57 protein-coding genes (1 of these 57 only partly in view) are annotated in these 57,461 nt (G+C 54.6%); 27 read left to right on the forward strand and 30 right to left on the reverse strand.

All coding sequences use genetic code 11. From position 1 onward, the window contains the following. The 9 genes from PMI17_RS23140 to PMI17_RS23180 form a co-directional block, all read left to right on the forward strand. On the forward strand, window positions 1-199 hold the 3' end of the coding sequence (locus PMI17_RS23140; RefSeq protein ID WP_007893480.1) for a DNA-3-methyladenine glycosylase I. It extends 362 nt beyond the left edge of the window; the window shows 199 of its 561 coding nt (coding positions 363-561); its start codon lies beyond the left edge, outside the window; its stop codon occupies window positions 197-199. A gap of 109 nt (window positions 200-308) precedes the next feature. Next, window positions 309-971, forward strand: coding sequence for an OmpA family lipoprotein (locus PMI17_RS23145; protein WP_007893482.1), 663 nt, complete (start codon window positions 309-311; stop codon window positions 969-971). Between the two features lie 159 nt (window positions 972-1,130). Continuing rightward, window positions 1,131-2,135 carry a LacI family DNA-binding transcriptional regulator gene (locus tag PMI17_RS23150; RefSeq protein ID WP_007893483.1) on the forward strand — a complete coding sequence of 335 codons (1,005 nt, stop codon included), beginning with the start codon at window positions 1,131-1,133 and terminating at the stop codon, window positions 2,133-2,135. A gap of 58 nt (window positions 2,136-2,193) precedes the next feature. After that, window positions 2,194-3,219 carry a LacI family DNA-binding transcriptional regulator gene (locus PMI17_RS23155; RefSeq protein ID WP_007893484.1) on the forward strand — a complete coding sequence of 342 codons (1,026 nt, stop codon included), beginning with the start codon at window positions 2,194-2,196 and terminating at the stop codon, window positions 3,217-3,219. Window positions 3,220-3,343: 124 nt separating this feature from the next. Beyond that, the gene (locus tag PMI17_RS23160) at window positions 3,344-4,090 is read left to right on the forward strand and encodes a sugar phosphate isomerase/epimerase (protein ID WP_007893485.1); all 747 of its coding nucleotides are present in this window, start codon (window positions 3,344-3,346) and stop codon (window positions 4,088-4,090) included. 10 nt (window positions 4,091-4,100) lie between these two features. Further along, window positions 4,101-5,045, forward strand: coding sequence for a sugar kinase (locus PMI17_RS23165; protein ID WP_007893486.1), 945 nt, complete (start codon window positions 4,101-4,103; stop codon window positions 5,043-5,045). Between the two features lie 180 nt (window positions 5,046-5,225). Continuing rightward, entirely contained in the window at window positions 5,226-6,509 is a 1,284-nt protein-coding gene (locus PMI17_RS23170; protein ID WP_007893487.1) for an MFS transporter, read from the forward strand. Between the two features lie 66 nt (window positions 6,510-6,575). Further along, window positions 6,576-7,550, forward strand: coding sequence for a glyoxylate/hydroxypyruvate reductase GhrB (gene ghrB, locus PMI17_RS23175; protein WP_007893488.1), 975 nt, complete (start codon window positions 6,576-6,578; stop codon window positions 7,548-7,550). An 82-nt stretch (window positions 7,551-7,632) separates the two neighbouring features. Further along, window positions 7,633-8,883, forward strand: coding sequence for a valine--pyruvate transaminase (locus PMI17_RS23180; protein WP_007893489.1), 1,251 nt, complete (start codon window positions 7,633-7,635; stop codon window positions 8,881-8,883). Window positions 8,884-8,946: 63 nt separating this feature from the next. On the opposite strand, the gene PMI17_RS23185 is transcribed toward PMI17_RS23180, so the two are convergent. The 6 genes from PMI17_RS23185 to PMI17_RS23200 all read right to left on the reverse strand — a co-directional run bounded on the left by PMI17_RS23185 (window position 8,947) and on the right by PMI17_RS23200 (window position 15,443). After that, complete coding sequence (locus PMI17_RS23185; RefSeq protein WP_007893490.1) at window positions 8,947-11,055, reverse strand: peptidase domain-containing ABC transporter; 2,109 nt, start codon at window positions 11,053-11,055, stop codon at window positions 8,947-8,949. Beyond that, window positions 11,048-12,322: an HlyD family secretion protein gene (locus PMI17_RS23190; protein ID WP_007893492.1), complete on the reverse strand. Its 1,275-nt coding sequence runs from the start codon at window positions 12,320-12,322 to the stop codon at window positions 11,048-11,050. The genes PMI17_RS23185 and PMI17_RS23190 overlap by 8 nt, the downstream gene beginning before the upstream one ends. Before the next feature lie 22 nt (window positions 12,323-12,344). After that, window positions 12,345-12,995, reverse strand: coding sequence for a CPBP family intramembrane glutamic endopeptidase (locus PMI17_RS23195; protein WP_007893494.1), 651 nt, complete (start codon window positions 12,993-12,995; stop codon window positions 12,345-12,347). Window positions 12,996-13,025: 30 nt separating this feature from the next. Then, on the reverse strand, window positions 13,026-13,238 hold the full coding sequence (locus PMI17_RS25465) for a hypothetical protein (RefSeq protein ID WP_157178900.1): 213 nt from the start codon (window positions 13,236-13,238) through the stop codon (window positions 13,026-13,028). 49 nt (window positions 13,239-13,287) lie between these two features. After that, window positions 13,288-13,629 (reverse strand): hypothetical protein, encoded by a 342-nt coding sequence (locus tag PMI17_RS25470; RefSeq protein WP_007893496.1) that lies wholly within the window; start codon window positions 13,627-13,629, stop codon window positions 13,288-13,290. Between the two features lie 377 nt (window positions 13,630-14,006). Continuing rightward, complete coding sequence (locus PMI17_RS23200; RefSeq protein WP_007893498.1) at window positions 14,007-15,443, reverse strand: PLP-dependent aminotransferase family protein; 1,437 nt, start codon at window positions 15,441-15,443, stop codon at window positions 14,007-14,009. 213 nt (window positions 15,444-15,656) lie between these two features. On the opposite strand from PMI17_RS23200, the gene PMI17_RS23205 reads away from it, so the two are divergent. From PMI17_RS23205 to PMI17_RS23230, 6 genes are read left to right on the forward strand one after another with little or no spacing between them, the layout of a single operon-like run. Beyond that, entirely contained in the window at window positions 15,657-17,123 is a 1,467-nt protein-coding gene (locus PMI17_RS23205) for a hypothetical protein (RefSeq protein ID WP_007893500.1), read from the forward strand. Window positions 17,124-17,140: 17 nt separating this feature from the next. Continuing rightward, window positions 17,141-18,418 (forward strand): acetyl-CoA carboxylase biotin carboxylase subunit family protein, encoded by a 1,278-nt coding sequence (locus PMI17_RS23210; protein ID WP_007893502.1) that lies wholly within the window; start codon window positions 17,141-17,143, stop codon window positions 18,416-18,418. After that, window positions 18,406-19,113, forward strand: coding sequence for a class II glutamine amidotransferase (locus tag PMI17_RS23215; RefSeq protein WP_007893504.1), 708 nt, complete (start codon window positions 18,406-18,408; stop codon window positions 19,111-19,113). The genes PMI17_RS23210 and PMI17_RS23215 overlap by 13 nt, the downstream gene beginning before the upstream one ends. A 5-nt stretch (window positions 19,114-19,118) precedes the next feature. Further along, the gene (locus PMI17_RS23220; RefSeq protein WP_007893506.1) at window positions 19,119-19,919 is read left to right on the forward strand and encodes a 2OG-Fe(II) oxygenase; all 801 of its coding nucleotides are present in this window, start codon (window positions 19,119-19,121) and stop codon (window positions 19,917-19,919) included. A 27-nt stretch (window positions 19,920-19,946) separates the two neighbouring features. Beyond that, window positions 19,947-20,447, forward strand: a complete 501-nt coding sequence (locus PMI17_RS23225) for a YbaK/EbsC family protein (RefSeq protein ID WP_007893508.1) — start codon at window positions 19,947-19,949, stop codon at window positions 20,445-20,447. 21 nt (window positions 20,448-20,468) lie between these two features. Further along, window positions 20,469-21,374, forward strand: a complete 906-nt coding sequence (locus PMI17_RS23230; protein ID WP_007893510.1) for an O-acetylserine/cysteine exporter — start codon at window positions 20,469-20,471, stop codon at window positions 21,372-21,374. 64 nt (window positions 21,375-21,438) lie between these two features. On the opposite strand, the gene ibpA is transcribed toward PMI17_RS23230, so the two are convergent. Next, a complete protein-coding gene (ibpA, locus tag PMI17_RS23235; protein ID WP_007893512.1) occupies window positions 21,439-21,852 on the reverse strand; it encodes a small heat shock chaperone IbpA in 414 nt (137 codons plus the stop codon). 285 nt (window positions 21,853-22,137) lie between these two features. On the opposite strand from ibpA, the gene PMI17_RS23240 reads away from it, so the two are divergent. Beyond that, window positions 22,138-22,497, forward strand: coding sequence for a YceK/YidQ family lipoprotein (locus PMI17_RS23240; protein WP_036622144.1), 360 nt, complete (start codon window positions 22,138-22,140; stop codon window positions 22,495-22,497). Here the strand turns inward: PMI17_RS23240 and PMI17_RS23245 are convergent. From PMI17_RS23245 to PMI17_RS23290, 10 genes are all read right to left on the reverse strand, one after another. Then, window positions 22,475-23,737, reverse strand: a complete 1,263-nt coding sequence (locus PMI17_RS23245; RefSeq protein WP_007893516.1) for a DUF3748 domain-containing protein — start codon at window positions 23,735-23,737, stop codon at window positions 22,475-22,477. The two genes, PMI17_RS23240 and PMI17_RS23245, sit on opposite strands and share 23 nt — an antisense overlap. Before the next feature lie 164 nt (window positions 23,738-23,901). Further along, on the reverse strand, window positions 23,902-25,194 hold the full coding sequence (locus tag PMI17_RS23250; protein ID WP_007893525.1) for an MFS transporter: 1,293 nt from the start codon (window positions 25,192-25,194) through the stop codon (window positions 23,902-23,904). Window positions 25,195-25,388: 194 nt separating this feature from the next. Beyond that, window positions 25,389-26,537 (reverse strand): galactonate dehydratase, encoded by a 1,149-nt coding sequence (gene dgoD, locus PMI17_RS23255; protein ID WP_007893527.1) that lies wholly within the window; start codon window positions 26,535-26,537, stop codon window positions 25,389-25,391. After that, complete coding sequence (locus tag PMI17_RS23260) at window positions 26,534-27,151, reverse strand: 2-dehydro-3-deoxy-6-phosphogalactonate aldolase (RefSeq protein WP_007893533.1); 618 nt, start codon at window positions 27,149-27,151, stop codon at window positions 26,534-26,536. The genes dgoD and PMI17_RS23260 overlap by 4 nt, the downstream gene beginning before the upstream one ends. Continuing rightward, the gene (locus tag PMI17_RS23265) at window positions 27,135-28,013 is read right to left on the reverse strand and encodes a 2-dehydro-3-deoxygalactonokinase (RefSeq protein ID WP_007893537.1); all 879 of its coding nucleotides are present in this window, start codon (window positions 28,011-28,013) and stop codon (window positions 27,135-27,137) included. The genes PMI17_RS23260 and PMI17_RS23265 overlap by 17 nt, the downstream gene beginning before the upstream one ends. Further along, on the reverse strand, window positions 28,010-28,708 hold the full coding sequence (locus PMI17_RS23270; RefSeq protein ID WP_007893539.1) for a FadR/GntR family transcriptional regulator: 699 nt from the start codon (window positions 28,706-28,708) through the stop codon (window positions 28,010-28,012). The genes PMI17_RS23265 and PMI17_RS23270 overlap by 4 nt, the downstream gene beginning before the upstream one ends. Window positions 28,709-28,924: 216 nt before the next feature. After that, the gene (gene yidA / locus PMI17_RS23275; protein ID WP_007893541.1) at window positions 28,925-29,734 is read right to left on the reverse strand and encodes a sugar-phosphatase; all 810 of its coding nucleotides are present in this window, start codon (window positions 29,732-29,734) and stop codon (window positions 28,925-28,927) included. Between the two features lie 152 nt (window positions 29,735-29,886). Further along, entirely contained in the window at window positions 29,887-30,201 is a 315-nt protein-coding gene (locus PMI17_RS23280) for a hypothetical protein (RefSeq protein WP_007893542.1), read from the reverse strand. A 66-nt stretch (window positions 30,202-30,267) separates the two neighbouring features. After that, a complete protein-coding gene (locus PMI17_RS23285; RefSeq protein ID WP_007893544.1) occupies window positions 30,268-31,056 on the reverse strand; it encodes a molybdopterin-dependent oxidoreductase in 789 nt (262 codons plus the stop codon). Between the two features lie 10 nt (window positions 31,057-31,066). Beyond that, window positions 31,067-31,678, reverse strand: a complete 612-nt coding sequence (locus tag PMI17_RS23290) for a cytochrome b/b6 domain-containing protein (RefSeq protein ID WP_007893546.1) — start codon at window positions 31,676-31,678, stop codon at window positions 31,067-31,069. A 153-nt stretch (window positions 31,679-31,831) separates the two neighbouring features. Here PMI17_RS23290 and PMI17_RS23295 point away from each other — a divergent pair, with 153 nt between their 5' ends. Together PMI17_RS23295 and PMI17_RS23300 are read left to right on the forward strand one after the other, a co-directional pair. After that, window positions 31,832-32,542, forward strand: coding sequence for a response regulator transcription factor (locus PMI17_RS23295; protein WP_007893548.1), 711 nt, complete (start codon window positions 31,832-31,834; stop codon window positions 32,540-32,542). Window positions 32,543-32,550: 8 nt separating this feature from the next. Beyond that, complete coding sequence (locus PMI17_RS23300) at window positions 32,551-34,023, forward strand: HAMP domain-containing sensor histidine kinase (protein ID WP_036622167.1); 1,473 nt, start codon at window positions 32,551-32,553, stop codon at window positions 34,021-34,023. Window positions 34,024-34,074: 51 nt separating this feature from the next. Here the strand turns inward: PMI17_RS23300 and gyrB are convergent, their stop codons facing one another. From gyrB to dnaA, 4 genes are all read right to left on the reverse strand, one after another. Further along, on the reverse strand, window positions 34,075-36,483 hold the full coding sequence (gyrB, locus tag PMI17_RS23305; RefSeq protein WP_007893552.1) for a DNA topoisomerase (ATP-hydrolyzing) subunit B: 2,409 nt from the start codon (window positions 36,481-36,483) through the stop codon (window positions 34,075-34,077). Window positions 36,484-36,500: 17 nt separating this feature from the next. Continuing rightward, window positions 36,501-37,586 (reverse strand): DNA replication/repair protein RecF, encoded by a 1,086-nt coding sequence (recF, locus tag PMI17_RS23310; protein WP_007893554.1) that lies wholly within the window; start codon window positions 37,584-37,586, stop codon window positions 36,501-36,503. Between the two features lie 172 nt (window positions 37,587-37,758). Then, window positions 37,759-38,859, reverse strand: coding sequence for a DNA polymerase III subunit beta (dnaN, locus tag PMI17_RS23315; protein WP_007893557.1), 1,101 nt, complete (start codon window positions 38,857-38,859; stop codon window positions 37,759-37,761). A 5-nt stretch (window positions 38,860-38,864) separates the two neighbouring features. Then, window positions 38,865-40,271: a chromosomal replication initiator protein DnaA gene (gene dnaA / locus PMI17_RS23320; RefSeq protein WP_007893559.1), complete on the reverse strand. Its 1,407-nt coding sequence runs from the start codon at window positions 40,269-40,271 to the stop codon at window positions 38,865-38,867. 128 nt (window positions 40,272-40,399) lie between these two features. Here dnaA and PMI17_RS25475 point away from each other — a divergent pair, with 128 nt between their 5' ends. From PMI17_RS25475 to PMI17_RS23340, 7 genes are all read left to right on the forward strand, one after another. After that, a complete protein-coding gene (locus PMI17_RS25475; RefSeq protein ID WP_157178902.1) occupies window positions 40,400-40,681 on the forward strand; it encodes a hypothetical protein in 282 nt (93 codons plus the stop codon). Between the two features lie 192 nt (window positions 40,682-40,873). Continuing rightward, on the forward strand, window positions 40,874-41,014 hold the full coding sequence (rpmH, locus tag PMI17_RS25055; protein WP_003849659.1) for a 50S ribosomal protein L34: 141 nt from the start codon (window positions 40,874-40,876) through the stop codon (window positions 41,012-41,014). A 14-nt stretch (window positions 41,015-41,028) separates the two neighbouring features. Continuing rightward, window positions 41,029-41,388, forward strand: a complete 360-nt coding sequence (rnpA, locus tag PMI17_RS23325; RefSeq protein WP_034830013.1) for a ribonuclease P protein component — start codon at window positions 41,029-41,031, stop codon at window positions 41,386-41,388. Then, complete coding sequence (gene yidD / locus PMI17_RS25060) at window positions 41,352-41,609, forward strand: membrane protein insertion efficiency factor YidD (RefSeq protein WP_007893564.1); 258 nt, start codon at window positions 41,352-41,354, stop codon at window positions 41,607-41,609. The genes rnpA and yidD overlap by 37 nt, the downstream gene beginning before the upstream one ends. A 2-nt stretch (window positions 41,610-41,611) precedes the next feature. Further along, a complete protein-coding gene (yidC, locus tag PMI17_RS23330) occupies window positions 41,612-43,258 on the forward strand; it encodes a membrane protein insertase YidC (RefSeq protein WP_007893566.1) in 1,647 nt (548 codons plus the stop codon). 96 nt (window positions 43,259-43,354) lie between these two features. After that, window positions 43,355-44,719, forward strand: coding sequence for a tRNA uridine-5-carboxymethylaminomethyl(34) synthesis GTPase MnmE (gene mnmE, locus PMI17_RS23335; RefSeq protein WP_007893568.1), 1,365 nt, complete (start codon window positions 43,355-43,357; stop codon window positions 44,717-44,719). Window positions 44,720-44,918: 199 nt separating this feature from the next. Next, the gene (locus PMI17_RS23340) at window positions 44,919-45,509 is read left to right on the forward strand and encodes a malonic semialdehyde reductase (protein ID WP_007893569.1); all 591 of its coding nucleotides are present in this window, start codon (window positions 44,919-44,921) and stop codon (window positions 45,507-45,509) included. A gap of 47 nt (window positions 45,510-45,556) precedes the next feature. Here PMI17_RS23340 and PMI17_RS23345 read toward each other — a convergent pair whose 3' ends face one another. Further along, complete coding sequence (locus PMI17_RS23345; RefSeq protein WP_007893570.1) at window positions 45,557-46,066, reverse strand: flavin reductase family protein; 510 nt, start codon at window positions 46,064-46,066, stop codon at window positions 45,557-45,559. A gap of 296 nt (window positions 46,067-46,362) precedes the next feature. On the opposite strand from PMI17_RS23345, the gene PMI17_RS23350 reads away from it, so the two are divergent. After that, window positions 46,363-47,109: a 4'-phosphopantetheinyl transferase superfamily protein gene (locus tag PMI17_RS23350; RefSeq protein WP_007893571.1), complete on the forward strand. Its 747-nt coding sequence runs from the start codon at window positions 46,363-46,365 to the stop codon at window positions 47,107-47,109. A 32-nt stretch (window positions 47,110-47,141) separates the two neighbouring features. Here PMI17_RS23350 and PMI17_RS23355 read toward each other — a convergent pair whose 3' ends face one another. Continuing rightward, the gene (locus PMI17_RS23355; RefSeq protein ID WP_007893573.1) at window positions 47,142-48,455 is read right to left on the reverse strand and encodes an NCS2 family permease; all 1,314 of its coding nucleotides are present in this window, start codon (window positions 48,453-48,455) and stop codon (window positions 47,142-47,144) included. A gap of 152 nt (window positions 48,456-48,607) precedes the next feature. On the opposite strand from PMI17_RS23355, the gene yieH reads away from it, so the two are divergent. Then, the gene (gene yieH / locus PMI17_RS23360; RefSeq protein WP_007893575.1) at window positions 48,608-49,270 is read left to right on the forward strand and encodes a 6-phosphogluconate phosphatase; all 663 of its coding nucleotides are present in this window, start codon (window positions 48,608-48,610) and stop codon (window positions 49,268-49,270) included. A gap of 147 nt (window positions 49,271-49,417) precedes the next feature. Here yieH and PMI17_RS23365 read toward each other — a convergent pair whose 3' ends face one another. From PMI17_RS23365 to glmS, 7 genes are all read right to left on the reverse strand, one after another. Further along, on the reverse strand, window positions 49,418-50,656 hold the full coding sequence (locus PMI17_RS23365; protein WP_007893577.1) for an MFS transporter: 1,239 nt from the start codon (window positions 50,654-50,656) through the stop codon (window positions 49,418-49,420). Window positions 50,657-50,775: 119 nt separating this feature from the next. Continuing rightward, complete coding sequence (gene phoU / locus PMI17_RS23370; RefSeq protein WP_007893583.1) at window positions 50,776-51,510, reverse strand: phosphate signaling complex protein PhoU; 735 nt, start codon at window positions 51,508-51,510, stop codon at window positions 50,776-50,778. 14 nt (window positions 51,511-51,524) lie between these two features. Further along, window positions 51,525-52,298: a phosphate ABC transporter ATP-binding protein PstB gene (gene pstB / locus PMI17_RS23375; protein ID WP_007893584.1), complete on the reverse strand. Its 774-nt coding sequence runs from the start codon at window positions 52,296-52,298 to the stop codon at window positions 51,525-51,527. Between the two features lie 43 nt (window positions 52,299-52,341). After that, window positions 52,342-53,229, reverse strand: a complete 888-nt coding sequence (gene pstA, locus PMI17_RS23380) for a phosphate ABC transporter permease PstA (protein ID WP_007893585.1) — start codon at window positions 53,227-53,229, stop codon at window positions 52,342-52,344. Then, window positions 53,226-54,188 (reverse strand): phosphate ABC transporter permease PstC, encoded by a 963-nt coding sequence (pstC, locus tag PMI17_RS23385; RefSeq protein ID WP_007893586.1) that lies wholly within the window; start codon window positions 54,186-54,188, stop codon window positions 53,226-53,228. The genes pstA and pstC overlap by 4 nt, the downstream gene beginning before the upstream one ends. Window positions 54,189-54,277: 89 nt before the next feature. Beyond that, complete coding sequence (gene pstS, locus PMI17_RS23390; RefSeq protein ID WP_007893587.1) at window positions 54,278-55,321, reverse strand: phosphate ABC transporter substrate-binding protein PstS; 1,044 nt, start codon at window positions 55,319-55,321, stop codon at window positions 54,278-54,280. Between the two features lie 176 nt (window positions 55,322-55,497). Then, the gene (gene glmS / locus PMI17_RS23395; RefSeq protein WP_007893588.1) at window positions 55,498-57,327 is read right to left on the reverse strand and encodes a glutamine--fructose-6-phosphate transaminase (isomerizing); all 1,830 of its coding nucleotides are present in this window, start codon (window positions 57,325-57,327) and stop codon (window positions 55,498-55,500) included. Between the last annotated feature and the right edge of the window lie 134 nt (window positions 57,328-57,461).

The raw sequence follows: 57,461 nt of genomic DNA on the forward strand, positions 1-57,461 counted from the left end.
CAACACGCCGATTTTGCATCATTACGCCGATTATAAACTGGCGCCCACCACCTCCGAGCCTGCGATTGCGCTGTCGAAGGCGCTGAAGAAGCGTGGTTTTAAATTCGTCGGTCCCACAACCTGCCACTCATTTCTACAGGCTTGCGGCTTGATTAACGATCATCAAACCAGTTGTTTCTGCCATCCCAATAATCTTTAACGCAAAAGTTTACAAATTAAGACTGACCCTCACGCATTTCCCCATAATTGAACGGCATAATAGTGCCGTTTTGGGGCTTTTCCCCGTGCGAATCTTTGAGGGACTTTGTATGAATAAGCGTATTTTGGCGCTGACCTTGTTATTAAGCGGCAGCGTCGCGCTGTCGGGCTGTACCACTAACCCTTATACCGGTGAATCTCAGGCTGGAAAATCGGGCATCGGCGCCGGTTTGGGTGCGATGCTGGGCGCAGGGGTTGGCGTGCTGTCGTCATCGAAGAAAGATCGCGGCAAAGGCGCGCTGATTGGCGCGGCATCCGGCGCAGCGCTGGGCGGCGGTGCAGGTTATTACATGGACGTGCAGGAAGCGAAGCTGCGCGACAAAATGCGCGGTACCGGCGTTAGCGTCACGCGTCAGGGCGATAACATCGTGCTCAACATGCCGAATAACGTCACCTTTGACTCTAACAGCAGCAATCTGAAACCGGCGGGAGCCAATACGCTGACCGGCGTGGCGATGGTACTGAAAGAGTATCCAAAAACCGCGGTGAACGTGGTCGGCTATACCGACAGCACCGGCACCCGTGCGTTAAATATGCGTCTGTCACAGCAGCGTGCTGACAGCGTTGCCAGCGGCCTGATTCTGCAAGGCGTGGCGCAGAACCGTCTGCGTACCCAGGGTTTAGGCCCGGACAATCCGGTTGCCAGCAACAGCACCGAAGACGGTAAAGCGCAAAACCGTCGCGTTGAGATCACCCTCAGCCCACTGGGCTAAGAGTAAAGAGCCGATCTGCCACAACAGATCGGCTTTTATCGCACTTTTACGCTACTTTTAGCGCCATCTTTGTCAGAAAAAGCTAAAAAATTCGCAACAGATAGAGCCGCCTTTTCCTTTATGCTAGCGTGATCAAAAATTGATCAACGGAACGCTATCATGTCACTGAAAGCCATCGCCGCTACCCTTGGCCTCTCTGTTACCACCGTGAGCCGGGCGCTAAATGGCTATGACGATGTCGCCGCCGCCACCCGCAAACGCATTGAAGAGGAAGCGCATTCGCGCGGTTATCGCCCCAACGATGCCGCTCGTCGCCTGAAAACCGGACGCGCCAATGCGGTCGGTTTGGTGTTTCCCATCAGCCATGCTTCGCTCAATGACAGCTACTACAGCCAAATGCTGCTGACGCTGGATCAACGCCTCGCTCAGCACGATATTGATTTGCTGCTGCTGCCCGCTAAATCGCCCGATCAACACCGTAAGCTGATGCGTATGATGCGCAGCGGCGCGATGGATGCACTGATTTTGACCCATACCCTGCCGCAGGATGCGCGCCTGCAACGCTTGCAGCAGAAGGGTTTTCGCTTTTTGACGCTGGGACGCAGCGAACTGCCACAGCCTTATGCGTGGATTGATTACGATAATCATGCCGGTACCTTTCTGGCGGCAGAACACTGCTTGCAACAAGGCTTGCCGCGCCTCGCCTATCTTGGCAGTAATGAGTTCTCAACCTTCACCCTCGATCGCCGCCAGGGGTTTATTGATGCGCTGATCCAGCACCAGGCGCCGGTCGATCAATCATTGATGGCAGCGTTGCCCGCCACGCGCCGCTCCGGCTATCAGCAAACCAATGCCTGGCTGGCACAAGGTGATGCGCCGCAGGCGATCATTACCGATTGCAGTACGCTGGGTGAAGGTGCCGCAATTGCCCTGCAGCAAGCCGCCCGTTTGAAGGGCGCGCAGGCTATTCCGCTGTATGTCTATGATGGCCTACCGCCAGACTCGATTATCGATCAGCCAGTTAATGCCATTCTGCAGCTCTCACAGCAGCGCATCGGTGAGCGCATTGCGGAAATGGTGTTACAACTGCTGGATGATAAGCCACTTAACCAACTTCAGACGCTGTGGCAGCCGGTGCTGCGCCTCACTTCTGACGCGCAATGATTGCGCCAGGCCCGAGCTGTGTTAGTCTTCGCCTGTTTCTTTCCAGCAGGTGTAAGCAATGAAAACCAGGCCGCCACGAGCCACAATCAGTGACGTTGCCCGTACGGCAAAAACCGGTAAAACCAGCGTTTCCCGCTATCTGAATGGCGAAGTGAATCTACTCTCGCCCGATCTCAAAGCCCGAATCGAACAAGCCATCGCCGAACTCAATTATCGTCCCAGCCAGATGGCGCGCGGTCTGAAACGTGGCCGCACGCGTTTGATTGGCCTGATTATTGCCGATATCACCAATCCCTACTCGGTTGACGTGCTGAGCGGCATTGAAGCGGCCTGCCGTGCGCAGGGCTTTACGCTGCTGATGTGTAACACCAACAATGAAGTCGATCTCGAACAGCACTATCTGCAATTGCTGAGCAGCTATCAGGTTGAAGGCATTGTGGTGAACGCCGTTGGCATGCATGAAGAGGTGCTGAATCGGCTGCAACAGTCGATGCTGCCGATGGTGTTGATCGACCGTAAAATCCCCGATTTCGCCTGCGATGTGGTTGGCCTCAACAACCTTGAAGCCTCAAACATTGTCACCCAGCATCTGCTGGATAATGGCTATCAGGCGCTGCTGTTTGTCAGCGAGCCGCTGGGCAGCGTCAACACGCGGCGCGAACGTCTGCGCGCCTTCTATGCCACGGTGCAAAACGCACCGCAGGTCGTGGCCGAGAATGCCGAAGTGGCGCTGCACCAACCCGCAGCGCTGGAACAGTTGCTGCTTGATTTCCATCAACGCCACCCGGGCAAACGCGCTGCGGTGATTGCCGCCAACGGCGCGCTGACGTTGCAGGTGGCGCGTGCCTTACAGCGCCTTGGCCTGCGCTGGGGCGAATCCATCGGCCTGCTCGGTTTCGATGAGCTGGAGTGGGCCGCGCTGGCGGGCGTCGGCATCACCACCCTGAAGCAGCCCACCTGGCAGATTGGCTATGCCGCGCTGGAGCAGGTCATCGCGCGCATTGAAGGCAGCGAACAAATCATCAGCGAGCAGCTGTTCTCCGGCGAATTGATCGTGCGCGGCTCCACCCAGCCGCTGCGCTAAGCCTCTTTCTTTGGCTCACTTCGTGAGCCTGATCATAATTCCGCGGTCTGCACCTTTCCTTTGGAACCGGTTCCATTTAGCTTTTTTATAACGAATGGGATGTGGTCTTGCCCGGAGAAAAGTGATGAAACCAGAAATTATTGTTGTAACTGCCGCATACGGCGCGCAGAAAGTGGCGGAGCTGGGTGGCCAGGCTGCACTGCTGCCGCTGATTAAACAGGCGGGTGCGGATGGCGTGGAAATTCGCCGCGAGCTGTTCAGTGAAAATGAGCTCTGCCTGCTGCATGCGCTGGGCAATGCGATTTCCCAGCATCAGCTGAGCGCCAGCTATTCCGTGCCGGAAGCGCTGTGGTTGGATGATGGCGCACTGAATCCGCGTCTGGCGCAGTTCCTGCAGGAAGCTGAACACATCGGAGCCAAACGGCTGAAGCTGGCGCTGGGGCATTTTGTTGAACTGGATACCAGCCCGCTGCTCGAGGTGTTGAACACGTCAAACGTCACGCTGGTGGTGGAAAACGATCAAACGCCGGACAGCAAACTGGCACCGATGCTGCGCTTCTTCCATCAAGCCTGCGATGCCGCGCTGCCGCTGGATATGACCTTCGATATGGGTAACTGGCAGTGGACCGGCGAAGACGGTTTACAGGCCGCCGCTCAGCTCAGCCGCTACGTCAGCTATATTCACGTTAAAACTGCAGTGCCGCACGGCAACACTTTCCGCGCTATCGCGCTGGATCAGGCCGACGAGAGCTGGCGTTCGCTACTCAAGGCGCTGCCCGTCGATGCGCCACGCGGTATCGAATTCCCACTGGAAGGCGCCGATTTGCTGGCGGTCACTCGCCATTACGTTGACCTGCTGCGTGCAGCGTAAGGAGCCGAAAATGACGCAAAAAACGCTGGATGTGGTGACGATTGGTGAAGCGATGGCGATGTTTATCGCCCAGCAAACCGGCGATCTCGCCGCGGCTGAAGGTTTCGTCAAGCGCATTGCCGGTGCCGAGCTCAACGTGGCGATTGGCCTGGCGCGTCTCGGCTTGAATGTAGGTTGGGTCAGCCGCGTCGGTGACGACAGCTTTGGCCGCTTCACGCTACAACAGCTGGAAAAAGAGGGTGTCGATCACCGCGGTGTGACCACCGATGCCCAATATCGCACCGGCTTCCAGCTCAAATCACGCGTTGATGACGGCTCCGATCCAGAAGTGGAGTATTTCCGTAAAGGCTCAGCCGCCAGCCACTTGTCGCCGGCCGACTTTAACGACGATTACTTTGGCAGCGCGCGCCACCTGCATCTGAGCGGCGTGGCGGCAGCGATCTCTGACAGCTCGCTGCAACTGGCACAGCACGCGGCGAAAGAGATGCGCGCGCGTGGCAAAACCATCTCCTTTGATCCCAATCTGCGCCCAGTGCTGTGGCGCAGCGAAGAGGAGATGCGTAAACAGCTGAATCATTTAGCGGAATATGCCGACTGGGTGCTGCCTGGTGAGAAAGAGGGTTTGATTCTCACCGGCTATCGTCAGCCAGAAGCGATTGCCGATTTCTACCTCGATAAGGGGGTGAAAGCGGTGGTGATTAAAACCGGCGGCGATGGCGCCTGGTACAAAACCGCCGACGGTGAGCAGGGCCAGGTGGCGCCGATTCATGTGGCAAACGTGGTCGATACCGTGGGTGCGGGCGATGGCTTTGCCGTTGGTCTTATCAGCGCCCTGCTGGAAGGAAAAACGCTGCCGCAGGCGATTCTGCGCGGCAACAAAATCGGTTCGCTGGCGATTCAGGTTGCCGGCGACAGCGAAGGACTGCCTACGCGCGCGGCGCTGGGCGATTACTAATAACTGCACAATCCCGTAGCGGCGCGATTCATCGCGCGCTTTAAGCAGCGGCTTCGCGGCCAGAAGCGCAATAAATTGCGCCGCTACGGGTCCGTACGAAACCAAACAGTCTGTACCTACAACAACGATATTGCGAGGCGCATCCACAGAATGCGCCCACCTCAACCAGAGGAGTCACCCATGAAATCGCAGACAATCGCGCCAAAACGCTGGTGGTTTATCATGCCCATCGTGTTTATCACCTACAGTCTGGCGTATCTGGACCGGGCGAACTTCAGTTTCGCCTCTGCCGCAGGGATTAACGAAGATCTGGGTATCACCAAAGGCATGTCATCGCTGCTGGGCGCCCTGTTCTTCCTCGGCTACTTCTTCTTCCAGATCCCCGGCGCGCTGTATGCCGAGCGTCGTAGCGTTAAGAAGTTAATTTTCTGGTGCCTGATTTTATGGGGCGGCTGCGCCTCGCTGACCGGCGTGGTGAGTAACATCCCAATGCTGGCGGCGATTCGCTTTGTACTTGGCGTGGTGGAAGCGGCGGTGATGCCAGCGATGCTGATTTATATCAGTAACTGGTTTACCAAATCGGAGCGTTCGCGCGCCAATACTTTCCTAATCCTCGGTAATCCGGTCACGGTGCTGTGGATGTCGGTGGTTTCCGGCTATCTGATTGAATCCTTTGGCTGGCGCGAGATGTTTATCATTGAAGGCATCCCAGCAGTCATCTGGGCGGTGGCCTGGTGGTTCCTGGTGCAGGACAAACCTGCGCAGGCCAAATGGATGAGCGAAAGCGAGAAAGCGGCGCTGCAGGTGCAGCTGCAAAAAGAGCAGGAAGGCATCAAAGCGGTACGTAACTACGGTGAAGCGTTCCGTAATCGCAACGTCATCCTGCTGTGCCTGCAATATTTTGCCTGGAGCATCGGCGTGTACGGCTTTGTGCTGTGGCTGCCGTCCATTCTGCGCAACGGTTCGCAGATGGGCATGGTGGAAGCGGGCTGGCTGTCAGCGGTGCCGTATCTGGTGGCGACCATCGCAATGATCGTGGTGTCGTGGGCGTCCGATAAGACCCAGAACCGCAAACTGTTTGTCTGGCCGCTGCTGCTGATTGGCGCGCTGGCATTCCTCGGTTCGTATCTGGTCGGCTCCAGCAATTTCTGGCTGTCGTATACGCTGCTGGTGATTGCCGGTGGTGCGATGTATGCGCCGTACGGCCCGTTCTTCGCCATCATTCCTGAGATGTTGCCACGCAACGTCGCCGGGGGTGCGATGGCACTGATTAACAGCATGGGCGCACTGGGTTCCTTCGTCGGATCGTGGATTGTAGGCTATCTTAATGGCGCGACCGGTTCGCCTGCCGCCTCCTACATTTTCATGGGTGCTGCGCTGCTGGCCTCGGTTTGGCTGACGTTGATTGTCAAACCGGCGCAGAACAAAACGCCGCCGCCCGTGCACGGGGCGAAGCACGCCTGAAAGCGTAAAAGATGAATTTTCGGGGCGACTGCGGTCGCCCACAACTCGTTCTACAGGGAGCAAAAGATGAAACCTGCTGTGATTCTGTATAAGAGCCTGCCAGAAGACCTGCGCACCAAGCTGGATGCCCATTTTACCGTCACTGAAGTCAATGATATTTCTGCGGAAACTATCCAGCAGCACAAAGCCCAATTCGAACAGGCGCAAGGTTTGCTTGGCTCAGGCGGCAAAGTGAATGGCGATCTGCTGGCAAAAATGCCCGCGCTGCGCGCCTGCTCCACCGTTTCGGTGGGTTACGATAACTTCGATGTCGAGGCACTGAATCAACGTAAGGTGTTGCTGATGCATACGCCAACCGTGCTGACCGAAACCGTTGCCGACACCATGATGGCGCTAGTGCTGAGTACCGCGCGGCGCGTAACCGAGCTGGATAAGTGGGTGAAAGCCGGCGAGTGGCAAGCGAGTATCGGCCCGGATCATTTCGGCATTGATGTGCACCACAAAACACTCGGTATTCTCGGCATGGGCCGCATCGGTCTGGCGCTGGCGCAACGTGCGCATTTCGGCTTCGGCATGAATATTCTCTACAATGCACGTCGTCAGCATGAAGAGGCGGAAACCCGCTTCGGCGCGCGCGCCTGCGATCTCGAAACCCTGCTGAAAGAGAGTGATTTTGTCTGCATCAGCCTGCCGCTGACCGAACAGACGCACCATATGATTGGCGCAGCGCAGCTCAAGCTGATGAAGCCAAGCGCGATTCTGATTAACGCGGGCCGCGGTCCGGTTGTTGATGAGCAGGCGCTGACGGCCGCACTGAAAGACGGCACCATCCACGCCGCAGGGCTTGATGTGTTCGAAGTTGAGCCGGTTCCCGCTGATGCCGAGATTTTAACACTGCCAAACGTGGTGGCTCTGCCGCATATCGGTTCAGCCACGCATGAAACCCGTTATGGCATGGCGCGCGACGCGGTGGATAACCTGATCGCGGCGCTGAACGGCAACGTCGAGAAAAACTGCGTCAACCCGCAAATCCAGGGTTAAGCTTGCTGTTTTAGCCATTGCGCCTGCCAGCGGCGGGCGCTATGGTGGTTCCCCATTCGATTTCACAACGTTTTAACTTCCTATGTCCTTTTCTCAGTTCGGCGACAAATTTACTCAAAATTCCGGCATCTCACGTCTGATGGAAGACATGGGTGAAGGCCTGCGCACGCCAGGCACCATCATGCTGGGTGGCGGCAATCCGGCGCAAATCCCGGCAATGAACGACTATTTCCACCAACTGCTGCTGCAGATGCATCAGGATGGAAAACTCAGCGAAGCGCTGTGCAATTACGACGGTCCGCGCGGCAAGGCGCTGCTGCTGGATGCACTGGCAAAGATGCTGCGTGAGGAACTTGGCTGGCCATTAACCGCACAAAACATCGCGCTGACCAACGGCAGCCAGAGCGCGTTTTTCTATCTGTTCAACCTGTTTGCTGGACGTCGCGCCGATGGCAGCAAAAAGCGCGTGCTGTTCCCGCTGGCGCCAGAATATCTTGGCTACGCGGATGCCGGACTGGAAGAAGATCTGTTTGTCTCTGCGAAGCCCAACATTGAGCTGCTGCCTGAAGGCCAGTTCAAATATCACGTCGATTTCGATCATCTGCCGCTGAATGATGATATCGGCCTGATCTGCGTGTCGCGCCCCACCAACCCGACCGGTAACGTGATCACCGATGACGAACTGCTGCAGCTCGATGCGCTGGCACAGCAGCATGGCGTACCTCTGCTGATCGATAACGCTTACGGTGTCCCTTTTCCGGGCATTATCTTTAGCGAAGCGCGACCGCTGTGGAACCCGAATACCATTCTGTGTATGAGCCTGTCGAAACTCGGTTTGCCCGGCGCACGTTGCGGCATTATCGTCGCCGATGAGAGCACAATTACGGCTATTGGCAACATGAATGGTATTATCAGCCTTGCGCCAGGCAGCATTGGCCCGGCTATGGCTAATGAGATGATCGGGCGTGGCGATTTATTGCGTCTGTCAGAAGAGGTGATTAAGCCGTTCTATCAGGCCAAAGTGAGCGAGACGATTGCGATTCTTCGCCGCTATTTACCGGAAGATCGCTGCCTGATTCACAAACCCGAAGGGGCGATTTTCCTCTGGCTGTGGTTCCGCGATCTGCCGATCAGCACCGAAACGCTTTATCAACGCCTGAAAGCGCGCGGCGTGTTAATGGTGCCGGGCCACTTCTTCTTCCCCGGCCTGGAACATGAATGGCCGCACACCCATCAATGCATGCGCATGAACTACGTGCCGGATGCCGAAAAAATTGAGCGCGCGGTGCAGATATTGGCGGAAGAGCTGGAAAGCGCGTTTAACGGCGAGTAAAAAATTCCGCGTTGTAGCCAGGTGCGCCTGAATGCGTACCTGGCTCAGTCATTTGTAAGGTCGTCAATTACATGACTTTAGCGTAATAACTCTATCTGCTGATGCTATCGTGCTCTCTCTGTGTGCGATGATTACCCGCGTAATGCTCAGTTTTTTGATTGCCTGATTCACCATTGCTTCACTCTCTTTGTCCAGTGCGCTGGTGGCCTCGTCCAGAAATAGAATCGCGGGTTTCTTGTATATTGCCCGGGCGATGAACAATCGCTGCTTTTGCCCGCCAGACAGTCCTTCACCCAATTCACCAATCAGCGTTTCATATCCCATTGGCATACGCATAATAACCTCATGCAAATAGCTGGCCCGAGCACACTCCTTCATCCACTCGTCATCTATTTCCTCTGCAAAGCTGCAAATATTCTCCCGGATGGAGCCGCAGAACAGTTTATCGTCCTGCATCACGCAGGCGATCATCTTGTGATAGTTGTTGATACCGATTTCATGGATATCGACGCCGTTCACTTCAACATTGCCACTCGTGGGAGGAAACAAACCGCACAGCACTTTCAATAATGTGGATTTTCCCGAACCCGACGAACCGACAATCGCCACACACTCTCCCGCTAAGATTGAAATGTTCAGCGCATCGAATATTGCCGGTGACTGACTGTCGTAGCGGTAACTAAGTTCATGCGTAACCAGCCTCATCGGCTGCATTAGCGCTTCGTAATACAGCTCCGGTTTGTAATTTTCGCGTGGGTGTAAAGCAATGTCGGAAATACGCTCGTTATGCAGACTCATCATGCGTAGCTGCAGTAAAAATTCCGTCAGCGATCCAACCCGATCCGAGAACTGTGCGCGAAAAGCGCTAAACGCAACAAACATGCCGATAGTCATCTGGTTATCGATCACGAGGAGGGTTCCCATCCACAGAACAACAACCTGATCGCAGGCGACAACAAAGGTACTGATACCGCCAAACAGCATATCCATTTTAGTAACGCGAATACCGGTGTTAATTGAATCGATTTCGAGATTCAGCCAGTGGGATACGCGGCGTTGAGCCATGCCCTGCATTTTAACGGCGGCAATACCGTAGAGTGTTTCCATAAAATACGAGCTGGCACGCGCTTCCCTGACCAATAACTCTTCAGAAAGTTGCCGGTAGTACTTGTAGGTTACCAGGCGCAGCAAAACATAAAATGTGGTAAACGCCATCACGATCCAGGTCAGCCAGCCGCCATACAGGACCATCATCACCAGCACGCCAATGACCATAATGCTGTCCATAATGCCGCCAACGATGCTGGTAGTGAAGGTGCTGCGCAGCGTATCCAGTGAAGCGAACCGAGACTGAATATCACCCAACTTACGCCGCTCAAAGTAGCCAAGCGGCAGGCGTACCAGATGATTGAACAGTCCAGATTGCCATTGCACGTTGATGAACGTTGCCATAACCAGCGCGGTCCAGGCGCGTCCCATACCCACGGCAGCTCGCAGCAGGATAAAAAAGAGTAATCCCGCACAGATTAAGGTCAGTAAACCCCGATCGCCTGCGGGTATGGCGTGATCCATCACCAGCTGCGTGCCGACCGGCATCACAAGATTGATGGTCTCGAACACCAGTGATAAGCAAAGTATTTTGCCGAGTACGGTCTTGAGTCCGTGCACGCTGGCGATCAGAGTACGCAAGCTGATTTTGTTATGGACGCTGTTGGCAGTAAATGTGCTTACTGGGCAGGCTTCGAGCGCAACACCGCTAAAATTTTTCGACAGCTCAGCGCGGCTGACCGTCCGGCGGCCGCGCGCCGGATCGTGTAGCACGACACCATTATGCCGAATGCTCACCAGCACGACAAAATGGTTGAATTCCCAGTGTAAGATGCACGGTATCTTCAATGCGCCTAACTCGTCGATGTCGAGTGAGAGAGGCCGGGTGCTCAGTCCTAGCTGATCAGCAATGCCCGTCAGTGCCGACAGTGTCGTGCCGCGAGCCGACAGGTTGAACTGTCGTCGCAGCGCTATCAAATCAACATTCTTACCGTAGTATCCACAGATCATTGCAAGGCAGGCCAGACCGCATTCGGCTGACTCGGTTTGATGGATCATTGGGACACGGTGGCGTAGCCATAATTCCAACTGACCGATCAGCGTTTTGCAGGTCAATCTACTCATTGACTGGCCCCATTACGCTGTGTTTCATGTCGTAGAACGGCGAAAACATCCATTGGTATAGTCTCCTTTTTTCAAGGAACAGCGTGCTCTGTGCTTTAATGCCATTCTCCAAACTCAGACGTTCACCACCATACATAACAGCCTGCTTATCTGGCCTGACAATAACCTTGTAATAGGGTATCGCGGCTGTTAAGGCAGATCGGGGGGCTCCTTGGTAGGTCAGCATTTCCTGAGGTGATGCAGGTGCTCTGGAGATAACAGTAACGGTGCCAGCAAACTGACCAAATTTCTCCGCAGGGAAGGCTTCATAACGAATATTGACCCGATCACCGAGGGTGAGATAAGGAATCGCGTCATTGGGAACCCACAGCACCAGGGTGTAATGATCGATAGTGTGGGGGAGAATTTGCAGCAGACTGTCGCCAGCGTTAACCATCTGTCCAACCGTAACGCTCAGTGAATCGATACGGCCGGCGGCCAGCGCTCGCACAATGATGGTTCCACCGGCATCAATGTTGAGCAGCTCTTTTTGCAATTCAAAACGTTGTAGTTCCATCTGGTAAATCTGATTGTCAAACTCGGCGGCCTGGGTATATATCTGGCTTTCCAACGCAGTTATCTGCAGCGCATTTTGATCATTCTGGCTTGATAGTCCGAGGAGATTGTTTTGTTGCTGATAATAGAGTGCCACTTGGTTGGTGAGTTGATCTTTATTTACCAATCCCCTGAGCTGATAACTTCGATAGTTATCCATATTCTCCTTAATAATACGGATCCCTTCCTGGGCGCGCCGGAGGATGTCAGTAGAGCGTAATAAAGCGTCGGTATATTGCTCTTTTTGTTTCTCCAGCATGTCGAGTGTGGCTTTTTTGCTGCTTTCAAGCCGGGTAATAATCTGTGCAATACGCTCAAGCTGATGATCAATATCCCGGCGTTGATTTTCACTGACCACGCCGCTACGGGTAGCTTTGCTGACGTCGATTTGGTAAACGGGCGCACCCGTTTCAATAACCTGCCCTGCCGTCACGAACTGCTTGACCACCACGCCCTGAACGCTGGAATAGACGTTGGCTGCGCGTGGATAAGTGGATATTTCTCCGGTGACGTTGATCCGTCGTGTATAAGTGCTAGCGATGACAAAAGTCAGAAAAATAGTCATAAAAAAGAGAGAAAGTCCCGCTATGAGCCAAAAAGGGATTCCGGGGAGCAGCAGAGCACGACCGCGCCATTTCATTCTGTGGTTTTCAACCGCTTCCTGGCGAAACAATTTAGTATTCCTTACTCATTTATTAGTGGCTGAATAGATAATTTCCATTGATAACAATGCCGTTCATAAAGGCATGCAGCAATACAGGTAATAACAATCCCTTTGACAAAACCCTCGCGGCAATCAGTGTTAAAGAAATAAGATAGAGAAGAAAGAGCGGCTTAAAACCTGAATGCTGTGTGTGTAGTAGAGAAAAAATCAAGGACGTTATCAGTGCAGAAAATACCTTACTGTTAGAAAAAACAGTTAACGCGCCAAATAACCCGCCCCTGATGGCTATCTCTTCATAAACGGGCACCATTAGAATGTAAGATATTTGCGTTAGAATAAGAGTATAGATAGGCAGCGAAATCTGCTGATGACTAACAACAATTTCATCCGTATGAAAAAAAACCTTTGGTATAATAAACTGGATGATTAAAATCAAAGATAAAAACATAATAAATTGTATGATCGTAAAATTACCGACGCCGAATCCCTCTTTCTTGCGGAATTTTAAAATATAAATGGGCACAATCACAAAAAACTCAATCAGAAAGCCATACGGTAAAAACAACCCAGACTCAATTAATTCTATTCGATTGGGGAAGATTAATGGAAAGGCCGTCAGTATAAACATCAGAAGAAAAAGAGATAAGTTTGACCAACCCTCCTTTTTAGTTTTTGTTTCCATGCAGCCTTTTCCCTTAGCATTATCTCGTCATCATGACATTTTGTGTTTTCTTGCTAAATAACGACTCACTTTACGAGCAAGAGAAACAAAGGATAGTAATGAACTGACAATCACCACCAACTTTGACAACTCAGGTGGCGGGGTGTAAATGAAGAATTTTGAAATAACCCCAGCCCCACTAATAAATAAAAAACCAGCCATCAAAAATATAAATAAAACCAAATTTTTGAATAAAAAGAGCACATCTAACTCCTGTTCACCCGCTCACAAATAAGGAGCGGGTGAGGGTTATCTATCGGCTGCAGGAACCGCCCATCCCACCTGAATTACAATTTCCAGATGAATTACTGTTACCGTTATTATTACCGCCGTTCCCACTTCCTGTGAAACAACCCCCAGCTATCGCTCCACCGACCATTCCCAGGCCTGCGCCGACTATTCCACCAGCGGCCCCTCCAATAGTGCCGGCAATGATGCCATTATTACAACCGACCACGTAACCGCTGTTGTAACCAGATTTACCTCCGGCGCCACCGTTATTGTTATTTTTTTTATTATTGGAGCCACGAGGGGGATCATTACGACCACCACCACCAGAAATGAGGCTTAGTAATTCTCTGTCAATTACTTTCATAAACAACTCCTTTGTTCAATTTTGTAATTTCACATACCTGTACAGCGATTAAATTAATAACTCATTTTTTATTTCGTGCAAAGCAATTTTTCTCCGAATTAATTAGCTGTTCTTGTAATAACAATCAAATAAAATAGCGACCTATTTAGCTAAGCTATTGTTTTTCAATTTTTATTTTAATCACATGGCCTGTGCTATTTTTTATATTTCTTCCCAGACAGACAGACTTTAAGATTAAAGTTAATCAGGCGTATTAGATTAGTTATTTATGTTAAAAGAAGAGTTTAATGCATCCGTTAATTCTTAGATGCAGGTGCCGAAAACGTTTTTTTCTTTATCGTTTATTCTATTAACGTCACTCCTTCCTCAGAGCATATTTACATCGCCGCCCCCAGCGACAACTGGCACCACTGCGCTAACTGCTGAATCGCCTGCTCCACTTCAGCATTCCAGCCAAAACCGGCATTCAGTCGGAAACAGTGATCGTAACGGTGATCGGTGGCGAAGATGTGTCCCGGCGCGATACCGATGCCGGCGTTGCGCGCCTTGAGAAACAGCGCGCGCACATTCAACGCGCCCAATGGCATTTCCACCCATAACACATATCCCCCTTCGGGATCGGACACGCGCGTGCCCGGCGGGAAGTAGCGCAGCACCGCCTGGCGCATATGCTGGATTTGATTCTTCAGCTCGCGCCGCAGCTTGCGCAAATGGGCGTCGTAGCCGCCGCTGCGCAGCAGTTCGGCTATCGCCGCCTGCGATAGCACGGACGTCCCCATGCTGGTGGTGTATTTCAGCGAGGCGATTTTGCGCATGTAGTTGCTGCTGTGCACCCAGCCGATGCGTATGCCGGGCGCGACCGTTTTTGAGAAGCCGCTGCACAAAATGGCATTGGGGCTAAAGGCGCGCATCGGGAACGGGCGGCGCTCGCCAAACGCAGTATCGCCGAAGATATCATCCTCGATGATCACCACATCATTCTCATCGGCCTGGCGCGCGATATAGGCTTTCTGTTCGTTGGGAATGCTTTTGCCAAGCGGGTTGTTGATGTTGTTGATGGTCAGATAGGCCTGCACCGCTTTGCGCTGAAACAGCGCCGTCAGCTTCTCCACGTTGACGTAGCCCGCCGGACCCGCCTCCACTTCAATCACCCGCAGATTGAGGTTATGCAGCATCTGCAGCAGCACAAAATAACAGGGTGATTCCACCGCCACGATGTCGCCGGGCCGCGTGGTCGCACGCAGCGCCAGCGAAATCGCCTCGATGCAGCCGTTGGTGATCAGGATGTCATCGGCATTGATATTGCAGCCATAATCCACCGCCCGGCGGGCAATTTCCGTTTTCAGCGGCATATAGCCGGTGCCTTTAACGGTGTTGCCCAGCAGCGCCGGTTTGCTATAGCCCATCTGGCGCATCAGCAAGCCGATCTTCTTCACCGGATAAAGCGAAATATCACCGTTGGCCAGATCGAGCCTGACGCGGCAATCCGAACCAAGCATCGCCAGATGCAGCTCAGTTTGCTCGTCGAGCGGCGCGACTTCGCGCGCTTGTTCAGCGATCGCCACGGGAAAAACGTTATCCGCCTTACGCGGCGCGACAAAAAAGCCGGACTTGGGACGCGCCACCGCGTAATGCTCATCCTCAAGCGTGCGTAATGTTTTGAGCGCGGTGGTCATGCTGACGCTGTACTGCGTCGCCAGCGTGCGCACCGAAGGTAGACGACTGTCGGGCGGCAGCGAACCGCTGTGAATGGCTTGTTTTATCTGCTCTGCGATTTGACGGTAACGACTGCCCTGTTCCGTTTCACCCGCCATCTGTTCCACCCTATTTCGTGCTGATCTGTGCGTTTTCACCAGATTACATTCAAAGTACTTTAGGCTGCATCAGTTAATTGTTAGCTCAGCGCAGGCGTTGCCGTTGCGCTTCCCAGTGAAAAATTCATTCCGTAGCACCTTCGTGGCCCATTTCCCGACTGTTACCGTCAGCACGGCAATAGCGATTTTATTAGCCAAAGGATGAAGTGAAAAATGAATAATCTGTCCACCATGATGAGAGACATTGAAGGATATCTCACCCCCACGATTATCGATTCAGCTCAGCACTGCGCACGCCGTTTACTTGCCGCCCTCCCCGATGCCGCACAGCCGGAAAATAACCGCGTGCTGCTGGCCTACGGCGGCGGCAAAGACAGCAGCTACATGGTGGCATATGTCCGCTACATTCAGGGACTGATCTGGCAACAGCACGGCAGCACCTTTCAACTGCGCATCAGCACTAACCGCCATGCGGCGATGAACGACAGCGTGATGGAGAATATCGATCGCGTGTATCGCGCGTTGCATATCTTTGAAGATGATTTCACCGAATGTCTGGTGACTGATGGCCTGCAAATCCGCCACTTCGATCGCCATCTACCCATGCCGGACAGCGTGCGCCAGCAGAATCGCAACGATGTGCTGATGAATGGCCACCGCTTCCGCGCCGATGCCCGCTCCACCTTTTGTAATGCCTGTAACCTCAGCATGGTGAACTCGTTTGGCCTGGCGGCGCATTACGACGGCGGCGTTGATGTGATCATCACCGGCGATTCGCCGCAGGAACAAACCGCTTATCTCGCCTGGGCGCGGCATCTTTCGCGTCTGTTTGACGCGCCGGTGGCGGATAAATCGCGCGGCTTTAGCGGCTTTTTGCAGACGCTGGATGGCGTGGCCGAGCGCTACTTCGCCGATATTTACGGCGCCGATCAGGTGACGCCCGCGCACCGCATTACCTGGCAACTGGCACGCGATCCACTGTTCTTCAACATCTATCAGGACACCGCCTATGAAGCCGGTGCGCACTGGGCGCTGCTGACTGAATTTATGCATTTCCGCTTTGATGAGCTGATGTTCAGCTTTTCCGAATCGGACTGCGGTAACCCAACGTTAATGGCACATATTCGCGGTCTGCGTGCGGAGACGCTGCTGCAGCGTAACTACGCCGAAGGCATTCGCGAATATGTGCGCTTTGCGCTTGGGCTGATGGTGAAAAAGGATTTCCCGCCGCAGCTGATCGATGAGATGGCGGCACGTTATCAGGACGATGAGGCGATTAAGCGCGCCCGCCAGCGCGCGGCGCAGTTCGCCGAGCAGGCATTTGGTCTGAATGAAACCCAGCTGATTTGCATGATCTATTCGCCGTTTATCGCCGAAGGACAGCAGCTGAAAAACTGGCTGCAGCAGTTGGTCGATGCGCCGGATGAAGCTGCGGTGCGCGCGCTGTTGCGCGGTGAAAGCGACGATCGGTTACTGGCACAGCAGCTTGAGCAACTTTCTGGTTTGACCGTCGCGCAGATGCGCCACTGCTGGCGCAGCGCACAGGTGAGTTCACTGCTGGACGATCGGCGCGGCGATGCGCTCTCACGCGTGCTGCGTTTTGATCCGCACAAAGCAGTGATTCAGGTGAATAACGGCGTGATGCACGACGTCGTCACTGAAGTGATCTCCGGGCGTTAACCCGGTAAGGCAACGCGATGAGAAAGATTTTCCTGCAGATCGGCGCCACCCGCGACGGACAAAATCCGTACTGTGCGGTGGCCAAACGCGACGGCTATTTTACCGTGCTGGCGGAAATGGGCGATTTCGTCGATTACCAATCGCTAAGCATTGCGTTGCCGTTCGATCTGATTGTGCGGCTCGATCGCCCGGAAAATCCGTGGGATGTGCTGCAAGCCTGTTTGCATGCCGGGCTGATGGAACATCCTCATGTGGTGCTGGCGGGTTTTGAAGCTTACAACGCCAGCGCCGGTCGCGTACGCGAGCTGCTGGCGGGACCCGATGCCGGGGCGAGCTTTATTCCACCGGATAAGTACGCGCAGCGCATGGCGTTGCGCAAAGCCTGGCAACGCTTTCCACAGCCGGAGTTTCGTTTCTTCGCTTCGCCGCTCAGCATCCGCGACGCGCGTGATGCCTTGCTTTATCCCTGCGTGATCAAGCCGGTTGACGGCGGCGGCGGTCTGGGTATCTGGCTGGTCAAAGAAGCCCGCCAGCTGGATGTGGTGATTGGCAAGCTGGTCGATACCATGAACTACGGCGGGCGCGGCTTCAGCGGCTTTATCGTCGAGAGTTGGCTGGCCGGCGATGAGTATTCGCTGCAAGGCGTGGTGGCGGACGGCCATGCGCTGGCGCTGACCTGCTGCCAAAAGGTGATCGAACATCACACCGATGCCGACGGCTGCGTCAGTTTTTACGAGTCCGGCCACGTGGCGGTCGCGGCGCAGCAGCTGCCTGCCAGCTTCTCCAGCCTGATGAGTTTCTGCTGCGAAACCTTTGGCTATCGTCAGGGCGCATTTCACATCGACTTTATTGTAGTGAATGGCGAACCGCACTTTCTCGAAATGGGCTTCCGCCTTTCGGGCATGGGCGTGGTGAATCTGGTGCAGGAAGTGACAGGCATCAATTGGGCTGAAGTGGCGTTTCACATCGAAGCCGGTCACGGCATGCCGCCGCTGCATTTCCCGCTGCAGCCGCTCGCGGTGGGCCGGGTACGCCTGCGCCAGCGCCTGCAGTATGACGCGGCAGAACGGTGGATCGCGCAGCATCAGCGCGGTCAGCTGTTGCCGCCGCTTAATCTGCCGACGCTGGCCGTTTCACCGCGCTCTTCTCTCTATGCAGATTTAACCCGTCACGCCGGAATTCTGGCGACCTTACGCCTTGCAGCCGCGAACCGCGACGAGATTCTGGCGGTGTTCCATCAGATTCTTGAGGTCTCATCGCTCACCACCAGGAGGGATTTACTATGTGCAGAATGATTGTGGCGCACGGCCAATTTGACGCCGCCGCAGTGCTGGATGCAGCCCGCGCCATGAGCTGTGGAGAAACCGCCACCCATGAAGGGCCGATAAAACAGCATCCCAACGGCTGGGGTTGTTTATGGCTGGAGCAAGGACACATTCGCACGCTGCACGGCACCGGCACCTTTGCCGATGCGCTGCCGACCATCGATGTTGACCGCCTGCGTGGCCGCTTTCTGGCGGTGCATGTGCGCCACGCTACGCTGAGCAAAAATCACGGTATCGAATTTTCCCACCCGCTGTGGCGCACTAGCGGCGCAACCCAGTGGTACATGATGCATAACGGGTTTTTGCCCACCGTCTACCAGCAGCTGGGCATGGCGGAGTCGCACTTTGATTCTGCCGAATACCTCGAATACATGGTTGATCGCGCCACGCCCGCGGATTTTACCCGCGATTATCTGCGCAACAAGATGGCGCAGGTGGCGCCGGGCGGCAGCTCTGCCAACGCGATTTTTGTCACCCGCGATAAAGCCTGGGCATGGCAATGGCATCCCGACGATACGCCCTATCCAAACTATTTCACGCTGCACCGTTTCCAGAATGACAACACGACGTTTATCTCTTCTGAACCCATTTCAACACTAGGCACGGCGTCTGAATGGCGTCGCATGAGCAACCATGAACTTCATGAATTTCCTTTAGGGGAGTGATCAACATGGCTATTTTCAATCAGATACGCATTATCAATCCTGACATGTTTGTGGAAAGCACCTGGCTGGATGACATCGTGACGGCGCGCGTGCCGCTGCTGGTTTTACGCAACTTTCTGACGCCACAGGTGCGGGAAGCCGTGGTCGACGATTTGCAGCAGTGCCGCGAACAGGTCCGCGTATCGCACTATCCAAACGGTGCGTTGACCACGCTCGGCCCCTATCTGGCAAAGCATACTGCCGCCCCGGAAAACTACTTCACCGAACTGCGCGATATTCAGTCGGCGCTGCCGCCGTCGCTGTACTGCCTGCGCGATCAAATCTATAACTGGGTGAAGCACGCGCTGCGCCTGGAGAGTCTGCAAACCGCCAGCGAACCCGATCTGGGCGATTACGCCGGTTCGATTGTGCGCTTCCACGCCAATGGCGTCGCCAATCCTCTGCATAACGACAACATCATGCGCGATGCCGCCGGCAGCGGATTGGCGGTGACTAACATTTTGCATCAGCTGAGCTGCGTGGTGTGTTTGCAGGAGTGCAATGCAGGTGGCGAGCTGCGCATCTTCAATAAGCAGTGGCAGCCGGTAGATGAACGTTTCAAAACGCCGGGCGAACTGGGTTATCAAAGCGGCGTCATCGCGCACAGCGAGGTGTGTGAGTTCTCACCGCGCAGTGGCGATATCTATCTGTTTAACCCCGCTTTTTATCACGAAATTGATCGCGTGGAAGGCGACACGCGCATCACCATGGGCTTCTTCTTTGGCCTGACCGACAAAAAAATGAAACACGCCATCGCCTGGAGCTAACGCCAGGTTTTAGACGAGGAGACGAGCATGAATACCTACGAAAAAATCACTGCGCTGCTGGATCAGCATCAGGCGCGCTATCGCGTGGTGGAACATGAAGCTAACGGCCAAACCGACCTGATCAGCGAAATTCGCGGCAACGATCTCAATCAGGCGGCCAAGGCGATGGTGCTGGAAGTGACGATGCCGGATGGTGCCGATGCGCGTTACCTGCTGGCGATTGTGCCAGGCGACTGCAAGATCAACTTCAAAAGCGCCGCGCGCGCTATTGGCGGCAAGAAGTCGAGCTTTGCACCGCCCGAGAAAGCGCAGGAGTTAACGCAGTGCGTGATGGGGGCGGTGCCGCCGTTTAGTTTTGATGATCGGCTGGCGCTGCGTGTCGATACGCGACTGCGCGATGTCGGCACGCTGTGGTTCAACGCCGGCGCCTTAGATCGCTCCGTTGCGTTGCAGGTGGATGATTTTTTTCAGGTTGTCGGTGATGAATGTTGTGCCGAGATCGCGACACCGGTGACGGCAACCGCCTGATCGCGGCAGTAAGGAATCTGTATGTCAGTCAAAGATATGTTGTTAGCCCTGCTGGTTGTGGTGGCGTGGGGCGTGAATTTCGTGGTGATCAAGCTGGGTTTGCAGGACATGCCGCCTTTCTTGCTGGCGGGGCTGCGTTTTAGCCTGGTGGCGTTTCCGGCGATCTTGTTTGTGAAACGTCCGGCGATTCCGCTGCGCTGGCTGGTGGTCTACGGCATGACCATCAGCTTCGGGCAGTTCGCCTTTCTGTTCCTTGCCATCAAACTCGGCATGCCGGCGGGACTGGCGTCGCTGGTGCTACAGGCGCAGGCATTTTTCACCCTGCTGCTTGGCGCGCTGTTCCTGGCGGAGAAGCTGCGCTGGAATCACATCGTCGGCATTTTAGTGGCGACGCTCGGCATGTTTATGCTGGCGACCGCCGGCATGGAAGGGCAAACCACGGCGGGCATAACGCTGACCACCATGATGCTGACGCTGGCCGCGGCGCTGTCGTGGGGGCTTGGCAACATCACCAATAAAATCATTTTGCGTAACCGCAAGGTGCCGGTGATGTCGCTGGTGGTGTGGAGTGCGCTGGTGCCGGTAGTGCCGTTCTTTGCCTGCTCATGGCTATTTGATGGCGAAGCATCGATTGTTACCAGCCTGCTGAACATCTCGCTGCAAACGGTGCTGGCGCTGATCTATCTCGCCTTTATCGCCACCATTGTGGGCTACGCGATCTGGGGCAATTTGCTCAGTCGCTACGAAACCTGGCGCGTGGCACCGCTGTCGCTGCTGGTACCGGTGGTGGGCATCCTCAGCGCAGCGTTGATTCTCGGCGAGACCTTGTCGATCCAGCAGATGATCGGTGTGGCGGTGATCATTCTGGGTCTGCTGGTGAATGTGTTTGGTGGCATGGTCAGTCAGCGCTTATTGGTGCGTACCTGACGTTTATCGCACACATAAAAAAACGCCGCGTTATGCGGCGTTTTTCGTCAACTCAGCAACCTGATTACAGGATTTCGATACGGCGCGGTTTCGCCTCTTCCGGGACGATGCGTACCAGATCGATGCTCAGCAGACCATTTTCCAGACGCGCATCGCGTACGGTGATGTGATCGGCTAGCTGGAATTTACGCTCAAAGTTGCGCTCGGCAATGCCCTGATACAGATACTTGCGCTCCGGCTGCTCTTCCGGGTGCGCACCACGTACCATCAGCACGTTATCGTGTGAGGTGATATCTAATTCGCTCTGGGCAAAGCCCGCGACGGCAATCGTGATGCGGTAGAAGTTCTCATCCACCAGCTCAACGTTATACGGAGGATAGCCCCCATTAGCCTGGTTCTGATTGGTCTCAAGCAGGTTAATCAAGCGATCAAAACCGATGGCAGAACGATAAAGTGGAGAGAGATCAAAATTACGCATAATAAGACTCCTGATAATCAGCAAGTTTAGGCAACCTTCCACCATGGACAGGTTGTTCAGCCCGCTGCTGTCCCTTCCGGCAACAGCAGCGTGACCGTTCCTTAAAAGTGGGTGCAGCCTGGTCGCTTTCAAGGGCCAATGCGTATTTTTTACAGCAATTCTGACGATATGGCATACACTCAGGGAACCATTCTCCTGAGATCCAAGACAAGGTCATAGAGCTTTGCGAAACGTCAGGTGACACACTCCAGCCAGGGCCATGCCATGACTGAAGGGATGATGATAATGAAGATGATGAAACGCTTTCCACTCACAGCTGTGCTGATTTGCAGCGCCTTTGCTTCTTCGGGCTGCTCCAGCGTGATGTCTCATACGGGCGCCAGTCAGGGCTACTATCCCGGTACGCGCGCCAGTGCAGAGATGCTAACGGATGACAAAACCAGTTGGGCAATTAAGCCGCTGGCCCTGATCGATTTACCCTTTTCAGCGGTGATGGATACCGTGCTGCTGCCGTGGGACTATTTCCGTTCCGATGACGACAAGAGCAAGGATTCCATCCACGAGCGTGTGATGCAGAGCGAAAAATTGGCCGGCACCCAAGCCAGCCTGGCGACCGCAGCCTCTACTCCGGTAACATCGCACTGACGCAAAACAGCTGGCGCCAACCGTCAACCTCCCGCATATAAGCGATCTGCTCACCATCCGGCGACCACACCACCGCATCACCGGATGGCGCGCGATCGCTACGTGGCGTCAAGCGCGTACAGTGTCCCGTCGTCACTTCACAACGCATCACACTGTTATCGCAGATAAAAGCGATGGCGCTGCCATCCGGCTGCCAGCTAAAAGCAGACTGGATGCTGCTTGCCAGCTGAGTTATCTGACGCGGCTGACCGCCATTGGGTGAAACCGTCCACAACTGAACGATGCCGTGCTCGTCCGCCAGCAAAAAGGCGATGGCGCTGCCATCCGCTGAGGCACGCAGCCAATGGCGCGGCTGCAGCGCCAGCCCTTTGGTATGCGTGACGCGCCGTTGCTGCACGCTGGCTGGTGGCGCAGGCAGTTTATCGGGCGTGCCCTGCAATGGTGATGCACCCGCCTTCGCGTAATCTGCGAGCGCTGCTGGCAGATCCACGACAAACACCTCAGGTACTTTTTCGCCGTTCGCATCGCGCGTATCGCCAATAAAGGCAATAGCCCAGCGCTGCCAGCTGCCGTCGGCTCTCTGGTAGCCTTGATTACCTATCCAGCACTCTTCATAGGCGCGGTCGATCTGGTCACTGCCCGGCTGCGGATCGCGCTGCGTCTGGCTGACCAGCACGCAATAGTGGCTGCCCTCATATTCTCGCGGATGCTGTTTGGGCGAACACACCGGATGCAGCGGCACTGCCACGCCGACATTGCGCAGGTCATCACGCGCATCCTTTTCATGCATCACGTGATCGTTATAGGTAAAACTCAGGCGCGAACCATCCGGACTGAAGACGTGCACATGCGATCCCCCGCGCAGCGCGCCGGGCGTATAAGGCGCGGTAATATCACAGGCGTCGAGATTTTCGGCAATGCCCTGCTGCACAATCACGCCGCGACGATGATGAAAATCGTAGCGCCAGTGCGCGTCCGGATGTTCCGGCCCGTGAATGCAGACGTAACGCGACGGCAGATCCGGGCTAACGGTGACCACGCCAACGTGTGCGCCATCGCGCGCCTGATACAGCACTTCTACAGCGCCGCTTGTCACGTTAACGCGCTCAATGGTCAGGCTGGTAAAGGAGGCGCCGGATGGCCGCACATCAAACGCCAGCCATTGGCTATCGCCGGTCCAGACGTTGATATTGGTCAGCTGATGATGGCGCTGGGCAAAGGTGAGTTGTTTTTCTGACATGAGGCAACCTTACATCTGACAGTTGCCGGATAAATTACGTGATTTGCTAGTGGGATGCGAATAAACCCGGTCGTCATTATCGTGCGGTTATTCGCCAGGTCGCCATAAATGGCGACCCTACAGCAAGGTTTTGTAGGGTGCGCATTCATGCGCACCTGGTTGGATTAACCCACGCGTTTTACATCACCGACCAGCAGGATATACGACAGCGCACCGATCAGCGCCACCGCCGAGATGTACACCAGCGCAGGGGCAAAGCCGTAATCCTGCGCCAGATAGCCGACGACCAGCGGCACGGTAATGCCGCCCAGGCCACCGACAAAGTTGAACATGCCGCCGGTCAAACCAATCAAACGCACCGGCGCCAGCGATGACACCAGCGACCAGGTGATCGAGGCGAAACCGTTGCCGAAGAAGGCGATGGCCATCAACGTCATGATCCAAATAGGGTCGTTCGTGTAGTTAGCGCCCATGATGCAGGTGGAGATCAGCAAACCACAGATGATCGGCGTTTTACGGGCAAAGCCAAGCGAACGACCGCTGCGCACCAGACGATCGGCGACGATGCCCGACAGAATCACGCCCACAAACGCCGCGAGGAATGGCACGGTGGTCATAAAGCCGGCGGTCAGCGCCGCGATGTGTTTTTCCTGCGTCAGATAGTTCGGGAACCAGGTCAGGAAGAACCATAGCGTGGAGGTCACGGCGAACTGGCCGAGATAGACGCCGCACAGCTTGCGATGGAACACCAGTTTCCAGTCGGCGGCGGTGAGTTTGGTGCGGGTTTTCTTCTCGCTCGGCGCATCACCATCGACCATCGCACCGCCTTCGCGGATGTAATCCAGCTCGGCTTTATTGATGCCTTTGCTCTGGCTCGGTGCCTGATAGAACTTAATCCAGATCAGCGACCAGATGATGCCGATACCGCCGGTGATGATGAAGACCCAGTGCCAGCTCAGCAGTTCCTGAATCCAGATCAGCAGCGGCGTCAGGAAAGCCAGGCCGACAAACTGGCCGGAGGTATAGAAACCAACCGCAGAAGCGCGTTCCTGCTCCGGGAACCAGCTGGTCACCAGGCGGTTATTGGTGGGGAACGCGGGCGCTTCGAATATACCGGTAATGGCACGCAGGCCAATTAAGGATAATAACCCCGTCGCGAAACCCTGAAATAGCGTTGCGACCGACCAGCCAAAAATGGCAATAAAATAGGTGACGCGAGAACCGACGCGATCAAGGAACCAGCCGCCGGGAATCTGACATAACGTATATAACCAGGCAAAGGCAGAAAATACATAGCCCATTTGCGCTTTAGTAATACCGAACTCCTCCTGAATATGGGCAGAAGCGACGGCTAAATTTGCGCGGTCAACATAACAAATCACCACCGTAATAAATATCATCAGCAGCGTGATATAACGACGGCGCGTCGGTTTGGCTTGCACAGCAGAGAGATCCATGGTGTTTCTCCGTCATCGGGTTTGCCGTAAAGGCGCGACAAAGCACGCCCCGACAAACTCAGGGTAGTGGTAACAAAGGTAAATCCGCCGAGGCGGTAATAAGCTGTGCCGGGAAAAAGGCTGAGTGAAGCCCTATGCCCTATTTCACCGGCATATAGATATTTTCAAATGACTATTTTTTTAGTGCGTGTTAATTACCATTCAGCAACTGAACCGTCGGGGAATCTCCAAAGTGGGTTTCTCCAGTCAGGTGCATTTTTACTACGCTCAATCACCAGCTCTTCGTTAATTTCCACGCCGAGGCCCGGTTTATTTAACGGATAGAAATGACCGTCATCCATTTTGAAATCGTCTTTATTAATCACGTAATCGAGCAGTTCGGCGCCCTGATTGTAGTGAATGCCCATGCTCTGTTCCTGGAACACCGCGTTGCGCGACACGAAGTCAACGTGCAGGCAAGCCGCCAATGCGATCGGGCCGAGCGGACAGTGCGGTGCCAGCGCGACATCATAGGATTCAGCCATCGCCGCAATCTTGTAGCACTCGGTGATACCGCCGGCATGCGACAGATCCGGCTGCAGAATCGCTAAACCGCCCGCTTCCAGCACGCGTTTAAACTCAAAGCGCGAGAACATGCGTTCGCCAGCGGCAATCGGAATGTGGGTTTGCGCGGCCAGGCGCGGATAATATTCCGCTTGCTCCGCCAGCACCGGCTCTTCAATAAACAGCGGGCGATACGGCTCCAGCTCTTTAATCAGCACTTTCGCCATTGGCGCGCTGACGCGGCCGTGGAAATCAAGGCCAAACTCAATCTCTTTGCCGAAGGCTTCGCGAATCTGCGCCACGGTATTCACCGCATCGTCGACTTTGCGGGCGTTATCAATAATGCCCATCTCTTCGCAGCCGTTGAGTTTAAAGGTATCAAAACCGATGGTGCGCAACTTCTTGATGCCATCAATGACGTCGGCCGGACGATCGCCGCCTACCCAGCTGTAAGCTTTAATGCTGTCGCGCACTAAACCTCCCAGCAGTTGATAAACCGGTACGCCCAACGCTTTGCCTTTAATATCCCACAATGCTTGATCGATACCGGCGATAGCGCTCATCAGAATCGGGCCGCCGCGATAGAAACCACCGCGATACATCACCTGCCATAAGTCGTTGATGCGCGCCGGATCCTGACCAATCAGATATTCAGACAGCTCATGCACCGCCGCTTCCACGCTGCGGGCGCGGCCTTCAATCACCGGTTCGCCCCAGCCAACGATGCCTTCGTCGGTTTCGATTTTCAGGAACATCCAGCGCGGCGGCAGGCGGTAAGTGGTCAGTTTGGTAATTTTCATCGTACAGCATCCTTATAAGCAGCAATAAATGCGCGAGCCTGTTCCACAGTGCGCGACAGCGGTTGTCCGGCGCGATAGAGATCGCTGCCCAAACCGGCGCCGATGCAGCCTGCGGCCATAAATTCGTGCAGGTTTTCCGGCGTCACGCCGCCCACAGCAAACACCGGCACCTCCGGCGGCAGCACCGCTTTCAATGCTTTGATGTAGCCCGGACCAAAGGCCGACGATGGGAAAATTTTCAGCGCCTGCGCGCCGGCCTGTAAGGCGGTGAAGGCTTCGGTGGCGGTGGCGCAACCCGCGGCGACGATCATGCCTTTGGAAACCGCCTGGCGAATCACTGCAGCATCGGTGTTGGGCGTAACGACTAATTTGCTGTTCAGCATCGCCAGCTCATCGACCTGCGCCGGATTCAGCACGGTGCCGGCGCCAATCAGCGCTTTATCGCCGAAGGTTTTCACCATCGCGCCAATGCTTTTCGCCCATTGCGGCGAGTTTAGCGGGATCTCAATCGCATCGAAACCCGCGTCGATCAGTGCGCCAACGTGCGCTTCCGCTTCGTCCGGCGTGATACCGCGCAAAATGGCGATCAGCGGGATTTTAGTTTGCCAGGTCATTCGCAATACTCCTTATTCCGTGCTGGAAAGCGCTATCGCCTGCCAGCGTGACTGAATCCAGGCCGATAAAGTGCAGCGCCTGATGATAACGTTGCGCCAGCGCGCTACCGGCAATAATGGTGATCGGTTGGCTTGTGACGTCGGCCCGTTGCGTCATCAGTGCCACTTCGTGACCAATCAATAAGCCTGAAAGGAAGTCGCTGATATGACGGCGATCGCGCGCGCCGAGCACGTGTGAAGCGCGTACTTCAAACAGGCGCGACAGAATCGAGGTATCGTTGCATCCCACCTGCAAACCGTCATGGAAAGCGGCGGCGTTCTCTTCCTGTTGAGGTAAACCGGCACCAATCAGCGATTGCTTGAGCAGCAGATGATGCAGTTCGCCGGTCATCACGGTACGGAAATCCAGCACGCGATCCTGCTCTACCTGCACCCATTTGGCGTGCGTGCCGGGCATCACGTAGAGCGGTGCGGGCTGCAATGCCAGCGCACCAAGCAGCTGCGTCTCTTCACCGCGCATAACGTTGTAGTTGTCGTCACGTTCGACGCTCAATCCCGGTACAATCCACGCTTTATCTTCAACGCGCGTTAGGCGACCCGCCAGCTCGCCCAGCGCCACCGGACAGGAAAGATAGGGCACCGACAGCCAGCCCGCATTGCTGCCCACCATGCCCGCCATCACCACCGGCACCTCGTTGACGGGCCAGCCGTCGGTGACGCTGGCAAACACCTCGGCTGGCGTGCGATCGCCAAGGCGCGTGACACCGGCTTCCGAACGGCGCTCAGCTACGCAGGTACCGCCCTGATAATGCCAGGCGCGCAGATTAGTTGAGCCCCAATCAATCGCAATATAGCTGGTCACATAATCTCCTTGAGTCGCGCCGTTGAGCTGGCAATCATCGCTTTGGCGGCCTGTTCAGCCGCATCGCCATCCTGATGACGAATGGCATCGAACAGCGCTTTATGTTCGGCTAAGGTGCGTGGCATGTTGCCTTCATCGGCCATATAGGTTTGCGCGAACACCGCTTTTTGCAGCTGGCTGATCGCCACGTTGAGCTGTTGCAGCACCGGGTTATGCACCGAATCCAGTACCGCTTCGTGATAGCGGATATCCGCTTCATTAAAGGCTTCACGATCGAGGTGATTGGCCACCATTTCGTTATAGGCCAACTCAATCGCCGCCAGATCGGTTGAAGTCGCGCGCTCGGCTGACCAGCGCGCAATCTGCGGCTCCACCAGCACACGCACTTCGTTCATCGCCGCAATCAGACGCGGGTCCTGATCGTGCGCCAGCGCCCACTGCAACACATCGCTATCCAAATAGTTCCACTGATTACGTGGCGTGACGAAGGCACCGCGATAGCGCTTCATCTCCATCAAGCGTTTGGCCATCAGTGAGCGAAACACTTCACGGATAATGTTGCGTGAGGTGCCAAAGCGTTCGCACAGTTCAGCTTCGGCGGGCAGCGCCGCGCCAGGCACAAACTTGCCGGCCACAATCTCTTCACCCAGCGTCAGGATGATGCGCTCTGTTTTGCTTAATTGTTCTTGCGTCATGATGTTCCATTCCGTGAAAGGCGATAACGCATCAGATTACTGCTTTCGCTCAGCGAAGCCCAACGGCCGCCTGAGTCCGTGCCGCCGATTGTAGTACCATTGAGTGAAGTTGTACTACAATCTGGATCACAAAATAGACAATCCATACACCGAGGTGCGAGGGGGAGAATCAGGGGGAATAGCAGCGGACAGCAGAGCGCTGCCCGCAAAGGAGATTTACAGCACCAGCTCTTCAATAGCGTGCGCGACGCCATCTTCCATGTTGGTTTTGGTAATGAACTGCGCGATTTTCTTCACCGAATCAATGGCATTTCCCATTGCAACGCCGGTACCGGCGTACTCAATCATGGCTAAATCATTTTCCTGATCGCCAATCGCCATCACTTCTTCACGCGCCAGACCCAGCTTATCCGCCAGCATTTTTACCCCTTGTCCTTTATTCACGCGTGAATCGAGGATTTCGAGGTAATAAGGTGCGCTTTTGAGAATGGTGTAGTTGTCACGCGCCTGTTGCGGCAAGCGCTGAATGGCGGAATCCAGCAGATCCGGCTTATCGATCATCATCAGCTTAGGGAAGCGCGTGGCGCGATCCATCTCTTCCACAGAACGATAGCGCACCGGAATACCGGTCAGGCTCGCTTCATGGATGGTGAATTCACTGAGATCTTTATTCGGCGTGTAGAGGTAGGATTTATCGAAAGCCTGGAAGTGAACGCCAAGGTCGCGCGCCAGCTGTTCGATATAAAGATAATCGTCGAAACCCAGGGTAATTTCGGCAACACATTCGCCATCGTTAGCACGATGTACCAACGCACCGTTATAACTGATGCAGTATTGGCCTTCATCAACCAGATTCAGTTCCATCAGATAGCGCTGAATGCCGACGTACGGACGACCGGTGGTAAGTACCACCATTACGCCTTTTTTATGTGCGCGTTCAATCGCCGATTTAACGGCGGGCGTAATCTCGTGCTGCGGATTGAGCAGCGTGCCGTCCATATCGATTGCAACCAGTTTTATTGCCATAACATCCTCGTTGAGTCAGGGTTTTGATCAATGCTAGCGCGATTCAGCTCACATTGACCAGTTTCGCGCCCGACTTCAGATTTTTCCCCACGCAAATAAAAAAGGCCATCACTCCTGTGATGGCCTTGAATACAGGGCGTTAAAGGATGACCTTAGTGGCTCATCGCGTCCTTTTTCATGCCCATTTCCTCTTTCTTCATGGCATCTTTCTTCATGCCCATCGCATCTTTGTGCATGCCATCTTTCTTCATGCCCATTGCGTCTTTGTGCATGCCGTCTTTCTTCATGCCCATTGCATCTTTGTGCATGCTGTCTTTCTTCATGCCCATTTCATCTTTGTGCATGCTGTCTTTCTTCATACCCATTTCATCTTTTTTCATCGCATCTTTGCCCATGGTATCCGCAGCATAGGCGGTAGACAGAGTCATCATTGAAGCGATAAAGGTTGCTACGATTGCGTTTTTCATAGGGTGTTTCCTTATAGTTTTACGAATATCAATGGTGTTGGCGCAATAAGGCACCGGATTAAGGGATCAGCTTCCGCCGAACCAGTTGTAGCCTTCGTCTTCCCAGTAACCACCGGAATAACGATTGGTTATTTCAATCACCTGAATATGCTTCGGATTTTTATATCCCAGCTTGGTGGGAATACGGATTTTCATCGGATAACCATATTTGGGCGGGAGTATTCGCCCATCCCAGCTCAATGCCATCAGGGTTTGTGGATGCAGCGCCGAGGCCATATCAATGCTGGTGTAGTAATCGTCCGCACATTTAAAGCTGACATATTTGGCCGACGTATCGGTACCAATCAGCCTGAGAAAGTCGCCGAAACGCACGCCGCCCCAGCGGCCAATTTCACTCCAGCCTTCCACACAGATATGGCGCGTAATCTGATCAACCTGTTGCATGTTGTAGAGCTCAGCTAGCGACCAACTGCGTTTATCACTCACCAGCCCGGCAATCTCCAGACGCCACCGATCGCCGTTGACCTGGGGAATATCTTCTTCGCCGTAAAAGGCGTTAAACGGAAATGAGGGCGCGATGCGATCGGCGCTGTATTCCGGAGAGAGATGGGCAGGATTAAACAGCCAGCTCTGCACGCGATCGTTAAAGCGGGAAAATCTGTTCAGCACGCTATCGATGTCGGGTTTATCACTGAGATCGCAGCCCGTCAGCATTACCACGCCGCCGAGCGTTAAGCCCTGGCGTAAAAATCGGCGGCGTGAGGCGGAATCCAGCTTTCGCGCCAGTAGCTGCTGCGCTTCTTTAACCAGGGCATCCGCATCACCGGGAGCAATATCGACCTTTAATTTTTTCATCTCGCTCTCCTTAGCGTCCACGCAACATGGCAAGCAGGGTTTTTGGCACCAGCGCGACCATCAGCAGATGCACCATGACAAAGCCCACCAGCGCGGCCATCGCGTAAAAGTGGATGTAACGTGCCGCTTCATAGCCGCCGAGGAGATCGCGTAACACGCCAAACTGCACCGATTTCCACAACACCAGCCCTGACAGCACCAACAGCAGGCCGTCCAGCATCACAAACAGATAAGCCGCACGCTGGATGTGGTTGTAGTGACGCAGATCCGCATGCGCCAGCTTGCCTTTCAGCGCGCAGCTGGCATCGTGCAGCAATCCCCGCAGACTTAGCGGTAGAAATTTCTTCCTGAAGCGTCCAGTAACGACATTCATCGTGAGATACAGCACGCCATTCCCGGCAAAAATCCACATCGCGGCGAAGTGCCATTGCAGGGCGCCACCTAGCCAGCCACCGAGGGTAATTTCACCCGGAAAATAAAAGCTAAAAAGTGGCGAGGCGTTATAAATACGCCATCCGCTCAACGTCATGATCACTATGGCCGCCGCATTCACCCAGTGACACAACCGCAACCATGCTGGATGAACCACAAGTGAGCGTTCAGGCTTTTCATCCCTCTGCATTTCCATCCGTTTCTGACCCTGCTGTTTAACGTCTGAGTGCTATGGTGCCGAATTGTTGTTCACCGAAGCCTCACGAGGAGTTAAACAAAACGTGAACACTTTGAGGCGATATAAGCGCTAACATTGATTGAAGTGGCGCAACAGGAAGGGATGATGATCGACGCAAAGAGAGTGCTTATTGTCGAAGATGACAGCGGAATAGCCGACGTTCTGCGCTTAAACTTTCAGGATGAAGGTTATGATGTAACCCATGCGGCTGATGGACACCTCGCCGTCCATTTATTGGGAACCCAGCAATGGGATGCTTTGATTCTTGATCTGATGTTGCCCGGCATTGATGGTTTAGAGATCTGTCGCCGCGCCCGCGCAATGAAACGCTATACGCCGATCATTATGATCAGTGCACGCTCCAGTGAAGTGCATCGCGTTTTGGGCCTTGAGTTAGGCGCAGATGATTATCTGCCCAAACCCTTTTCCGTGGTGGAACTCGTCGCCCGGCTTAAGGCACTGTTTCGCCGCCAGGAAGCGATGAATTTAAATTCGCGCCTGGAAGCGGGCACGCTGCATCACGATGCATTAATGATCGATCCGGTAGCCCGTGAAGTGTGGCTGGAGAATAAGCCGATAACCTTAACGCCGCGCGAGTTTGATCTGCTTTACCACTTCGCTAAACATCCTGGAAAAGTGTTTTCCCGCCTCAATCTGCTCAATCAGGTTTGGGGCTATCAGCACGATGGTTATGAACATACGGTTAATACTCATATCAACCGCTTACGGTTGAAAATTGAAGATAATCCCGCCGAACCGCACTACATCCTGACGGTGTGGGGCAAAGGCTATAAATTTTCGCTGCCGGCGAAGTAGGTTTAATGATGAAACGCCTGACACTCAGCCAGCGCCTGGCGCTGGTTTTTGCTTCCCTGCTGTTACTTTGCACACTGCTGTCAGGCTGGATGCAGATTCGCATCAACGCGCAGTACGGTAGCGCCGTGGTGCAACGTTTGTCCGACGGACTGGCGCGCAGTATCGCCAGCCTCAACCCCAATATGATTGGCGAGCAGGGCGTGAATCTGCCGCTGATGAAGGCACTGTTCAGTGATTTGATGGTGCTCAATCCCAGTGTGGAAGTCTATTTGCTCGATTTACAGGGCTATATTCTGGCTGATGCGGCACCGCCTAATCATGTCAAACGCAGCCGCGTGAGCCTGGCTCCAATCCATGCGCAGCTTAATGGCACCGCTTCGCCAGTATACGGCGATGACCCACGTAATTTGCTGGAAAATAAAGTGTTTAGCGTTGCACCGCTTGCCCTGCATGGCCAAACGGTGGGTTATCTGTATGTGATTTTGCAGGGCGAGAACTATCACCAACTGGCGCAGGAAGCGCAGATCGATATTCTGATGCACACATCATTTTGGTCATCTTTGCTGGTGGTGTTGTTTGGTCTGACGGCGGGCGCGGTGGCGTTCAGTTTAATCACGCGCCCTATGCGCCAGTTGACGCAACGTGTTCGTGAACTCAACCGGGAAGACATGACGGCAATCAAGCAGCTGGCGGAATTACCGTTGCCACAGCCGCATGAGAAAGATGAGGTCAGTGTATTACAGGGCGCGTTTGTAGGTATGGCGCGACGCGTCGCCTTTCAGTGGGAGAAGCTGGCTTATCAGGACCAATTGCGGCGTGATTTCGTGGCCAATATTTCACACGATTTGCGCACGCCTCTGACGACGTTGCACGGTTATCTGGAAACCTTGCTGTATAAATCGGACAGCCTGAAATCGACCGAAAGCCAGCGTTACCTGCACATTGCGCTCTCGCAAAGCCAAAAAGTCAGCATGCTGGCGCAGCAGCTATTTGAACTGGCGCAGCTGGAATATGGCGTAATAAAGCCCAATCGTGAAATGTTCAGCCTTTCAGAGCTGACTTACGACGTGGTGCAAAAATTTGAGTTAATGGCCAGCACGCGCAATATCCGCTTTGTGGTGGATATGCCCGAACAGCTGCCGCAGGTAAATGCCGATGTTTCGATGATCGATCGCGTGCTGACCAATCTCTTTGATAATGCTATCAAATACACGCCGGAGGCCGGAACCATTGAGGTCACGCTGCGTAGCGCCGAACGCGAGGTTGAAGTAAGTTTGAAAGATTCGGGACCCGGCATTCCTGATGCGTTACGTGCCACACTGTTTGAGCGTCCGTCTGCATTAACGCACGCCAGCACGCGGAAAAACAGCGGTGGTCTGGGATTGATGGTGGTGCGCCGTATTCTGCAGCTGCATGAGCGTGATATTCGTCTGGATGAACAAACATCGGGCGCCTGCTTCCGCTTCTCCATCCCGCGCTAAAAACAAAAAACCCTTCCTAAGTGGAAGGGTTTTTTCGTGTTACCCGCTCGATTAGATATCGATGTTGGCGGCTTTCAATGCGTTCTCTTCGATGAAGGCACGGCGCGGTTCAACCGCATCGCCCATCAAGGTAGTGAACAGTTGATCGGCAGCAATCGCATCCTTAATCGTCACGCGCAGCATGCGGCGACTATCTGGATCCATGGTGGTTTCCCACAGCTGCTCTGGGTTCATCTCACCCAAACCTTTATAACGCTGTACTGACAGACCACGACGCGACTCTTTCACCAGCCACTCAATCGCCTGCTCGAAGCTGGTCACCGGCTGGCGACGCTCGCCACGTTCAATATAGGCATCTTCTTCGATCAGGCCGCGCAGCTGCTCGCCCAGCGCACAGATTTTGCGGTATTCCGGCCCATCGATGAACTCGCTATCCAGTGGATAATCGGTATCAACACCGTGCGTGCGGACACGCAGCACCGGTTCGAACAGGTTCTGTTCGTTATCAGCACGAACCTGCGCCAGGTAGCTGCTGCCGTGCGCTTCACGCTCGGTCAGATACGCCACTAAGCCATCGATCCAGCCTTGTACGGCGGCTTCATTACTGAGGTCGCTTAAGGTTGGATGGTAGATCAGGCCACGCAGCAGAGCCGATGGGAAGCGGCGCTCCATACGTTTGATCATGCGCTGTGTGCTGTTGAAATCCGCCACCAGCGTTTCCAGCGGCTGACCGCCTAACGCAGGCGCGCTGGCGTTGGTGTGCAGCGTAGCGCCGTCGAGCGCGATGGAAATCTGATACTGATCCATCGCTTCGTCGTCTTTAATATACTGTTCTTGCTTGCCTTTCTTCACTTTGTACAGCGGCGGCTGAGCGATATAGACGTGACCACGCTCAACAATTTCCGGCATCTGACGATAGAAGAAGGTCAACAGCAGCGTACGGATGTGCGAACCATCGACGTCAGCATCGGTCATGATGATGATGCTGTGATAACGCAGTTTGTCCGGATTGTATTCGTCACGACCGATACCACAACCTAACGCGGTGATCAGCGTGGCGACTTCCTGCGAAGCCAGCATCTTGTCGAAACGCGCTTTCTCCACGTTCAGGATTTTACCTTTCAGCGGCAGAATCGCCTGGTTCTTACGGTTACGACCCTGTTTGGCTGAACCGCCTGCGGAGTCACCCTCCACCAGGTAGATTTCAGACAGCGCCGGATCGCGCTCCTGACAGTCAGCCAGTTTGCCTGGCAGACCGGCTAAATCCAGCGCGCCTTTACGGCGAGTCATTTCACGTGCACGACGCGCCGCTTCACGCGCGCGCGCTGCATCGATAATTTTACCGACCACGATTTTGGCGTCAGATGGGTTTTCCAGCAGGTATTCCGCCAGCAGTTCATTCATCTGCTGCTCAACCGCCGATTTCACCTCTGAAGAGACCAGTTTGTCTTTGGTCTGAGAAGAGAATTTCGGATCCGGCACTTTCACGGAAACCACCGCAATCAGGCCTTCACGCGCATCATCACCGGTGGCGCTGACTTTGGCTTTTTTGCTGTAGCCTTCTTTATCCATGTAGGCGTTCAGGGTACGCGTCATTGCCGCACGGAAACCGGCCAGGTGCGTACCGCCGTCGCGCTGTGGAATGTTGTTGGTGAAGCAGTAGATGTTTTCCTGGAAACCATCGTTCCACTGCAGCGCCACTTCCACGCCAATGCCATCTTTCTCAGTAGAGAAATAGAACACCGTTGGATGAATTGGCGTTTTGTTCTTGTTAAGGTACTCAACAAACGCCTTGATGCCGCCTTCGTAGTGGAAGTGATCGTTCTTGCCGTCGCGTTTATCTTCCAGACGAATCGAGACGCCAGAGTTAAGGAACGACAGCTCACGCAGGCGTTTCGCCAGGATCTCGTACTCAAACTCAATCACGTTGGTGAAGGTTTCATAGCTTGGCCAGAAACGCACGCGGGTACCGGTTGCATCGGTATCGCCTGATACCGCCAGCGGTGCCTGCGGTACGCCGTGCTGATAAATCTGATGATGCACTTTGCCTTCGCGACGAATAGTCAGCTCCAGCTTCTGTGACAGGGCGTTAACCACGGAAACGCCGACGCCGTGCAGACCGCCAGACACTTTGTAGGAGTTATCATCAAATTTACCGCCGGCGTGCAGGACGGTCATGATCACTTCCGCCGCAGAGACGCCCTCTTCCGGGTGAATGCCGGTCGGAATACCACGGCCATCATCTTGCACTGAGACCGAGTTATCGGCATGAATTGTAACGGTAATGTCACTACAGTGACCGGCGAGCGCTTCGTCGATAGCGTTATCCACGACTTCGAATACCATGTGATGCAGACCGGTGCCGTCATCCGTATCGCCGATGTACATACCCGGGCGTTTGCGTACCGCATCAAGCCCTTTCAGGACTTTGATACTTGAGGAGTCATAAGAATTCGACATCAACGTTTCTCGCTCATTTAATCTTCAGGTTGAACCACTATTTTACCCTGTTCCACGCGGAACATCTTGCCCTTTTCATCACTCATGTCGATTACATGCTCGACACCAATGGCGCTGACAAATACTTGAGCCTGCGTGGCTTTTAAGCGTTCAGCTAGCAGCCGACGACGGGTGTCATCCAGCTCTGAGGCAAAGTCATCAATCAGATACAAACAGCGTCGTCCGCTGCTGCGCGTCAGATATTCGCCCTGCGCTAAGCGCAGCGCACACATCAGCAGCTTTAACTGACCGCGTGAGAGTAAATCTTCCACCGGCGTCCCTTCAGCACGAATACGAAAATCGGCTTTATGTGGGCCGCTGGCGGTATAGGTGAGCGCGCGATCGCGCTCGAAATTGCGTTCCAGCAGTTCGGCGTAGTCGCTCTCTTTGTCCCAGCCACGCTGGAAAGAGAACGCTAACTCGAACTCCGGTAAAAATTGGCCACAGGTGGCGATGATCTCGCGGGAAATCGCCGCGCTGTATTCGGCGCGCCATGCGCTGATTTGCTCAGCCAGCGGCACCAGCTCCTGATCCCAAGGACGAATCTGGCTATAGCGCGATACCTGACGCAGCGCCGCATTGCGCTGTTTCAGCAGACGACGCAGATTGCTCCAGGCATGGAAAAAGCCGGGCGCGGCGTGAAAACATCCCCAATCGATATAGGCGCGACGGTATTTGGGGCCGCCATTCAGCAGCGTAAAACCTTCCGGCGTAATCAACTGCATGGGTAACAGTTGCGCTAACTCGGCGACTTTGTGACCGTCGCTGCCATCGATGCGGACTTTGCTGTCACCAGCACGATTTTTGGTGAGACCCACCGACAGTTCGCGTTCACTGCCTTCAATACGGCCGTGCAGCACAAAGGCATCCTGATCGTGGCGAATAACGCGGCCAGCCTGCAAACTGCGAAACGCGCGACCGTGGCCCAGCGTATAGATCGCCTCCAGCACGCTGGTCTTGCCGCTGCCGTTAGCGCCCACAAGGAAATTAAAGCCCGGCGCCAGCGTGAGATCGGCCTGCTCGATATTACGGAAATCTTTAATCAGGAGGCGGGTTAAAGCCATGAATCATTCCAGCCAGAAGGGGGTTGCCTAACATTAATAATCCAGGCCGTCGGCGGCGCAGGCAGTCTGGTCACGGCCAGCGCGCAGGCCCTGGGAGCATACTGAAGTATGTGACCAGGGGCGAGCACTGCCCGGGACCAGAATGGCAAGTAAGCCAGGCCGATATTTTCTACTACAAGCGCATTGGCATGACTACGTATGCCGCGGCTGGACTGGCAACATCTTCAATCTGCACGCTCGACACCGAATCAGTCAGCAGCAAACGCACGTTCTCGCACTTCAGCGCATTCAGTACATCCAGCACATAGCTGACGTTGAATCCGATCTCCAGATCGGTGCCATTGTAAGAGACATCCAGCATCTCTTCCGCCTCTTCCTGTTCAGGGTTGTTAGCAGTAATTTTCAGCTGATTTTCGGTGATGTAGATGCGAACGCCGCGGAATTTCTCATTAGAGAGAATCGCCGCACGCGCAAATGCCTGCTTCAGAATATCGCAGCCGGCTTCTAATGCTTTATCCGGATTCTTCGGCAATACGCGGCGATAATCCGGGAAACGACCATCAACCAGCTTCGAAGTGAAGATAAAGTCACCGACGTGTGCGCGGATGTTGCTGCTGCCAATTTGCACCTGCAGCGGCGTTTCGCCCCCGTCGAGCAAACGCATCAGCTCAATCACACCTTTACGCGGCACGATCACCGAATGATTCGGCAGCGCCTGACCAATCGGCATTGAGCACACCGCAAGGCGGTGACCATCGGTAGCGACGGTACGCAACTCTTCACCTTCGGTTTCGAACAGCATGCCGTTAAGGTAATAGCGCACATCCTGATGCGCCATTGAGAACTGCGTGGCTTCAATCAGGCGTTTTAACGTCGCCTGCGGCAAGGTGAATTCCACCTCACTCTGCCAGTCATCCAGATTCGGGAAGTCGCTGGCCGGCAACGTAGATAGCGAGAAACGGCTGCGGCCTGAACGCACCAGCATTCTGTCGCCTTCCAGCGTCAGGCTGATTTCAGCGCCTTCCGGCAAACCGCGGCAAATATCGAGGAATTTGCGCGCCGGTACCGTGGTAGCGCCCGGTTCGTGGGGCTGCGTCAGCGCCACACGCGCCACCATTTCCATTTCCAGATCGGTGCCGGTCAACCGCAGCGAACTTTCGCTGACCTGCAGCAGTAAATTTCCAAGAATCGGCAGCGTTGGGCGTCCGCCAAGCGGACCGCTGACCTGTTGCAGGGGCTTCAGTAACTGCTCACGTTCTACAATAAATTTCATATGCGTCAGGAAGATAGTGTTCGAATGAGGTTAGAGAAATCTTCTTTGATGTCGTGGCTCTCTTCACGCAGTTGCTCGATTTTACGGCAGGCGTGAAGCACGGTGGTATGGTCGCGGCCACCAAACGCATCGCCAATTTCCGGCAAACTGTGGTTGGTGAGCTCTTTCGCCATCGCCATCGCCATCTGGCGCGGACGCGCTACCGAACGCGAACGGCGTTTCGACAGCAAATCCGCCACTTTAATTTTGTAATACTCGGCCACCGTTTTCTGGATGTTATCAATGGTGACCAGTTTTTCCTGCAGCGCCAGCAGATCGCGCAGCGCTTCGCGCACGAAATCGATGGTGATGGCGCGACCGGTAAAGTTCGCATTGGCAATCACGCGGTTCAACGCGCCTTCCAGCTCTCGCACATTGGAACGCAGACGCTTAGCAATAAAGAACGCCACTTCGCCCGGCAGACGGATGTCGTTTTCATCGGCCTTCTTCATCAGGATCGCGACACGCGTTTCCAGTTCAGGCGGCTCGATCGCCACGGTTAATCCCCAGCCAAAACGCGATTTCAGGCGATCTTCTACGCCGTTGATCTCTTTTGGATAGCGATCCGAAGTCAGGATGATCTGTTGATTGCCTTCCAGCAGCGCATTAAAGGTGTGGAAAAACTCTTCCTGCGAGCGCTCTTTATTAGCAAAGAATTGGATGTCATCGATCAGCAGCGCATCAACCGAACGGTAATAACGCTTAAACTCTTCGATAGCGTTGTTCTGCAGGGCTTTGACCATGTCCTGCACAAAACGTTCGGAGTGCATATACACCACTTTGGCATTCGGCTTACGCGCAATAATGCCATTTCCCACCGCGTGCAGTAGGTGAGTTTTACCCAAACCGGTGCCGCCATAAAGGAACAGCGGGTTATACGCGCCGCCAGGATTATCCGCCACCTGACGTGCCGCCGCGCGCGCCAGCTGGTTCGATTTACCTTCAACGAAGTTGTCGAAGTTATGACGGTTATTCACGTTGGAACGGTAAGTGACATCGGCCGGCGCGGGCACCGAATCCCAGCTTGGACGCAGAATTTGCGTTGGCGCGGGACGATTTTCAATCGGTGCAGGCGCGCTGTAATTGGAAGTGGCCATCGCCGGTTGGCTGGTTGTCACCTGAGCGGTAGGGCGAGTGCCGACTTCAAAACGCAGTAATGGCACATTCGCACCGCAGAACTCGTTCAGCAGCCCATTGATACTATTGAGATATTTATCTCTAACCCAGTCGAGTACAAACCGATTTGGTGCATACAAGGTCAGCGTATTGTCGTTCAATTCAGCCTGCAGCGGACGAATCCACATGCTGAATTCGGTGGCAGGAAGCTCATCCTGCAAACGGGCAAGACACTGTTGCCAAAGCGTAAGTGACACGGCGGACTCCACTCGTACAAAATCGATAAGAATTTTAGGCGCTAATAAATAGAAACGTAATTTTTAGACACAGGCGGTTGGAAAGCGCCTGCGACCGCTATTCGCGGTAGTCTTCCCCGGCGATCGCAGTGAGGATCGCCAGCGGAAGGGCGGATCATAACGTAAAGCCGCCGAGAGATCTTCCCTTTCTACACAGTTTTGATCCAATTTATCCACAGGCATCGGTAGCGAAAATGAGTTTACGCTTTCTGGCAAAAAAGCCAGCGTTAATCTGGCTGAAACCGTTATTTTTTCTGGCTGGCTCGCATTTCCGCGCAACAAACCTGCAAATTGATCGCAAGAAGATCCTGCGCGATCCTTGCGCTTTAACCCACAGCCCGTATAATTCCCCACCCGGCATTATTGCGTGAAGCCTTGATGCCCGGAATCAGCGGGCTGTATCTGGGTTTCCAGGTGCCGCGACCAGCGAAGTAAATTGACTCTGGACTGTACAATTATTACAATCCCGCCTCTTTATTAAAGATACATTGAGGCGTTGGTCGATTTACTGGCCCGAAAACGCGTCACCCAGTGAAAATTTTCAAGTTTAGGTAGAAATCGCCATGAAACGCACTTTTCAACCGTCCGTACTGAAGCGCAACCGTTCACACGGTTTCCGTGCTCGTATGGCAACAAAAAATGGTCGTCAGGTTCTGGCACGTCGTCGTGCTAAAGGCCGTTCTCGTCTGACCGTTTCTAAGTAATAAAGCTAACCCTCGTGGTTAAGCTCGCATTTCCCAGGGAGTTACGTTTGTTAACTCCCACTCATTTCACTTTCGTCTTCCAGCAGCCACAAAGAGCCGGTACGCCGCAGATCACCATACTCGGCCGACTTAATTCGCTGGGGCATCCCCGCATCGGTCTCACCGTCGCAAAAAAACATGTCAAACGTGCCCATGAACGCAACCGGATCAAGCGATTGACCCGCGAAAGCTTTCGTCTGCGTCAACATGAGCTGCCTGCAATGGATTTTGTGATCGTGGCGAAAAAAGGGATTGCTGACCTGGATAACCGTGCGCTGACGGAAGCGTTGGAGAAATTATGGCGTCGTCACTGTCGCCTGGCTCGCGGCTCCTGATTGCCCTGATACGCGTTTATCAACGCGCCATCAGCCCACTGCTGGGACCTCATTGCCGGTTCCATCCCACCTGCTCGCAGTATGGGATTGAGGCCTTACGCCGTTTTGGTGTTGTAAAAGGCAGTTGGTTGACGATAAAACGCGTATTAAAATGCCACCCTTTGAACCCGGGTGGTGACGATCCTGTGCCGCCAAAAACCTTTGATACCAGAGAACATTAACGATGGATTCGCAACGCAATCTCTTTCTCATCGCTTTTCTGTTCGTGTCTTTTATGATCTGGCAAGCCTGGCAGACGGACCACGCTCCGCAGCCACAGCAAACTCAGACCACACAAAACACAAGCAGCGCAGCGGGTGATGCCGCCACTTCCGGCGTGCCGGCTAGCGGACAGGGCAAAACGATCACCGTTAAGACAGATGTCCTGTCACTCAACATCAACACGCGCGGTGGCGATATTGAGCAGGCTCAGCTGCTGACTTACCCGGACAAACTGGGTTCAGATGCACCGTTCCAGCTGCTTGAGACCACTCCAGCATTCGTTTATCAGGCGCAGAGCGGCTTAACGGGCCGTAACGGTCCGGATAACCCTAACAATGGCGCACGTCCGCTGTATACCACTTCACAAGATAGCTTCGTGATGGCCGATGGTCAGAGCGAGCTGCGCGTGCCGTTGACCTGGACCGGTGAAAACGGCGTGGTTTACACCAAGACCTTCGTCTTCAAGCGCGGTGAGTATGCGGTTAACGTTGACTACAACATTAACAACACGACTCAGCAGCCGCTGGAAGTGTCGATGTTTGGTCAGCTGAAGCAGACCATTGATGTGCCTAAGCACCGCGATACCGGCAGCAACAACTTTGCTTTGCACACCTTCCGTGGTGCAGCGTACTCAACCAGCGATGCGAAATACGAAAAATATAAATTCGACACCATCGCGGATAACGAGAACCTGAACACCACCACCAGCAATGGCTGGGTGGCGATGCTGCAACAGTACTTTGCTACCGCTTGGGTGCCACGCACACAGGGTAACAACACGCTGTACACCAGCAACCTCGGTAATGGCGTAGCGGCAATTGGCTACAAATCTGCACCGGTTACCGTTGGTGCAGGCGCACAGCAAGATCTTGGCGCAACGCTGTGGGTTGGCCCGGAAATTCAGGACCAGATGGCGGCTATCGCGCCTCACCTGGATCTGACCGTAGATTACGGCTGGTTGTGGTTCATCTCTCAGCCGCTGTTTAAGCTGCTGAAGTTCATCCACAGCTTTATCGGTAACTGGGGCTTCTCCATTATCGTTATCACCTTCATCGTTCGTGGCATCATGTACCCGCTGACCAAAGCGCAGTACACCTCGATGGCGAAGATGCGTATGCTGCAGCCGAAAATTCAGGCGATGCGTGAACGTTTGGGTGATGATAAGCAGAAGCAGAGCCAGGAGATGATGGCGCTGTATAAGGCGGAGAAAGTGAACCCGCTGGGCGGCTGCTTGCCTCTGGTTATCCAGATGCCGATCTTCCTTGCCTTGTACTACATGCTGTCAGGCTCGGTTGAACTGCGTCATGCACCGTTTATTCTGTGGATTCATGATTTGTCCGCGCAGGACCCGTACTACATTCTGCCGATCATCATGGGTATCACCATGTTCTTCATTCAGAAGATGTCACCGACCACCGTGACCGATCCGATGCAGCAGAAGATCATGACCTACATGCCGGTTATCTTTACCGTGTTCTTCCTGTGGTTCCCTTCAGGTCTGGTGCTGTACTACATCGTCAGCAACCTGGTAACCATTCTCCAGCAGCAGCTGATTTATCGCGGCCTGGAAAAACGTGGCCTGCATAGCCGTGACAAGAAGAAAGCGTAACGTCTGACTGCCATCAGCAGCAGCGTATAATCAAAGGGCGACATTTATGTCGCCCTATTTTTATTTATTAATACCCTAAAAGTTTAAGGTGGAATCATGAGCCACAGCGACACCATTGTTGCCCAGGCGACGCCTCCCGGCCGTGGCGGCGTCGGCATTCTGCGTATTTCCGGTGCCAAAGCCGCTGACGTGGCGCAAGCCGTGTTAGGCAAGCTGCCGAAACCGCGCTACGCCGACTATCTGCCTTTTAGCGATGTCGATGGCAGCGTGCTCGATCAGGGCATTGCGCTGTGGTTTCCTGGCCCGAACTCCTTTACCGGCGAAGATGTATTGGAGCTGCAAGGCCACGGCGGTCCGGTAATTCTCGACCTGCTGCTCAAACGCATCGTGGCGCTGCCCGGCTTGCGTATTGCTCAGCCGGGCGAATTCTCGGAACGCGCCTTCCTCAACGACAAACTCGATTTGGCACAGGCCGAAGCGATTGCCGATCTGATCGATGCCAGCTCAGAGCAAGCAGCCCGTTCCGCAGTAAACTCGCTGCAGGGCGCATTTTCCCTGCGCATCAACGCGCTTGTGGAAGCACTTACTCACCTGCGCATCTATGTGGAAGCGGCCATCGACTTCCCGGATGAAGAGATCGATTTCCTTTCCGACGGCAAAATTGAAGCACAGCTCAATGTGGTGATCGGCGATCTCAACGGCGTGCGTGCCGAAGCGCGTCAGGGCAGCCTGCTGCGCGAAGGGATGAAAGTGGTCATTGCCGGTCGTCCGAATGCCGGTAAATCGAGCCTGCTGAATGCCTTAGCCGGGCGCGAAGCGGCGATTGTCACCGATATCGCTGGCACCACGCGCGACGTGCTGCGTGAGCATATCCATATCGACGGCATGCCGCTGCACATCATCGATACCGCCGGTTTGCGCGAAGCCAGCGATGAAGTGGAGCGAATTGGTATCGAACGCGCCTGGCAGGAGATCGAGCAGGCCGACCGCGTGCTGTTTATGGTCGATGGCACCACAACGGATGCGACCCAAGCCGCCGCTATTTGGCCCGATTTTGTCGCGCGCTTGCCGGATGCGCTGCCAATTACCGTGGTACGCAACAAAGCGGATATGACTGGCGAAGTGCTGGGTCTCACTGAAGTGAATGGTCACTCACTGATTCGTCTCTCGGCGCGTACCGGTGAAGGCGTGGAAGCGCTGCGCGATCACCTGAAACAGAGCATGGGCTTTGCTGGCAACATGGAAGGCGGCTTCCTCGCCCGTCGCCGTCATCTGCAAGCGCTGGAGTTAGCCGCAACGCACTTAGAACAGGGTAAACATCAGCTGTTAGGCGCGTGGGCCGGCGAATTACTGGCGGAAGAGTTACGTTTAGCACAACAGGCGCTAAGCGAAATCACCGGTGAATTCACCTCCGATGATCTGCTGGGACGAATCTTCTCCAGTTTCTGTATTGGTAAGTAAGACTTCCCTGGCTTTCAACAGGTAGCTCTCTGAGCTACCTGCAATTCTCCCGCCCAGAACCTTCCATGCGTCTTTGTTATTTGGCTCCCCTTGCGCTTTGCAGTATAACGATCACTGCCCGGCTAACCGGTCCTGCCGGGTACATTCACTATTCATGCTAAATATTGGGCGCACATTGCCGCCCGAACAGGAGAGAAACATGAGTACAACGCTCGACAGCGTGGCGCTGAACGCGCTGTTTAATGAAGCCCGCACCCACAGTTACTGGCAGGACAAACCAATTTCTCAGGAGGTGCTGAAGCAGCTCTATAACCTGACCGCGCTGGGGCCGACTTCTGCTAACTGCTCGCCGGGTCGTTTTGTATTTGTGACGTCGCAGGAAGGCAAAGAGAAGCTGAAACCGGCGCTCTCGTCTGGCAACGTCGACAAAACCATGGCGGCGCCGGTGACGGTGATTGTGGCGTGGGATCCGGAATTCTACGAAGCGTTGCCAAAGCTGTTTCCACATGGCGATGCACGCAGCTGGTTCACCAGCAGCCCAGACCTGGCGAAAGAGACCGCGTTCCGTAATAGCAGCCTGCAGGCAGGATATTTGATTCTGGCAGCGCGTTCGCTGGGATTGGATGCGGGCCCTATGTCCGGTTTCGATCCGTCAAAAGTGAACGAAGCGTTCTTCAGCGAGAGCAAATGGCAGGTGAATTTACTGATTAATCTGGGCTACGGCGAAGCCAGCAAACTGCACGCGCGTCTGCCGCGTCTTGGCTTTGATGAAGCCAGCACTTTTGCCTGAGTGAGGAAAGGCGTCGGGCTTAACCCATGACGCCGATTCCTGCGCGGTTAGCCCAGTGAATGGAAACCGCTGTTGAAGTAGATCATCGGCTCTGCCGCTTCACCAGGCAGAGCGATGCCAACAATCCGTGCCAGCAGCACGCTGTGCGTGTTCCACTCCACCACTTTCTCCAGCTGACAATCAAAGCTCACCAGCGCATCAGCCAGGATCGGCGAGCCGGTATTCAGCGTCTGCCAGGCGCCATTGTGAAAACGCTCGGACCGGCGAGAAGATTGGCTGAACTGGGCACACAGGTCATCATGCTGTTCACGCAGCACGTTAACGGCAAAATGGCCGGCTTCGATAAAGGCATCATGACTGGATGCACTGCGATTGACGCACACCAGCAGACTTGGCGGCTCAGCAGCCAGCGAGCTGACTGATGTCGCAATCAGCCCCAGCTTTTCGCCCTGAAATTCGGTGGTAACCAGAGAAACGCCCGCCGTTAAGCGACGCATGCCGTGACGAAACTCATCAAGAGAGATCGATTCCTGGCGAGTAATAGCGGTAACTGACATAGAAAACTCCGACGTGCATGCTTCTAAGATGCGCACGATTGGCAGATGAATAAATGGGTTAGCGCACTTCAATGTGCCTTTTTTACTGCCCAAATCCTACACCACATCAGACCGTTCGGCACCCGTTCAGCGATGAATCTGCAAAAGCGTTCTATGCAAAGTTGCCAAATGGGATTGTCGCTCGGCTTCGTCCTTATCTGAAATATCGTCTTATCCCTCTTAAGCCGGATGCAAACCCATGAGAAAATTCTTACAATAGCACTGATGATTATTCGACCATTTTCACGGAGCGACAGATGGCTAGTCATTTTGTTCGTTGGATAGGTAATCCGCCCTTCTCTTCAGAGAACATGCGGGTTCCACAGGATGTGATCAACAGTGCCGACCGCTTCGCTGACAAGCGGCGCGGACGCTTTTTAGCGGCGCGCGAACTGCTGGCGCAGTTAATGCTGCGCGTCTATGGCATTCATGAACTTCCGCAGCTGATCACCACCAGCAGCGGACGTCCCCGTTTTGCTGATCCCACGCTACCGGATTTCAGTATTTCCTACGCTGGCAATACCATTGGCGTGCTGCTGGCGGAAGAAGGCGGACGCGCTGGGCTGGATATGGAAATAGTGCGCGCCCACAGCCGTCAAACTCAGGAGATGCTGACGCAGGATCTCTCCTCCGGCGAAAAAGCCTGGATCAACGCGCAGCAGGATTTCATGGAAGCGCTGACGCAAATCTGGACGTTGCGCCAAAGCATTCTTAAGCTCACCGGCGAATCTGATAGCGGCATTGATTCCCTGCGTTTGCATCCCGCAGCTGGCCGACTGCGCTCTACCGTGTTTCCCGATATTCAGGCGGTATGTGATGCCGAACCTACACTGGTGTGGTCGTGTGCGCTGTCGCCAGGCACCGGACGCTTACGCCTGTGGGAGATTGATGGCGCGCAGCAATGGCAATCGCTGCGCGATGTCGAGATGAGCAAACCCAACATGGGGCCGCGCACCTTGCGCCTGACCAGCTTGGTCACACCGCATGAGATGGGGCATCCATAGTAATAAAGGCCGCAGTCGCGGCCTTTATTGGTTTAGTGGGAGTCGATAAAGACGATTTTCAGCACGAACAGCAGAGCAACCACCACCACGCACGGGCTGATTTCACGCCAGCGGCCGGTACCTAATTTCATCACGCAGTAAGAGATAAAGCCCAGCGCGATGCCTTCGGTGATCGAGAAGCTAAAAGGCATCATTGCGGCAGTGACAAACGCCGGAACCGCTTCGGTGAGGTCGTCCCACTGCACGCGAGATAGCGATGCCGTCATCAGCACGCCAACGTAAATCAGCGCACCCGCCGCCGCATAGGATGGCACCATCGCGGCCAGCGGTGACAGGAACATCACCAGCAGAAAAAGAATCCCGGTAATCACCGCCATCAAGCCAGTACGTCCGCCGATCGCCACGCCGGACGAGCTTTCAATATAAGCGGTAACTGAAGAGGTGCCGATCAGTGAACCGGTGACGGAACTAATGCTATCGACATACAGCGCCTGCTTCATGCGCGGGAAAGTGCCTTTCTCATCGGTCAGTCCGGCTTTATCCGTCACGCCAATCAACGTGCCGGATGAGTCGAACAGGTTAACCAACATAAAGGAGAAGATCACACCGGCCATACCAATGTTGAACGCGCCTTTGATATCGACCTGGCCCACTACGGAGGTGATAGCAGGCGGCGGCGCAAACACGCCGCTGAATTTCACATCGCCAATTATCAGACCTAGCGCGGTGGTCACCACAATCGACACCAGCACCGCCGCATGAATGTTACGCGAAGCCAGAATAGCGATGATAAAGAAGCCAAGCGCACCGAGCAGCACGCTGTGCGAGGTCAGATTGCCGACGGCAACGATAGTATCGGCGTTCGGCACGATGATGCCGGCATTTTTCAGCCCCATCATGGCGATAAACAGGCCAATACCGGCGGTGATGCCGACGCGCAGGCTCAGCGGAATATTCGCAATCATCCAGTAACGCACGCGCAGCAGCGTGAGGATCAGTAGACCCAGTGCGCCCCAGAAAATCGCGCCCATGCCAATCTGCCACGAGTAGCCCATTGCACCGACCACCACAAAGGCGAAGAAGGCATTGAGGCCCATCGCCGGCGCCAATGCCACCGGCAGATTCGCCACCAGCCCCATCAGGATGCTGCCGAACGCGGCAATTAAGCAGGTAGTCACAAAGACAGCCTGGGTATCCATGCCCGCCACGCCAAGAATTTGCGGGTTAACAAAGACGATGTAGACCATCGTCAGGAAAGTGGTGCACCCGGCGATCACTTCTGTACGCACGGTGGTGCCGTGTTCCTGCAGTTTGAAGATGCGCTGCAAAAGACCCTGATTATTCATTTCACTGTTCCGATGAAAAAATTTATCGCCGCGTATCGTATAGAGTTTGGCGCGGCAAAACACTGATTATTCGCAACCGGTTGCTCAGGGTCGCTTTCTGCGCTCAGTACGCTAGAGTGTCAGCTTATTGTTTAACAAAAGGATGATGTGCGATGTCGGTTGAATGTATTTTTTTTGATTGCGACGGCACGCTGGTCGACAGCGAAGTAATCTGTACGCAATCTTACGTCAACACCTTTGCCCGCTACGGTATTGAGCTCTCGCTGCAGCAGATGTTTGAGCAATATAAAGGGGTGAAGCTCTACGACATCATCCGCGACGTGGCGGCAGAACATCAGGTTGAGTTGCCGCTTGAAGAGGTGGAAACCGCCTATCGCGCCGAAGTGGCGCGACTGTTCGATCTCGATTTAAAGCCGATTGACGGTGCCAACGCGCTGGTGGAGCGCGTAAAAGTGCCAATGTGCGTGGTTTCGAACGGCACGGTAAAGAAGATGCAACATTCGCTGGGCTTAACCGGCATGCTGCCGTATCTGGAGGGGAAATTGTACAGCGGTTATGACATTAACCACTGGAAGCCCGATCCGGAGCTGATGTATCACGCGGCCGAGCAGATGCAGGTGCCGATTGAGCAATGCATTCTGGTAGATGATTCAGAGGCGGGCGCACGTGCGGGAATCGCCGCCGGGATTCCGGTGTTTTACTACTGCGCCGATGCGCACAATCCCGAGTTAGATCATCCGCTGGTGACGCGCTTTGATGATATGGCGCAGTTGCCGGATCTGTGGCGCGCACGCGGCTGGGATTTGGTGGGATAGGTGCTGGCTGTCCCCCATCCCGGCCTTCCCCCACGAGTGGGGGAAGGAGACGCTGCCACATGCAACTCCCCAACTACCCTATAGCAGCATCATCCTCCCCCACTCGTGGGGGAGGATTGAGGAGGGGGACAGCCAGCACAATCCAAATCAGCCAATCGCCCCCAGCGAATCCTCGTTGCTCTGCTTCTTCGGCAGCAGGAACAGCGTGGCAACGATATCCAGCAGATAAATCAGCGCCAGCAGCGTAATCGCGGCGGTGAAAGAGATGTTGGTGGCCAGCAAACCAATCACCAGCGGACCAAAACCACCCACGCCACGCCCAAGATTAAACAACACGTTCTGTGCTGTCGCACGTGCTTGCGGCGGGAAGGTATCTGAAATCAGCGCGCCGTAGCCGCCAATCATACCGTTCACAAACATCCCCATCAGCGCGCCAGTAAACAGCATCACCGTTGGATCGCGTAGCTGTGCGTACACCACCACCATCACCACCGCGCCGAACTGGTACAGCAGGAAGATTTTCCAGCGCGCGAAGCGATCGGCCAGTACGCCAAACAGCCAGATACCGAACGTCATGCCCACCACCGTCACCGCAGTCCACAAGCCAGATTTGGTCAGGCTGAAACCGAAGTTGGAGGAGAGATAGCTCGGCATCCAGATCATCAGCCCGTAATAACCAAAGTTTTGCACTGAGCAAAGGATGAATATCCCCAGACTGGCTTTGCTGGTCGCGCGATCGGCGAACAGCAATTTAATACGCGCAGCGAAAGAGAGCTGCGGCGTTTTCTCAACGTGGCGGGTAAAGCCTTCCGGCTCGCCCATGCTGCGACGAATAACAAACGAGACCAGCGCCGGCAGCAACCCGACGAGGAACATGCCGCGCCAGCCAATCACGCTCAGCAGCGGCGGCGTGATAAAGGCCGCCAGCAGCACACCAAGCTGCCAGCCAATGCCAACCCATGCCGAGGCGCGATTGCGCTTCTCTTTCGGCCAGGCTTCGGCAATCAGCGCCATGCCGATGCCGAATTCGCCGCCCAACCCCACGCCTGCCAGCGTACGGTACGCCAGCAAGTCCCAATAACCCTGCGCCACGGCGCACAGACCGGTGAATACCGAGAACATCAAAATGGTTATGGTGAGAATACGGATGCGGCCATAACGATCGCTCAGATGACCAAATACAATGCCGCCGATCACCGCACCGATCAGTGTCCAGGTCACCAGGGAACCCGCCTGAGAAGGATCGAGCGCCAGCGAGACGCTGATCGCCGGCAGCATAAAGCCGAGTATCAGCAGATCGAATCCGTCCATAGCGTAGCCGCTGATGGCAGCCACCATGGCTTTCGCCGGCGTTATGGCTTGTTTTGTAGGAGTTGGGGAGGACATGCGGCAGCACCTTGCAGAAAAAAGTGCGCCAAGTATAAAGAGAGGGAATCGTTGAGAACAGGCAGAATTTAAGCAGGCGGCCCGTTAGCCACAGTGGCAACGGGTCGCCAAAGCGATAATCAAGAGGGTTTATTGCTACCGTCGTCACCCGACAGCAGTTCATCCAGCTTGTCGCCGCCCACATGACGGAAATCCTGACCTTTGACGAAATAGAAAATAATTTCGCAGATGTTCTGGCAGCGATCACCGATACGCTCGATGGCGCGCGCGCAGAACAGCGCGGTCAGCACGCTGGGAATGGTACGCGGATCTTCCATCATATAGGTCATCAGCTGACGCACGATGCCTTCATACTCTTTATCTACCTTCTTGTCTTCACGGTAAATTTTGATGGCTTCGTTGAGATCCATGCGCGCAAACGCATCCAGCACGTCATGCAGCATCTGCACGGTGTGATGACCGAGCGCTTCGAGGCTTACCAGCAGCGGCAGATGCTGCTGGCTGAATTTCTCCAGCGCGGTGCGGCTGATTTTCTCCGCCACATCGCCAATGCGTTCCAGCTCTGAAATGGTTTTGATGATCGCCATCACCAGGCGTAAATCGCTGGCGGTAGGCTGACGTTTGGCGATGATGCGCACGCAGGCTTCATCAATCTCCACTTCCATCATGTTGACCTTCTGGTCGCCGTCGATCACGTGACGCGCCAGCTCGCCATCCTGGTTGTGCATCGCGGTGATGGCATCCATCAGCTGCTTCTCAACCATGCCGCCCATAATCATCACTTGCGTGCGAATGTGCTCCAGCTCCGCATTGAACTGACCGGAGATGTGTTTGTTCAGATTTAAATTATCCATGTGCGTCTCCTGAATCAGCCGTAACGACCGGTGATGTAATCTTCGGTCTGCTTCTGTGCGGGCTTAGTGAACAAAGTATCGGTATCGCTAAACTCAATCAGCTCGCCCAGATACATAAAAGCGGTGTGATCAGAACAACGCGCGGCCTGCTGCATGTTGTGGGTCACGATTACCACGGTGTAATCCTGCTTCAGCTCGGTGATCAGCTCTTCGATACGGCCGGTTGAGATGGGATCGAGCGCTGAACACGGCTCATCCAGCAACAGGACTTCCGGACGAATCGCGATACCGCGAGCGATACACAAACGCTGCTGCTGACCGCCGGAAAGACTGTAACCGCTCTGATGCAGCTTGTCTTTGGTTTCATTCCATAGCGCCGCTTTGGTCAGCGCCCACTGCACGCGCTCGTCCATATCGGCGCGCGACAGCTTTTCAAACAGACGTACGCCGAAAGCGATGTTGTCGTAAATCGACATCGGGAACGGCGTCGGCTTCTGGAATACCATGCCAACGCGCGCGCGCAGCAGGGCGATATCCTGATTAGATGCCAGAATGTTATCGCCATCCAGCAGGATGTCACCTTCTGCACGCTGCTCGGGATAGAGCGAGTACATTTTGTTGAAGGTGCGCAGCAGCGTGGATTTACCGCAGCCTGATGGGCCGATAAACGCGGTGACCTGGTTTTTAGTGATATCCAGGTTGATGTTTTTCAGCGCGTGAAACTTACCGTAATAGAAGTTCAGATTACGGACCTGAATTTTACCGGCTGATGAAGTCACGTTACTCATTCTCGTCTCTCATAAGCAGCGCCGCCGAAGCCGCGCCGGGAAATTAGTGTTTGCCCTTGGCGAAAATCACACGCGCCGCAATGTTCAGCAGCAGCACGCACACTGTAATAATCAGCACACCCGCCCATGCCAGGCTTTGCCATTCGGCAAACGGGCTCATGGCGAATTTAAAGATGGTGACCGGCAGATTCGCGATCGGCTGCATCATGTCGGTGCTCCAGAACTGGTTCGACAGCGCAGTGAACAGCAGCGGAGCGGTTTCACCGGCGATACGCGCCACAGCCAACAGCACACCGGTGATGATGCCGGAAACCGAGGCTTTCAGCGTAATGGCTGAAATCATCTTCCACTTCGGCGTACCCAGCGCATAAGCCGCTTCACGCATGCTGTCTGGCACCAGACGCAGCATATTCTCGGAGGTACGAATCACAATCGGTATCTGCAACAGCGCCAGCGCCACCACGCCGGCCCAGCCGGAAAAGTGCTGCATCTGCGCCACCACGATGGTGTAGACGAACAGCCCCACCACAATCGAGGGTGCGGACAGCAAGATATCGTTGATGAAGCGAATCACTTCTGCCAGCCAGTGTTTACGGCCATATTCCGCCAGATAAATCCCGGCCATGATGCCGAGCGGCGTTCCGATGATCGTCGACCAGAAAATCAGTAAGCCACTGCCGACTAAGGCGTTGGCCAAACCACCACCAGCAGTATTGGGTGGCGGAGTCGATTCGGTAAACAGCGACCAGCTCAAACCATCGACACCGCGCGTCACTGTAGTGAAAAGAATCCACACCAGCCAAAACAGGCCGAAAGCCATGGTCAGCAGCGACAGCGTCAGGGCAATTTTGTTTTTGGTACTGCGCCACGCCTGCATTTTGCGGCGCGATACTTCCAGCTCAGCGCGAGCCTGCACTTCAATAACGGTCATGAACGGGCTCCTTCACTCTTCGCCAGTCGCAGGATCATCAGTTTTGAGATCGCCAGTACGATAAAGGTAATCACGAACAGAATCAGACCCAGCTCCATCAGTGCCGCTACGTGCACGCCGGATTCCGCTTCAGCAAATTCGTTGGCCAGCGCGGAGGTAATACTGTTGCCCGGCATAAACAGCGATGGGCTGTCGAGCTGGTAGGTGTTCCCGATGATGAAGGTTACCGCCATGGTTTCACCCAAAGCGCGCCCCAGGCCGAGCATAACGCCGCCGATCACACCGTTTTTGGTGAACGGCAGTACGATGCGCCAGATCACTTCCCACGTGGTGCAGCCGATACCGTAAGCCGACTCTTTCATCATTACCGGCGTCTGCTCAAACACGTCACGCATCACCGAGGCGATGTACGGAATGATCATGATGGCGAGAATCACGCCCGCCGCCAGGATACCGATACCAAAAGCCGGGCCAGAGAACAGCGTGCCAACAATCGGGATAGTCGACATCACATTGCCAACCGGCGTCTGGAAATATTCGGCGAACAGCGGGGCAAAAACAAACAGGCCCCACATGCCGTAAACAATGCTCGGGATCGCTGCCAGCAGCTCAATGGCGGTGCCCAGCGGGCGACGCAGCCAGCCCGGCGCCAGTTCCGTCAGGAACAGCGCAATGCCGAAGCTCACCGGCACGGCAATGATCAGGGCAATAATCGAGGTGACGAGGGTGCCGTAAATCGGTACCAGCGCACCAAATTGTTCGTTCGGCGCATCCCAGGTTTTATTCCACAGGAAGGAGAAACCAAATTTTTGGATGCTAGGCCAGGAGGAGAAAATCAGGGAGACGATAATGCCACCCATCAACAGCAACACGATAAGCGCGGACAGCTTAACCAGCGCGCCGAAAATCATGTCGCCTTGTTTACCGGGGGCTTTGAACGTCGGCTTAGTGGCAGCCATAGAATTCTCTGTTCTCAGGAGGATGTCAGGGCAGCACGCATGCCGCCCATTGGGGTTGGCCAACCGTCTCGGCTGGCCAGGTAAATCGGTTACTGGTACAGCGCTTTACCGGAGCTATCTTTAATGTTGGCTTTCCACGCTGCACGAATCTGGTCAGCGACGCTTTCTGGCAGCGCTGCATAATCCAGGTCGGTTGCGGTTTTGCTGCCACCTTTGTAAGCCCAGTCGAAGAACTTCAGCACTTCGCTACCTTTCTCAGCGTTAGCCTGATCTTTATAAATCAGGATGAAGGTGGTTGAGGTGATTGGCCATGCATCGTTGCCTTTCTGGAAGGTGAGATCCTGAGCAAAGGTTTTGCTCCAGTCTGCGCCTTTCGCCGCGTTAGCAAAGCTCTCTTCGCTTGGTGCTACCGCTTTACCGTCGGCATCAACCAGTTTGGTGTAGGTCAGGTTGTTCTGCTTGGCGTAAGCGTACTCTACGTAGCCAATCGAACCCGGCAGACGCTGTACGAAAGCGGCTACGCCGTCGTTACCCTTGCCGCCCAGACCGGTTGGCCAGTTAACGGTGTTACCTTTACCAATTTTGCTGTTCCACTCTTCGTTCACTTTCGCCAGGTAGCTGGTGAAGACGAATGAAGTACCGGAACCGTCAGCGCGGCGGACCACGTTAATGTTGGAATCTGGCAGTTTCACGCCTGGGTTCAGTTTAGTGATTGCCGGGTCGTTCCACTTTTTGATGGTGCCGAGGTAGATATCACCCACGGTTTTACCGTCGAGAGTCAATTCACCTGATTTCACACCTGGGATGTTAACCGCCAGCACCACACCACCGATGACGGTAGGGAACTGGAACAGGCCATTTTTCTGCAGATCTTCTTCTTTCATTGGCGCATCTGACGCACCGAAATCGACGGTTTTCGCGATGATTTGCTTCACGCCGCCTGAAGAACCAATACCCTGATAGTTGATTTTGCTACCGGTGGCTTGCTGATACTCGGCTGCCCACTTGGCATAAACCGGTGCCGGGAATGTCCCGCCTGCGCCCGTCAGATCGGTTGCTGCAAAAGCAGAGACCGCGCTTACTGCGAAGGTGGCGGCGAGGATTCGGGCTACGGTGCTACGCATCAGTGTCATGTTCCCTCCAGGGGATTTAAAAAAATCAGGCTCAATGCCTTTTTAGTAGGAGTTAGTGATTGCTGCTGGAGGGAAAATAGGACAGTTTGATGACAGTGAAATGTACGAAATGTGACAGTTATATGACAGCACGCGGAAATGAAGCGGGCCCGTTGCGGGCCCACTCTGATGACTGATTACTCTACGGTAACCGATTTTGCCAGGTTACGCGGCTGGTCTACATCGGTGCCTTTAATTAGCGCTACGTGATAGGAAAGCAGCTGTAACGGCACGGTGTAGAAGATCGGTGCAATCACCTCTTCTACGTGTGGCAGTGAGATGATTTTCATGCCCTCGCTGTCGCTGAAACCGGCATCCTGATCGGCAAACACATACAGCAAACCGCCGCGCGCGCGTACCTCTTCAATATTGGATTTCAGCTTTTCCAGCAGTTCGTTGTTTGGCGCCACCACGATTACCGGCATATCCGCATCAATCAACGCCAGCGGACCATGCTTCAGCTCGCCTGCCGCATAGGCTTCGGCGTGAATATAGGAGATCTCTTTTAGCTTCAGCGCACCTTCCATGGCGATGGGATACTGATCGCCACGCCCAAGGAACAGCGCGTGATGTTTATCCGAGAAACCCTCCGCCAGGCTTTCAATCACTTTATCCTGCGCCAGCATCTGCTCGATACGGCTTGGCAATGCCTGCAGCGCATGCACAATTTCGTGCTCGGTTTCGGCTTTCATGCCGTGCAGACGACCGAGTTTCGCCACCAGCATCAGCAACACCGCCAGCTGCGTGGTGAAGGCTTTGGTCGAAGCAACACCAATTTCGGTGCCGGCTTTGGTCATCAGCGCCAAATCTGACTCACGCACCAGCGATGAACCAGCTACGTTACAGATCGCCAGCGAACCGAGATAACCCAGCTCTTTCGACAGACGCAGCGCGGCCAGCGTATCGGCGGTTTCACCCGATTGTGACAGCGTGATCAGCAGGCTATTTTTGCGTACCGCGGATTTGCGATAGCGGAATTCGGAGGCGATCTCCACATCACAAGGCAGGTTGGCCAGCGATTCAAACCAGTAGCGCGACACCATGCCGGAGTTGTATGAGGTGCCGCAGGCAATGATCTGAATGTGTTCGACCTGGCTCAGCAGCTTCTCGGCATCCGCGCCCAGCTCGCTGAGATCGACTTCACCGTGATTAAAACGCCCGGTTAAGGTGTTTTTAATCGCATTTGGCTGCTCGTAAATCTCTTTCTGCATGTAGTGACGATAGATGCCTTTATCACCGGCATCGTACTGTGCGGTCGATTCGATTTCAGCACGCTTAGCGGGCTTGCCTTCACGATCGATGATAGTGATTTCGCGGCGGGTGATCTCCGCGATATCGCCCTCTTCCAGATAAACGAAGCGGCGCGTCACCGGCAGTAAGGCCAGTTGATCGGAAGCGATAAAGTTTTCACCCACGCCACGGCCAATCACCAGCGGGCTACCGGAACGCGCCGCCACCAGCAGCGATGGATCGCGGCTGTCCATGATCACCATGCCATAAGCGCCACGCAGTTGCGGGATCACGCGCAATACCACTTCACGCAACGTGCCGCCCTGCTTCTGCTCCCAATGCACCAGATGCGCCACCACTTCAGTGTCGGTTTCTGAGGCAAAGTGATAGCCGCGCTCAAGCAACTGGGCGCGCAGCGGCTCATGGTTCTCAATGATGCCGTTGTGCACGATGATGATGTGCTCAGAAACATGCGGATGCGCATTGGCCTCTGACGGCTCACCGTGGGTCGCCCAACGCGTGTGCGCGATGCCGGTGCCACCAATCAGCGGCTGTTGTTCTGCCGCTTCCGCCAGATTTTGCACTTTGCCCAGACGACGCAGGCGCGTCATGTGCCCCTGTCGATCAACCACTGCCAGACCGGCAGAGTCATAACCGCGATACTCAAGACGACGCAAACCTTCCAGCAGAATTTCTGCGATGTCACGCTGCGCTACTGCCCCAACAATTCCACACATAGTAATTTCCTGACTTCATGGCTTTTGGCCATTGCGTTGTCATACGACCTGATTTCCGGCGTTGCCGGTTCCCCGAGCCTTGTAGAGAAGGGGATGTAGTTATGGCACTGCTAATGGGCCGATCATTGTCGACC

The organism is Pantoea sp. GM01, assembly GCF_000282675.1.
In the GTDB taxonomy this organism is placed as follows: Bacteria; Pseudomonadota; Gammaproteobacteria; order Enterobacterales; family Enterobacteriaceae; genus Pantoea; species Pantoea nemavictus.

Bases quoted from the DNA above. Each gene is read 5' to 3' on its own strand.
- PMI17_RS23145 (WP_007893482.1), top strand. From the start codon at position 309: ATGAATAAGCGTATTTTGGCGCTGACCTTGTTATTAAGCGGCAGCGTC.
- PMI17_RS23150 (WP_007893483.1), top strand. From the start codon at position 1,131: ATGTCACTGAAAGCCATCGCCGCTACCCTTGGCCTCTCTGTTACCACC.
- PMI17_RS23155 (WP_007893484.1), top strand. From the start codon at position 2,194: ATGAAAACCAGGCCGCCACGAGCCACAATCAGTGACGTTGCCCGTACG.
- PMI17_RS23160 (WP_007893485.1), top strand. From the start codon at position 3,344: ATGAAACCAGAAATTATTGTTGTAACTGCCGCATACGGCGCGCAGAAA.
- PMI17_RS23165 (WP_007893486.1), top strand. From the start codon at position 4,101: ATGACGCAAAAAACGCTGGATGTGGTGACGATTGGTGAAGCGATGGCG.
- PMI17_RS23170 (WP_007893487.1), top strand. From the start codon at position 5,226: ATGAAATCGCAGACAATCGCGCCAAAACGCTGGTGGTTTATCATGCCC.
- ghrB (WP_007893488.1), top strand. From the start codon at position 6,576: ATGAAACCTGCTGTGATTCTGTATAAGAGCCTGCCAGAAGACCTGCGC.
- PMI17_RS23180 (WP_007893489.1), top strand. From the start codon at position 7,633: ATGTCCTTTTCTCAGTTCGGCGACAAATTTACTCAAAATTCCGGCATC.
- PMI17_RS23185 (WP_007893490.1), bottom strand. From the start codon at position 11,055: ATGAGTAGATTGACCTGCAAAACGCTGATCGGTCAGTTGGAATTATGG.
- PMI17_RS23195 (WP_007893494.1), bottom strand. From the start codon at position 12,995: ATGGAAACAAAAACTAAAAAGGAGGGTTGGTCAAACTTATCTCTTTTT.
- PMI17_RS25470 (WP_007893496.1), bottom strand. From the start codon at position 13,629: ATGAAAGTAATTGACAGAGAATTACTAAGCCTCATTTCTGGTGGTGGT.
- PMI17_RS23200 (WP_007893498.1), bottom strand. From the start codon at position 15,443: ATGGCGGGTGAAACGGAACAGGGCAGTCGTTACCGTCAAATCGCAGAG.
- PMI17_RS23205 (WP_007893500.1), top strand. From the start codon at position 15,657: ATGAATAATCTGTCCACCATGATGAGAGACATTGAAGGATATCTCACC.
- PMI17_RS23210 (WP_007893502.1), top strand. From the start codon at position 17,141: ATGAGAAAGATTTTCCTGCAGATCGGCGCCACCCGCGACGGACAAAAT.
- PMI17_RS23215 (WP_007893504.1), top strand. From the start codon at position 18,406: ATGTGCAGAATGATTGTGGCGCACGGCCAATTTGACGCCGCCGCAGTG.
- PMI17_RS23220 (WP_007893506.1), top strand. From the start codon at position 19,119: ATGGCTATTTTCAATCAGATACGCATTATCAATCCTGACATGTTTGTG.
- PMI17_RS23225 (WP_007893508.1), top strand. From the start codon at position 19,947: ATGAATACCTACGAAAAAATCACTGCGCTGCTGGATCAGCATCAGGCG.
- PMI17_RS23230 (WP_007893510.1), top strand. From the start codon at position 20,469: ATGTCAGTCAAAGATATGTTGTTAGCCCTGCTGGTTGTGGTGGCGTGG.
- ibpA (WP_007893512.1), bottom strand. From the start codon at position 21,852: ATGCGTAATTTTGATCTCTCTCCACTTTATCGTTCTGCCATCGGTTTT.
- PMI17_RS23240 (WP_036622144.1), top strand. From the start codon at position 22,138: ATGAAGATGATGAAACGCTTTCCACTCACAGCTGTGCTGATTTGCAGC.
- PMI17_RS23245 (WP_007893516.1), bottom strand. From the start codon at position 23,737: ATGTCAGAAAAACAACTCACCTTTGCCCAGCGCCATCATCAGCTGACC.
- PMI17_RS23250 (WP_007893525.1), bottom strand. From the start codon at position 25,194: ATGGATCTCTCTGCTGTGCAAGCCAAACCGACGCGCCGTCGTTATATC.
- dgoD (WP_007893527.1), bottom strand. From the start codon at position 26,537: ATGAAAATTACCAAACTGACCACTTACCGCCTGCCGCCGCGCTGGATG.
- PMI17_RS23260 (WP_007893533.1), bottom strand. From the start codon at position 27,151: ATGACCTGGCAAACTAAAATCCCGCTGATCGCCATTTTGCGCGGTATC.
- PMI17_RS23270 (WP_007893539.1), bottom strand. From the start codon at position 28,708: ATGACGCAAGAACAATTAAGCAAAACAGAGCGCATCATCCTGACGCTG.
- yidA (WP_007893541.1), bottom strand. From the start codon at position 29,734: ATGGCAATAAAACTGGTTGCAATCGATATGGACGGCACGCTGCTCAAT.
- PMI17_RS23280 (WP_007893542.1), bottom strand. From the start codon at position 30,201: ATGAAAAACGCAATCGTAGCAACCTTTATCGCTTCAATGATGACTCTG.
- PMI17_RS23285 (WP_007893544.1), bottom strand. From the start codon at position 31,056: ATGAAAAAATTAAAGGTCGATATTGCTCCCGGTGATGCGGATGCCCTG.
- PMI17_RS23290 (WP_007893546.1), bottom strand. From the start codon at position 31,678: ATGCAGAGGGATGAAAAGCCTGAACGCTCACTTGTGGTTCATCCAGCA.
- PMI17_RS23295 (WP_007893548.1), top strand. From the start codon at position 31,832: ATGATCGACGCAAAGAGAGTGCTTATTGTCGAAGATGACAGCGGAATA.
- PMI17_RS23300 (WP_036622167.1), top strand. From the start codon at position 32,551: ATGAAACGCCTGACACTCAGCCAGCGCCTGGCGCTGGTTTTTGCTTCC.
- gyrB (WP_007893552.1), bottom strand. From the start codon at position 36,483: ATGTCGAATTCTTATGACTCCTCAAGTATCAAAGTCCTGAAAGGGCTT.
- recF (WP_007893554.1), bottom strand. From the start codon at position 37,586: ATGGCTTTAACCCGCCTCCTGATTAAAGATTTCCGTAATATCGAGCAG.
- dnaN (WP_007893557.1), bottom strand. From the start codon at position 38,859: ATGAAATTTATTGTAGAACGTGAGCAGTTACTGAAGCCCCTGCAACAG.
- rpmH (WP_003849659.1), top strand. From the start codon at position 40,874: ATGAAACGCACTTTTCAACCGTCCGTACTGAAGCGCAACCGTTCACAC.
- yidD (WP_007893564.1), top strand. From the start codon at position 41,352: ATGGCGTCGTCACTGTCGCCTGGCTCGCGGCTCCTGATTGCCCTGATA.
- yidC (WP_007893566.1), top strand. From the start codon at position 41,612: ATGGATTCGCAACGCAATCTCTTTCTCATCGCTTTTCTGTTCGTGTCT.
- mnmE (WP_007893568.1), top strand. From the start codon at position 43,355: ATGAGCCACAGCGACACCATTGTTGCCCAGGCGACGCCTCCCGGCCGT.
- PMI17_RS23340 (WP_007893569.1), top strand. From the start codon at position 44,919: ATGAGTACAACGCTCGACAGCGTGGCGCTGAACGCGCTGTTTAATGAA.
- PMI17_RS23345 (WP_007893570.1), bottom strand. From the start codon at position 46,066: ATGTCAGTTACCGCTATTACTCGCCAGGAATCGATCTCTCTTGATGAG.
- PMI17_RS23350 (WP_007893571.1), top strand. From the start codon at position 46,363: ATGGCTAGTCATTTTGTTCGTTGGATAGGTAATCCGCCCTTCTCTTCA.
- PMI17_RS23355 (WP_007893573.1), bottom strand. From the start codon at position 48,455: ATGAATAATCAGGGTCTTTTGCAGCGCATCTTCAAACTGCAGGAACAC.
- yieH (WP_007893575.1), top strand. From the start codon at position 48,608: ATGTCGGTTGAATGTATTTTTTTTGATTGCGACGGCACGCTGGTCGAC.
- PMI17_RS23365 (WP_007893577.1), bottom strand. From the start codon at position 50,656: ATGTCCTCCCCAACTCCTACAAAACAAGCCATAACGCCGGCGAAAGCC.
- phoU (WP_007893583.1), bottom strand. From the start codon at position 51,510: ATGGATAATTTAAATCTGAACAAACACATCTCCGGTCAGTTCAATGCG.
- pstB (WP_007893584.1), bottom strand. From the start codon at position 52,298: ATGAGTAACGTGACTTCATCAGCCGGTAAAATTCAGGTCCGTAATCTG.
- pstA (WP_007893585.1), bottom strand. From the start codon at position 53,229: ATGACCGTTATTGAAGTGCAGGCTCGCGCTGAGCTGGAAGTATCGCGC.
- pstC (WP_007893586.1), bottom strand. From the start codon at position 54,188: ATGGCTGCCACTAAGCCGACGTTCAAAGCCCCCGGTAAACAAGGCGAC.
- pstS (WP_007893587.1), bottom strand. From the start codon at position 55,321: ATGACACTGATGCGTAGCACCGTAGCCCGAATCCTCGCCGCCACCTTC.
- glmS (WP_007893588.1), bottom strand. From the start codon at position 57,327: ATGTGTGGAATTGTTGGGGCAGTAGCGCAGCGTGACATCGCAGAAATT.